The organism is Arthrobacter sp. B1I2, assembly GCF_030816485.1.
In the GTDB taxonomy this organism is placed as follows: domain Bacteria; phylum Actinomycetota; class Actinomycetes; order Actinomycetales; family Micrococcaceae; genus Arthrobacter.
Window position 1 is genome coordinate 4,262,043 of the sequence record NZ_JAUSYC010000001.1, and the last position, 54,433, is coordinate 4,316,475.

Genomic DNA, 54,433 nt, shown 5'->3' on the forward strand with positions numbered 1-54,433 from the left:
TCAGCAGCCCGAAGCCCCCGCGCGCGAACGTCCGGTAGTAGGAAGCCATTCTTTCCGTGGCCTGCCCGTCCTCGGTTGCGCTGATCCTTGTCATGGGAGCCAGTGCAACCCGGTTCTCCAGTTCCGTGGAGCCGATCCGGATGGGTGACCAGAGCGGGGTGTAATCAGTCATTCAAAATCTCCTTGGGAGTAATTGGTGCAGCAGCGTCCGGCAAAATTCCAACCGCGCGCGCCGGAAGGCCCGCATTGGCTGGATCAGCTGCGTACGCCTGCCGGCGTCGACGCAGGCGGTCCACAACCGACGCGTCAGTGAAACAGCCCAGCACAGCGGACCACAGTTCTTCGAGGGTCTGGCACTGCGCGGAGGCCCCGGCGGGGCCGGTCATCAGCCAGCCGTCCTTGAGTGCAGTCACCTTCGGGGCCCCCGGGAGGCCGGTGCAGACCGCGTTGACCGTGGCTGCCACGATCAGGTGTTGCCGCAGGGTCCGCACCGGTCCCAGGGCAGGGTCGGCAACGGTGATCCTTCCGCAGGCACCGCACATGTGGCTTCCTTTCCTTACGGCATGACGTCGCCGGAGTTGGGCCCCAGCGTCTGTCCCACAAACAGGTTTCCGCCCGGGTCGCTGGCCAGCAGCACGGCGGCTGGTGCCACTTCGGCCGGCGTCCCAAAGCGCCGGAGCGGAAGCTCGGCGCGTTTCGCGGCCTTCCAGCTTTCCGAGATGCCCTCCACCAGCGGCGTTTCAATCGGTCCCGGGGCGATGCAGTTGACCAGGACATTGTCCGCCGCCGTTTCCAGGGCGAGGGCCTTGGAGAGGCCAACCACGCCGGCCTTGGCCGCACTGTAGTGGGTCAGCCCCACGCCGCCCTTGATGGCCAGCTGAGAGGCGATGTTGATGATGCGGCCCCACTTCCGCTGCCGCATCTCCCCCACCACCTCCCGACAGCACAGGAACACACCGGTCAGGTCCACCGTGAGGGTCTCATTCCACATGGCCAGGGACATGTCCTCCAGCGGAGACTCCGTCAGCAGGCCCGCGCTGTTGACCAGGACATCGATGCCGCCCAGCCTCTCCCGGGCCTCGGCGAAGGCAGCCCGCACGCTGGCTTCATCCGCAACGTCCACGCGGATGGTGCCGTCCCCTCCGGCCCGGTCCAGCACGGCCACCCGGTCCCCGTTGGCTTGGAAGGCCTCGGCGATGGCTTTGCCGATCCCGCTGGAACCGCCGGTCACCACCACCCGGCGGGCGTTTCCTGCGTGGGCGTTCCCGGAGGCCTGGTCAGCAGCATGGCTCGATGTGTTCATGGTTTCCTTTCCTTCTCGGCGCGTTGTCAGGCGCGCATCTTCACGGTGAGGCCGCCGTCGACCACCAGCGCCTGCCCCGTGATGTAGCGGGACTCGTCGGAGGTGAGGAACCCGATCACGCTGGCCACTTCCTCCGGTGTCCCCACCCGGCCCCAGGGGATGTCCTTCCCGGCCCGCTGCAGCCCTTCCGGCCCCAGCGAGTTCACCGGGTCCAGGGACTGCGGGGTCTCGATGAGGCCCGGGATCACCGCGTTGGCGCGGATCTGCCGCGGGCCGAGTTCCACGGCCACGCTGCGGACCAGGCCCAGGACACCGGCCTTGGCGGCGGCATAGTGGGCGTGTTCCTCCCACCCGTACACCCCGCCGGCGATGGACGAGACGGCAACCAGCGCGCCGCCGTCGGTCATTCTCTCCGCCCCGGCACGCAGCGTGCGCAGCACGCCGGTGAGGTCCACGTTGAGCATGTCGTGCCATCGCTCGTCCGTCATCTCCCCCAGCGGGGAATTGCGGAGTATCCCGGCGTTGGCAATGGCGTAGTCCAGCCGTCCGTACTCGTCCACGGCCCGCTGCGCCAGGGCGTCCACGGACACGGTGGTGCGGACGTCCACTTCGTGGATCACCGCCTCACCGTTGGCCTCCTTGACCAGCCGGAGGGTCTCCTCGGGGTCGTGGGGGTCGCCGGGGAAGGTGCCGATGACGGACACCACCCCCTGGCGGGCGTAGTGCACGGCGAGGGCACGGCCGATGCCGCTGGCGGCACCGGTGATGATGGCGACTTTACGGGGCGTCATGGGGGTGGTCCTCCAACAGGGCTTCAACAGGGGGCTTGGCGGCGATCATCAGGAGTCCGGAGACCAGGGTGCCCAGGGCACCGACCCAAAGGGCTGCGGTGCCGGTGCCGGCACCGGCAGCAATGGCGGTGAAGATGGCGCCACCGAGGATGGTTCCGGGCTGGCTCATGGCGCCGATGAAGGCGGTTCCGGTGGCCCGGCAGCTCACCGGGTAGCACTCGGCCATGAAGTACTGGATGGCGGCGTACGGGCCCACCAGGAAGAACAGGCCGGCGCCGTAGGTCAGGATGATCATGAACGGGCTGGTGGCGATCGGGCTGAGCATGATGGAGAAGCAGATACCGGAGATGATCCAGCCGCCGATGATGGTCCGTTTGCGGCCGATCTTGTCCCCGATCCAGCCGTGGAAGACGTAGCCGAAGTAGGCCAGCAGGTTGATGACGATCAGCATCCAGAAGGCGTCCGAAAGTTCCACGCCCTTCGCGTTCTTGAGCACCGAGCTGCCTAGGACGCTGAAGATGGTGATGCCGAAGAAGTTCACAATCCAGGCGAGCGAGAACACAAAAGTGTTCCGGCGCAGGTGCGGTTCCCAGATGCGCTTGAGCGGTGCCGCCGAGGAGTGCTCGACGCCGTAGGCGTGGGCGAGCGCGTGCGCGTCCTCAGTCTTTCCGTGCTTTTCGAGCTCGGTCAGCTTGTGGTGCAGTTCGAACTGGGGCGTTTCCTTGAGCTTGCGGGCGATCACCCAGACGATGACGGCGGCCGGAATGGTGGCCATCAGGTACAGGGCGCGCCAGCCCAGGGAGGGCAGGAAGGCCAGGGCCAGTGCGCTGGCAAGGAGGAACCCCAACGGCCATCCGCCCTGGATAAAGGAGTAGTGGAAGCCGGGGCGCTTGCGCTTATCAGCCACCTCGGTGACCTGGTAGACCTCGTTCATGTAGGTGGCGTTCACAGCCTGCTCGGAGAATCCGAGCCCGCCGAAAGAACGGATCACCACCAGCAGTGCGTTGCTGAAGAACGGGATGCCTGTGGGGATCAGTGCGGTCAGGCCGGAGACGACGGCGGTCCCACCAATGGTGGTCATCATCCCTTTGCGGCGGCCCAGCCGGTCAATCACGGGGCCGATGCCGAAGCAGACGATCGCGGTGCCGACGGCGATCCAGGTGTTGATCGCATAGGCTTCGGGCGCGGACCAGCCGAATTCCTGCTGCATGGCCGGCAGCAGGGTGCCGAACAGGCCGTAGTCGAAGACGGCCACGGTCCAGGCGAGCAGGGCGAGGACGGTAGCAGTGGTGGTGTGACGCTTGGAAAAGACGGGGAAGCGGCGCTTCTCGTCCGGGCGGGGCTGCGTCAGGTCGACAGCCGGGTCTTGGATGGTCATGACTTGTTGTCCTTACGGGGGCTGCGGGAAAGGAAGGAGTCGGCAATCTGGTCAAAGGTGCACCAGTTGACGCCCTCATGGGAGTTGATGTGTTCGATCAGGCGCTCAAGCATGAGCAGCACCTGCGGACGGCCGGAGACGTCCGGGTGGATGGTCATGGTGAAGACCGCCTGGTCCATTTCGCGGTAAACCCAATCGAACTGGTCCCGCCACATCTCCTCGATGTCGCGCGGGTTGACGAACCCGTGCGAGTTCGGCGCCGCCTTGATGAACATCATGGGAGGCAGGTCATCCAGGTACCAGTTGGCGGGAATCTCCACCAGGTCCGTTTCCTGCCCGCGCACCAGCGGCTCCATCCACGTTTGGGCGTCCTTGGTGTAATCGATCTTTTTCCACGAGTCCCCTACACGGACGTAGTACGGCTCGAAGTCACGGTGCATCAGGGAGTGGTCGTACTTGATGCCCCGTTCCAGCAGGATTTCGTTGGTGACAGGCGAGAATTCCCACCACGGTGCAACGTAGCCCGTGGGCCGGCGCCCGGAAACCTTCTCAATCAGTTCGATCGAGCGGTCCAGGATGGCGGTCTCCTGTTCCCTGGTCATGGCGATCGGGTTCTCGTGCGAATATCCGTGCACCCCGATCTCGTGTCCGGCTTCGACAATCATCTGCGTCAGTTCGGGGAAGGTCTCGATCGAGTGGCCCGGCACGAACCAGGTTGCCGGGAGGTTGTATTTCTCGAACAACCGGATCAGCCGCGGTCCCCCCACTTCGCCGCTGAACAGGCCACGGCTGATGTCGCACGGGGAGTCCTCGCCTCCATAGGAGCCGAGCATGCCTGCCACTGCGTCTACGTCCACGCCGAAGGCGACTTGAATGTCCTTAGCCATGAGATTTTCCTTTCAATTCGTATGAACCGGGGTGTTCTGGGGTGTCAGGCGGAAGGTTCAGGAGGCCTCCCTCGTTGGGTGAAGATTTCGGTGATCCGGTCCCGGTCGGGGTTGATCCTGAGCAGGAGGCTGAGCAGAATCAGCGACTGAGACGGCCGGAGGTGGCCGGAGCCGATGGCCCCGGCGGCACGCAGGTCTTCGCCGCCGCCGCCTGCCCCATAGATCGGGACCACAGGGCCGGCGTCGACGCGGGTGCTGGTGACCACTACGACGCCGGACGCCACCGCGGCGGCGACCTCGGAGCAGAGGCTGGGGTTGGCATTGCCACTTCCGGTGCCTTGCAGGACGATGCCCGCCGCTCCCGCTTCAAGGGCCGCGTGCATCAGGGTGGAGTCGGCGCCGGGGTAGGCGGCAACGACGTCCACCCGGGGGGATCCGCCGCCCGGCTGGGGCAACGGCAGGGCCTCAAGCCTGCCGGCACTGCCTGCCATGGCAACTTCTCCCTGGGCTGATACCTGGCCAAGTACCCCAAAATCGGGATTCGCAAAGGCATTGAGCCGAAGAGTTTGGCTTTTCCGGACGCCGGCGGCCGGGAAGATGGTGCCCGCGAAGTGCACCATCACGCCTTTCCCCCGTCCCTCCTTCGAACCCGCGACGGCGATGGCCCGGGCCAGGTTGTCCGGCCCGTCGGGAGCTTCGGAATCGGCGGCCCGTTGCGCGCCGGTGAAGACCACCGGCCTCTCGTCGCTGTGGGTCAAGTCGGCCAGGTAGGCGGTCTCCTCCATGGTGTCCGTCCCGTGGGTCACCACCACGCCCAGCACCTTGGGGTCCTTGAGGACTTCCTTGATGGTGGCGCAGATCCTGAGCATGTCCTCGAACGTCAGGAGGTAGGACCCCTTCTGGAACACGTCCAGCACCCGGACGGGGTGGGAAACGGGCGAGCCCAAGGCTTTGAACACCTGCTCGCCGGTATCGGAGGCGACGGCGCCGCCGGCCTGGGAAGAACGCGACGAGATGGTGCCTCCAGTGGCCAGCAGCACGACGTGGGCGTCGGTAACAGTCATTTCAGCTCCGGTGGTTGCCGCGCGGTCCGCCACCCAATCGATTGGGTTACTTTCCACGAGAAGACGGGCGTTGCATGTTCAGGACGGGTGACGCCGGGTTTCCGGGCGCCGGAAGGAAGTTTTGGGATCACCTACGCAAACGTTTGGGTAGCGCTGATGAATGACTATAGGATGTGAAGCGGATCACGTCAAGGGTCGCTCGGGCAGGCTATGAACCAGACCTGGGCTACAGTGACGCCGGTGGGCAGGAGAGGGACATGAAAGAAAAGGCCGACGGCGGCCGGACGGTCACGCTGAAGGATTTGGCCCGGGAGCTGGGCGTCCATCCGTCGACCGTCTCCAGGGTTTTGCATTCGGGTTCCGACGTGGCCAAGGGAGCCGCCTCGGCTGCCACCGCGGAGCGCGTCCGTGACCTGGCCCGCAAGCTCGGCTACTCCCCCGATCCGCAGGCCGCCAGCCTCCGCACCCGGCGGACGAAACTGCTCGGTGTCATCGTCCCCCGGCTTTCGGACCTGGTCCTGGCCATCATGTACGAGGGCATCGACGAGGCCTCAGCGGAGGTGGGCTACTCCGCCTTCGTGATGAACTCGCGCGATGACCCCGAGGAACAGCGGCGGAAGATCGACCTCATGCTGGCGCGCCGGGTGGACGGCCTGATCATTGGCGACGCCCACCTCGACGGCGGCCTTCTGCAGGAACTGACCGACCGGAAAGTCCCGTTCGTGCTGATGAACCGGCGGGTACCCGGCTACCCATCCGCCACCTGCGACGACGTCGTCGGCGGCGAACTCGTGGCCAGCCACCTGTGGGAGATGGGCCACCGGCAAGTGGCGGTGATCGCCGGCGAACCGTACGCAAGCACCGCCGTCGACCGCACTGCCGGCTTCCTGGACCGCTGGCGGTCGCTGGGCGGCACCATCTCCGACGATGACGTGGTGTGGTCCAGGTTCGATACCGCCGGGGGCCGGGAGGCCGGGGAAGAGATCCTCGCCAGCGGCAGGCCACGCCCCACCGCCATCTTCGCGGTCAACGATTTCGCCGCCATTGGAGCGATGGGAGCCTTGCGCTCCCACGGCCTCACGGTAGGCGTGGACGTGGCGGTAGTGGGCTACAACGACACTTCCCTGGCGGCCGAACTTCCCATTCCGCTGACCTCGGTCCACTCCCCCATGGCGGAGATCGGGCGGACGGCAGTGCGGCTTATCCAGGCCGTGCTCAGGGGCGAAAAACCCGAACCTGCACGGCTGAAGCCCACGCTGTGCGTGCGGGAAAGCAGCGCCGCCAGGGCGCCGGCGGAAGTGACCGCAAACTAAGTCCCGGCGCCCACGATCTTCAATGCCAGCAGGCAGGTGGCGCGGACTTCGCCGTCATCCAGGTCAACCCGCAGAAGCTCCTCGATCTTGTGCAACCTGTACGTCAGGGTGTTGCGGTGGATGAAGAGCTCGCTGCAGGTCTCGCGGGTATTCCCGCTGTGCCGCAAGTACGCCTCAAGCGTTTCGCGCAAGGCGGTGCCGCCGTCGGACATCAACGGGGCCAGGAGGCGCCGGGACATTCCCACCAGTCCCGGCCCGGGCAGGCCCTCCACCACGCCGGCGAGGTCTGCAACCGGCGCCTGATGGAGCCCCGGCTCGCCTACCCGGCGGCGGGCCAGCTGCAGCACCAGCGGCAGTTCGTCCAGATTCCCGCACCGGGAGACGACGGCGGACAGTTCCGGCGCGTCCTGGAAGGACTTCCGGACGGCTTCCATCAGCTCCATCCCGGCTTCCCTGCGCTGTACCAGCACGGTGGTGAGGCCCGCCTCCTCCATGAACCGCACCGTGCTGTACTCAGCCTGCAGGCCCACCCTCACGCGCCACGCGATGGTCCTCAGCTTGGCCGGCGCAATCTCCCCTGCTCCGCCGATCAGCACCGAGCCCCACTCCCCGTCCGGCTCGAACCCGGCCTCCGCGGCGTAGCGCCGCAGGGCCGGCGTCGGCGTTCCCCTGGCCTCGTAGAGCGCCTCCATGAACCGTGCGGCTTCCCGCGAATGCAGGGGCGACCGGGAGCCAAGGGTGTAGCTCAGCTGCATGGCAATGACCGCCGCCACCGGCCCCAGCAGCGGCTGCAGCACCACGCTGCTCTTGATTCCCTCGATGGCCAGCCTGAACCGGAGAATTCCGCCGCTCGGCAGGCTCAGGGTGGTCCGGGCCGTTCCGCCCCCGGCTGTTCCTGCGGAGATGAGTTCAAAGCCGTTGTGGTCAAGGACCGCAACCCGCGCCCGGATCGCGGTGGCAACCCGCTCCAGTACCTGCGCCAGGGAATGGCCGCCTGCCGCCAGCCTGGTGCACTCATCGGCCAGCTCCCACCCGGCGCGCAGCTCGGCATAACGTTCGGCCGCGATGAGCTGGTCCACATGCCTCATCACCAGGACGAACGGCACCTCCGGAGGCAGCTCAAGCAACGGAAGGCCAAGGGTTTCACAGGCCTTCACCAGGCCCGCCGGCAAGTCGCGGTGCGCTGCGCCCAGGCCGAAAACCAGCCCCGCTACGGGCACGGACATCAGACGCTCAACGTAGGCATCCCAAATGCGGTAGTCCTTGACGTTGAGGCCCATCCCGTTGGTCAGCAGCAGCGCGTTGACGCTGAGGAAGGGCGTGGGGTCCATGTGCTCCGTGGGCGCGCACCAGGCGATGGGCCGGGCGAGGCGTCCCGGACTGCCGGCCACGGCAAGGCGGATGTTCAGCGCGGGGTCCGCTAGTAGATCGGCAACACGCATGGCAATTCCTCCCGGTTAGTGCAAGAAGCATAATCCGCCTGTTCACATTCGGCGATCCGCCCAATTCCGGTAGGGTCCCCGCCTCTGTACCGTTGCCTGCATGCACAAAAACGTGACGGAAACCACGCCTGCCCAGGTGCTCCTGAATTCGGACATGGGTGAAGGTTTTGGATTGCACGAGTTCGGAAACGACGTTGCCCTGATGGAGATCATCGACGTCGCCAACGTCGCCTGCGGCTACCACGCCGGAGACCCGGACGTCATGAACCGCACGGTGGCCCTTGCCGCTGAGCACGGTGTGGCCGTCGGGGCCCATCCCGGGCTCCCCGACCCCATGGGCTTCGGCCGCCGCCGCATGGTCCTCACGCCGGACGAAGTGGAGTCGATCATCCTGTACCAGACGGGGGCACTGACCGCTTTCCTGGCGAAGAACGGCCTGTCCCTCAACCACATCAAGCCCCACGGGGCCCTCTACGGCATGCTCGCTGGCGACGAAGACCTCATGCAGGCAGCGGCCGGAACAGCCAAACAGTTCGCTGTTCCGTTCTACGGGCTCGCCGGCACCGCTCACGAAGCCGTGTGCCGTGCCATGGGTGTGGACTTCGTTGCCGAACTCTACGTGGACCTGAATTACGGCCCCGACGGCGGGCTCCTGATCCAGCGCCGCCCCGCGCCCACGGACCCGGCCGCCGCCGCAGAACGCGTCAGCCGGGCGGTGGCAGGCGAGCCTGTGGCCGCCGTCGACGGCACTCCCCTGGACATCACGTTCCAAAGCATCTGCGTCCATTCCGATGCTCCCAACGCCGTCGCCGTCGCCTCCGCCGTGCGCAAGGCACTCAACTCAACCCGATCCACCCACTCCTGAAAGCGAGAAGCACATGGCCACGATCGTTTCACCCCTTCCCGGAGTCTTCTACCGCAAGCCCGGACCGGGCAAACCCCCCTTCGCCAATGAAGGCGACACCATCGAAGTCGGCCAGACCATCGGCATCGTGGAAATCATGAAGCAGTTCACCGAGATCCAGTCCGACGTCGCCGGGACCCTTGAATCCTTTGAAGTCAACGAAGGCGAGATGGTCAACCCGGGCGACTCCATCGTCGTCATCCGGGAAGGATAAAGGCAGCCCATGAAACTGTTCATCGCAAACCGCGGCGAGATTGCCGTGCGGGTCGCCAGGACCGCCCGCGAAATGGGCATCGAGACAGTGCTGGGAGTCAGCGAGCCCGACGCCGAATCACTGGCAGCCCGGTCAGCGGACCATTACGTGGTGGTTGGCCCGGCCCAGGCAGCAGCCAGCTACCTGAACCAGGACGCCCTGGTCGCCGCAGCCCGGGAGCAGGGGTGCGACGCCGTGCACCCCGGCTACGGCTTCCTCTCGGAGAATGCCGACTTCGCCCGGAAGGTGGCAGACGCCGGCCTGACCTGGGTGGGCCCGAACGCGGACACCATCGCCATGATGGGCAACAAGTCCCTGGCCAGGGAATCGGCAGCCAAAGCCGGGGTCCCCGTGCTGCGGGGGTCGGACGGGCCTCTGGACCCGGAGGCGGACGCCGTCGAAATTGCGCGCGGCATCGGGTACCCGCTGGTGGTGAAGGCTTCCGCAGGAGGCGGCGGCAGGGGCATCCGCTTCGTGCACGACGAAGGCGAGCTCCTGGAGACCATCGAAATGGCCCGGGACGAAGCCGCTGCCGTCTTCGGTGACGCCACCGTCTACCTGGAACGGTTCGTGGAGCATGCCCGCCACGTTGAGGTGCAGGTCCTCGGCGACGGGACCAACTTCATCCATTTGGGTGACCGGGACTGTTCCATGCAGCGCCGTTCCCAGAAGGTGCTGGAGGAAGCCCCGGCCCCGGACCTTCCCGAGGCCGTCCGCACTACCATCCGGGAGTCTTCCGTAGCTCTGGCCCGCCAATGCGGCTACCACGGAGCGGGGACGGTGGAGTTCCTGTACGACCCCGTCAACCACGAGGCGGCGTTCATTGAGATGAACACGCGCATCCAGGTGGAGCACCCCATCACCGAGCAGATCACCGGCGTGGACCTGGTCCGCGAGCAACTGCTGATCGCCTCCACCGGCTCCATGTCGATTTCCCAGGACGACGTGCGCTTCACCGGCCATGCCATCGAATGCCGCATCAACGCGGAAGACCCCAACCACCACTTCTTCCCCAGCCCGGGGGTGATCCGGTCCCTGGAATGGCCATCGGGTGAGGGAATCCGGGTGGACACCGGCGTGGAGGCAGGATCGGTTGTGAGCCCGTACTACGACTCCCTCCTGGCCAAGCTGATCGTCCACGCCCCGGACCGGGACGCCGCCATCGCAGCTGCCCTGGCGGCTTTGGAGGCAACACACATCGAAGGGGTCAAGACCACCGTCCCCGTCCACACGGCGCTGCTGAAACGGCCTGAATTTGCCGGCGTCAGCCACCACTCCAAGTTCATCGAAACCGCAGCCGATCTGATGGGGGCAAAATGACCACCGACGCCGCCGTCCTCCCGGGTGCCCGCTACACCTGGGGCGGGGACGAATTCCTGTTCGTGGAAGTCTCCGAGGCCATGAGCCTGCCTGCGAACTTCAAGGTCATGTCCATCGCCGGCAGGCTCTCCGCGGCCCAACTGCCGGGAATCGTGGACATCTGCCCCGCCAACGCATCCCTGCTGGTGCGGTTCGATCCTGACGTCCTGCCTCCGGAACAGCTGGAAACGGCCGTGAGGGACATCGAGCGCGACCTGATGAACCACCAGGAACGGGCGCTTGAAACCCGGATCATTGAAGTCCCCGTCTGGTACGAGGACCCCTTCACCGCCGAAGTGGCTGAGCGGTTCCGCGAAGGCTTCCACCAGGAGCCTGAAGGCAGCGACATCGACTATGCGGCCAAGGTCAACCACCTCAAGGACGCCGCGGAATTCATCCAGCGGCACCACGAACAGCCGTGGCTGGTGTCCATGGTGGGCTTCGTGGCCGGGCTGCCGTTCCTGTTCCAGCTGGTGGACCGCGACAAGCAGCTGGAGGTTCCCAAGTACCTGAGCCCGCGGACCGACACCCCGAAACTGACCGTGGGGCACGGAGGATGCTTCGGCTGCATCTATTCCGTCCGCGGCGCCGGCGGATACCAGATGTTCGGCGTGGCCGCCGCCCCCATCTTTGATCCCGGGCAGGCCCTGGCGGACTTCAAGGATTTCATGGTGTTTTTCCGCCCCGGGGACATCGTGAAGTTCAAGCCGGTCACCGAGGCGGAATACAACTCAATCCAGGCCGAGATCTCGGCCGGCACCTTCCGCTACCGGCAGGCGCCGGTAACCTTCGAGCTGTCCAAGGCACTGGCAGACCCCGAAGGCTACAACCGTGAACTCATGGAGGCCCTCAATGGCATTTGAAATTGGAAACCCGGGCCTGGCCACCACTGTCCAGGACCAGGGGCGCACGGGCCACTACAACGTGGGCATCCCGCAAAGCGGTTCCATGGACCAGTACTCCGCTGAGCTCGGAAATGCACTGGTGGGAAACACGGCACGGGAAGCGGTCCTTGAGTGCACCTACCTCGGACCCGTGCTGACCACCGACAGCGACGCGGTCATCGCCGTCACGGGCGCCCCTGTGGAGGTGAAGGTCAACGGGGAGCCGCGGCCCCAGTGGAGCCGCCTGCTGCTGAAGGCCGGGGATCAGCTCTCCTTCGGCGTCATCCAGGGCGGCACCCGCTACTACATCGCAGTCCAGGGCGGCATCGACGTCCCGGAGGTGCTCGGAAGCCGCTCCACGTACAGCCTCGGCGGGATCGGCGGGTTCAAGGGCCGGAAGCTTGAGGCGGGAGACGTGGTCCCCGTGGGCGCGCCCCTCAACGGTGGAAAAATTCCCCAGGCCGAGACCGTTCCGGAGGAATTCCGGCCCGTTTACGCCAAAGAGCAGGAAGTCCGGATCGTGCTGGGGTTGTACGACCACCGCCTCACCGACGAAGGCCTGGGCAATCTCCTGAATGACGAGTGGAAAGTGACCCCGGTGGCTGACCGGATGGGCCTGCGCTACTCCGGCCCGGGGGTGAAATGGAAAGAACGGGAACAGCCTTTCGGCGCCGGCTCGGACCCCTCCAACATTGTGGACGCCGGGTACGCCGTGGGGTCCATCCAGATTCCCGGCGGCACCCAGCCCATCATCCTGCACCGCGATGCCGTCTCCGGCGGCGGGTACGCCATGGTGGGCACCGTGATCAGCGCCGACATGGATCTGGTTGCCAGGGCGGCCCCCGGAACGGCAACCCGGTTTGTGGCTGTCAGCCTGGCTGATGCCCTGGAGGCCCGGCGGGATCTTGCTGCACGCCGGAACAAGGCGTGGGCGGCACTGGGTCGATAAGGCAGTAGCAGTTCGCGTAACCAGCAGTTTCTGTATTGCGAAGGGCGCGCCCGGCGAAAGCCGGACGCGCCCTCGGTTCTGCCCCTGGACCCCTAGTCGTGGTTCCCAAGCGGCTGAGTTAGTCGATGAGCACCCGCGGCTTGGCCTCGTCGGTTGCTGCAAGAACGGCCGGAACCTTGCCCGACCGGTGGTTCAGCCAGTTCGCCCCTGCCAGCAGTGCCACCAACGCGAACGTGCTCAGGAGCTGGGGGCGGGAGTCCTCACCGATGAAGCCCACCGTGAAGATCGCCGCGAGGATGACCAGGCCGAGGGAAGTGAGCCACGGGAACCCGGGCATCCGCAGGGGAAGGTCCGTGCCCTCGCGGTCGGCGCGGAGCCGCAGCGCGAGCTGGGCCAGGAGCGCGGACGTCCACACCAGAAGACAGGTCGAGCCCACGATGTTCAGCAGGACCGGCAGGACCTTCTCGGGGAACGCCAGCTCCAGCACAACCGTGACCACGCCGAAGGCAACGCTGGCCAGGACTGCGGCCACCGGAACCCGAGCCGCGGACACCGAAGCCAGCCAACGCGGTGCTTCGCCGCGCTCGGCCAGGGAGAATGCCATCCGCGAGGCACCGTAGAGGTTGGCGTTGAGGGCGGAGAGCAGTGCCGCGACGGCCACCAGGGTGATGGCGGTGGCAGCGCCGGGCATACCGGCGGCGTCCAGCACTGCGGCGAACGGGCTCTTCAGCCCCGCCGAACCCACGGGAACCACGGCCGCGATCACGAAGATGGCACCGATGTAGAACACCAGGATGCGCCACAGCACGGTGCGGACTGCCTTCTTGACGCTGCGGGCCGGCTCAGCCGTCTCGGCTGCCGCCACGGACACGATCTCGGTGCCACCGAACGCGAACGCCACCACAAACAGTGCCGTCGCAATCCCGGCAAAACCACTCGGTGCGAAGCCGGCTCCGGTGAAGTTGGAAAGACCTGGCGACTGCACGCCCGGCAGCCAGCCGAAGAGCAGGGCGGCGCCCACCAGCAGGAACCCCACGATCGCCGCCACCTTGAGCAGGGCGAACCAGAACTCGAACTCGCCGAAATTCTTTACGCTGGTCAGGTTCACGCCGGTGAGCAGCACGATGAACACGAAGGCCATCAGCCACACCGGGAGGGCGGGGAAGATGGTGGCCAGCAGGCCCGCCGCGCCGAGCGCCTCGGCAGCGATGACCACCACCAGCTGCAGCCACCAGAGCCAGCCAACCGTGGCACCGGCCACGGGCCCGTACGCCTTGGCGGTGTACACGGAGAAGGCACCGCTGTCCGGATTGGCGGCAGCCATCTCGCCGAGCGCCCACATCACCAGGATGATGAGCGTACCGGCCACCAGGTAGGAGATCAGCACCGCCGGGCCGGCGGCCTGGATGCCGGCGCCGGAGCCGATGAACAGGCCCGCGCCGATGGCGCTTCCCAGGCCCATCATGGTGAGCTGCCGGGGTTTGAGGGCCGCGCCGAGGGCGCGGGCAGACGTCTTTGTCTGTTGTTCCATGGAGATTCCTCTGGTTGTAGGTGGAACTGTTGGGGATAAAACTTCAGGCCGCGTGGGCTGCCAGGAGCCGGAGCACGCGGTCGTTGGAAGCGGGGTCGGCAACGGTGATCCGCACGCCGTCGCCCTGGTACGCCCGGACCAGGATGCCGGCGGAATCGAACGCGTCCACCAGGCTCATCCGGAGGTTGTCATCCGCGCGGATCCACAGGAAGTTGCCCTGGCTCGGCTGCAGCTTCCAGCCCTGCGTTTCCAGCTGGGCGGCCATTCGGGCACGCTCCTGCCGGACGGCGGCTACCCGCGCTTCCATCTCCTCCCCCGCGTCCAGCGATGCGATGGCCGCCTTCTGGGCCAGCGCACTCACGGCGAAGGGCAGGGCCGTGCGGCGCAGTCCTTCGGCAATAGCCGGCGCCGCCACGGCGTAGCCCACGCGCAGGCCGGCGAGTCCATAGGCCTTGGAGAAGGTGCGCAGGACGCAGACGTTCGGGTACCGGCGGTAGAGCGCCAGGGAGTCGGGGCCGCTGCCGGCGTCGGCGTATTCCACGTAGGCCTCGTCGATCACCACCAGGATGTCGGAGCGTACGGATCGCAGGAAGGCCTCGATGCGGTCGTGGCTGATGGGCACTCCGGTGGGGTTGTTGGGGGTGCAAAGCAGGATCACTTTGGTGCGGTCGGTGACGGCGGCGGCCATGGCGTCCAGGTCGTGCCCCTCCAACTCGTCCAGCGGGATCCGGACCGACCGGGCGCCGGCCAGCTCCACCAGGATGGGGTACGCCTCGAAGGAGCGCCACGCGAAGACCACCTCATCCCCGGCGTCGCACAGTCCGGTGATGATCTGCTGCAGGACACCCACGCTTCCGGGACCCACCGCGACTTCTTCTGTGGTGACGCCCAGGTGCCGGGCCAGCCGTTCCCGGAGTTCGACGGCGGCGCTGTCCGGATAGCGGTTCATGGTGCCGGCCGCCTCGGCCACCGCAGCCATGGCGGCAGGCAGCGGGTCGTAATGGCTTTCGTTGCTGGCAAGGGCCGCGATGTCCGTACCGGCGCTGCGTCGGCCCGGGACGTACGACGGAAGGCCGGCTACCGCACCACGGAGGGTGGGCAACGCAGTTTTGGGAACGGCCAAAAGCTGATCACTGGTCATGAGGTCCGATCATGGAAGTGACCCGGACCACAATGCAAGGTAGGCTCCGGTGCCTGGGACTTCTGCTCAACTTCTAGTACCTCTGGTGAAAATATGACCATCGCAAACTCTCGCACCCTCGATTCCCTCGACGGCCGGATCATCCTTGCCCTAGACAAGGACCCCGAAGCCAGCGCCCTGGCACTTTCCCGGACACTCGGCGTCGCACGTAACACCGTCCACGCCCGGCTGGCACGGCTGGAGCGCAGCGGCGCGCTCCGCTCCTTCAGCCGCAGGCTGGACCCCGCCGCCCTGGGCTACGAACTCATGGCCTTCCTCTCACTCTCGATCAGCCAGACCCGGACAGGCTCGGTGGAGAACGGGCTCGCCTCGATCCCCGAGGTCATTGAGGTGCACGCCACCACCGGGGACGCGGACCTTATGGCCAAGGTGGTGGCCCGCGGCACGGCCGATCTCTACCGCATCACCAACGAGATCCTGGAAATCGACGGGATCGAGCGGACCAGCACGGCCATCTCCATCCTGGAGCTCATGCCGCCCCGCTACGACGGCCTCCTGGCCAGGCTGTCAGAGCAGGAAACCCGCCCTTCGGACCAAACGCGGTGACGGGCACCACACGTAGGCACATTGTCACTGCGAGCGCGTTCTGCTGCCAAAAGTCCCAGCAGCAACCAGCGGTGTTGCAAATGTGAGATGCAGGCCACACGATTCCTGCATGACTTCACTTACCGTCTCCGGCCGTGTGGCACAGGTTCTCAGCAGCTATGTCAGCGATGTCTTCGGCGTCATGGGCAACGGAAACGTCTACTTCCTGGACGCCGCGGAGCAGATGGGCCTGCGCTTCTCCCCCGTCCGGCACGAGGGCGCCGCCATCGCCGCCGCCGATGCCTACTACCGGACGTCCGGACGTCTCGCCGCGGGCACCACCACCTACGGCCCCGGCTACACCAACGCGCTCACCGCGCTGGCCGAGGCCGTCCAGGCGCAGATTCCCGTGGTGCTGGTGACCGGGGACGCGCCTACCAGCGGCGCCCGGCCCTGGGACGTGGACCAGGCGGCCATCGCCGCGGGCCTCGGCGCTGCCACCTTCACCGTCACCCGCGACGCCGGGGGCGCCATCACCCGGCAGGCGGTGGAGTACGCACTCACCCGGCGCACCGCCGTCGTCATTGCCATCCCCTACGACCTCGCGGCACTCGAGGCTGAGGACGAAGACCATCCAGCGCCGGCGGCACCAAAGGGAACGCACGACGGCGGCACGGACCTTGGGCAGGTGGCCCGCCTGCTCGCCGGGGCCAGGCGGCCGCTGATCCTCGCCGGCCGCGGCGCGCACCTCGCCGGCGCCGGCCCGGAACTCCGCGAACTCGCCGACCGGCTGGGCGCACTGACCGCCGGAACCGCCCTGGCGCTCAACCTCCTCAATGGCGAGGGGTACCTGGGCGTGGCCGGCGGTTTCGGCACCGACACCGCGGCCGGGCTCATGGGCGAGGCCGACGTGGTCCTGGTGGCCGGGGCCAGCCTGAGCCCGTTCACTATGCGGTTCGGGCACCTGCTGGGCCCGGACAGCACCGTCATCCAGATCGACACCGCCCTGCAGCCGACCAACCCGCGGGTGGACCTGTTCGTCCGCGCCGACGCCAAGTCCGCCGCGGAGCGTCTCCTCCAGCTGCTGGACGGCGATGCTGCGGCGGATGCTTGGCGCGCGGAAGCTTCCAAGCGTGTGGCTGCGGGACCGGGACATCATGCCGGATCCGACGTGACCGAAGACGGCCGGCTGGACCCGCGCGCCCTTGCCGCCGCGCTGGACGTCGTGCTGCCGGAGCGCCGCACGATAGTCCAGGACGGCGGGCACTTCATCGGCTGGGCACCCATGTACTGGAACATCCCCCGGCCGCAGGACCTGGTCATGGTGGGGACCGCTTTCCAGTCCATCGGGCTGGGACTTGCAAGCGCCGTCGGGGCAGCCCGTGCGCTGGAGGACGGCCGCACCCTGGTGCTGGCATCCGGCGACGGCGGTTTCCTCATGGGCCTGTCCGACCTTGAATCGCTGATCGGCGCGGCGAGCAGTGCCATCGTGGTGATCTACAACGACGCCGCCTACGGGGCCGAGATCCACCAGTACGGCTCGCAGGGCCTGACCGAAAAGCCCATGCTGATTCCCGAGGTGGACTTCAGCGGGATCGCCAGGGCTTTGGGGGCTGAGTCAGCCGTCATCCGTTCGTTATCGGATCTTGCCGCGCTTCAGGACTGGATCGACGCCGGCGCCAAGGGGACCTTCGTGGCCGACTGCCGGATCACGTCCACCGTCCGGGCCCCGTGGCTGAGCGAGTGGATGAACGCCAAGCGCGCGGCAAAGGCCGCGGTAGTGGGGTAAAACCCGCATGGGCGAAGTCACTCCCCCTAATCGCGGACACCGATACCGGGTTTTTGTATGACCCGGGTGACGCCTTGGGGGTGGAGCAAACGTATACCTAACGCCCACCCCTTTCGACTCCCCTATCTGGCGCCGCTGTGGCTCAGGGCATGGCGTGCCGACGTACAGTGATCCCCCGGGAGTTGATGAAATGGCCCCCGTGTCACCTACATAACTACGAGGGGACCGTTATGCGTCTGTTACGCCTTTTCATCGCTCTGCTACTCGCGGCAGCTGTCACTGTCGCGCTCCCCCTCCCGGCCCAGGCAGCCGACGTCGGAGTTCCTGGGCCATCATTCGCAGAGGACGGCGTTAAAACCCCGACTGCGGACAAGGCCCAAAGCAAACTCTGGTTCCAGGACGGGAGCTGGTGGGGGCTTCTGTGGAGCGCCCCTGCGAATGCGACGAAGATCCACCGGCTCGACACCGCACCACAGAAGTGGCAAGAGACGCCAACAATTGTTGACACACGGTCGAGCGCCCGCGGTGACGCGCTCTGGGACGCAAAGGACGGCAAGCTCTACGTCGTCTCAGGCACCACCGTCAACTCCGAGTGGAACTCGCCACCATCCCAGAAGGTGGTGACCGCCGGGTCCGCAGTGCTTCACCGCTACAGCTACAACGCGTCGACGAAGGCCTACTCAGAAGACGCCGGATTCCCCGTCACCCTTCACAAGGGGAGCACGGAATCGATTACGGTGGCCAAAGACTCCCTCGGCAAGCTCTGGGTCACCTACACCACCGTCTCGTCCGACAACAGCAACCGCGTCTACGTGAACCACTCGACGACGAGCGACACGGCGTGGGGCACTCCGTACGTCCTGCCGACAACCAACGCCCAGGTGCACTACGACGACATCTCCGCAGTGACGTCGTTCCAGGGCGACAAGATCGGAATCATGTGGAGCAACCAGAAGCCGGGGCAAAAGAAGTTCTACTTTGCCATTCACCAGGACGGCCAGCCGGACAAGTCGTGGCAGACCGAGGTGGCCTACGGCGGAGGAAAGAACTGCAAAGGCGGATGCGCGAACGACCATCTGAACCTCAGGCAGCTGACAAGCGACGGCAGCGGACGCCTCTTCGCGGCGATCAAGACAGCGAATCGAAACGTCGGCCAAACATTGGTGGCGCTGCTAGTGCGCGACGGCAAGGGGGACTGGACCAGCGCTGAGTTCGGTCAGGTGCAGGACGTCCACACCCGGCCCATGGTCATGATCGACGAGGAGCACCGCCAGGTCTGGATGTTCGCGGTGGCGCCCGAGGAGGGCGGAACCATCTATTACAAGAAGACGCCGATCGACAACATTTCCTTCCCGCCCGGCCCCGGCACGGCGATCATCAGCAGCGGCACCGACACGGACATCAACGACCCCACGTCAACGAAACAAAACGTCAACAGCCAGACCGGCCTGGTGGTGTTGGCCTCCGCGAGAAACAACGCCCGGTACTGGCACGCCTACATAGGTCTTGGCGGGTAGTCCACACCGATTGGGTAGGGATACGACGGCGGCACCCAGCCCGGGTGCCGCCCTTCGTATTTCCGGTCAGCAGAAGCATCTTCAGAAGCACGGCCCCTATCCGTGGGTGACCGCAGCGCCCACCAGACCAAAGAATGTCCCGGCCGCAAGGGCAATGACGGCGCGGTTCCGAGTGGGATACAGCCACCGCACTGCGAACACGGCCACTGCCAGGATCACGCCGTTGACGGCGCTCAGGATAACGGCGATCCATTCGCTCCCGGTGGCCACCCCGAAACCTCCGCCACTGCAACCGCTGATCCCGCACCAGGCAAAACTCGCCACCATCCATTGCGGAAGACTCAGCAGCACTGCCAGCGGCACGCTCCACCAGAGCTTCCTGGCGTCCGGTGTTACCCCACGCAGCCTCACTACCGGATTCGAGGGTGGAGTGCCGGGCATGGGGGCCGGAACCGGCGCACGCCTCCTTGCGCTGCGGACAACCCGTCGGAAGACACCCGCGTTGACCACCGCAAGGAGGACGTATCCGAGATAGTAAAGGACCGTCGTCGGGCTCGATCCGCCCGCGGCGCCAAACGTCCCGATAACGAAATACGCAGCCGAAACTGGCAGCGTCAAAACCACCATGGCGAGCAGCAGGCCCTCCTTGAACCTCGCATCCAAGCCCATGCCAACGATTCCGGTCAGAAGCGACGTGACAACAACGGCGAACGTCACAGACAAATAGGCGACGACGGCGATTCTGGCCCAGCGCGGCTGGGCCCATTCATTCGGCTCGGATCTTCCACCCACAACGCTCCCCCTTGACGTCATTCGGGCCCATCCTTCGCGAGGGAACCGACACGACATCGGATCACCCACAAACAGCAGGCACTTTGATAATCGCAGGCTAACAGCGAATGGCGGGCGCCGCCGCGGTGCGCGAGCCCTACTCGAAGGTCCAGGCCCCGGCGCCGTCCGCCCCGGTGGTCTTCCTGCGGCGCCGCAGCACCACAACTAGGAAAGCAGCGGTGGCGAGGAGCAGAGCACCGGCACTGACAGCGACCGCCGGAACTGGCACGTCGAAGGAACCCCCGGCGATGACGGCACCATCGGACCCGCCGCCGTCGGCCGCCGCGGCGGGCTCTCCCCCACCCGTGGCGGGCGCCGCAACAGCCCCGGCCGGTCCGCCGTCGAGCACGGTCAGGGACTTGGCATGCCTGTTCACCACCACCACGGAACCATCGCTCCGCTCGACCATCCGGCCGGGATCATCGCCGGTGGCAATGGTGCGCGCGGCAGCCGCCGCCCCGGCCGGGATGACAGAGACGGTATCGTCCAGGCTGTTGCTCACGTAGACGGTCCCGTCGTCTGCGGCCAGCACCTCCTGCGGCGCCTCGCCCACGGGGATCCGGCGTGCAACGGTGGTGCCTCCGGGCTCGAGCACCGCAACATCGTTCGTCAGGATGTTGGCCACATACACGGTCCCGTCCGGAGCCGCCGCAACCCCGTGCGGAGCGGCCTTGGCACCCACGTCAACGGTGTGCGACGGCCACGGGGCACCTGGCGGAATCACCGTCACCGTGCCCGCAAGCTGGTTGGTGGCGTAGGCGGTCCCGTCCTTGGCCACCGCCACCTTCACCGGATACGGCCCGGCCTGGATGGTCCGGTTCACCCACGCATCGCCCGGCTTCACCACGGACACCGAGTTCTCGTCGGGGTTCACCACGTAGAGCGATCCCTCCGGCCCCACGGTCAGCCAGTGCTTGCCGCCAGATACCTTCATCACCAGGGAAACCTCGGCCGCGCCCGGGGCCACGACTCCGATTTCGGACTGTGCGCCATCGGCCTGCGACACGTACAGCGTCCCGTCCGGCGTCACAGCCAGCGACGTGGGAAAGTGCCCGGTCTGGATGGTGCGGGACGGCACGGTCTCCCCCGGCCTGTACGCGCTGACACTTCCGTCCCAGCGATAGTCGCTGACGTACAGGGTGCCGTCCGGCCCGGACGCGATGCCCAAGGGCTGACCGACGGCGCCAATCACCTTCGCGTCGGCGGCGGACGCAGGAGCGGCGACGACGGCGGAGGCCAGTAAGAGCGCGGCGCCGGTCAGCAGCGCCTTGCGGACGGCCAGGAGCGACGAAGAAAGCTGGCGTGAAGACGTGGATCCCAAGATTGTTCCCCCAAAAAAATGTTGCCGACCCCCTCGGCAATTCTCCGATCCTACCTGCCGCGACCGTTCGTACGGGCTGCGACGGCTGCGGTAGGAGCCAGCAGACCCGGCCGGCCCCCTCCCGGGTCAAACCCCTGGAAACGGGCCTATAGTCAAAGGGACGGCACGTGCCACAGGTGCAGATGGCTGCACTCGCGCGACGCCACTTTGTCCCTGAATCGAGCCCGCCGTGGCCACCACCCCGCAGACACCCCACGCCCGTCCCGGCCCCGGAAAGAGCGGTCCGCAGATCCCCGCCCGGCCTGGCCGCGTGGCTAGGTGGCGCATTGGCCGGGTTGTGGCCCTTTCACTGGCCGTAGGGATCCTCGCCGCCGTGCTCCTGGCCGCCGCTCCCTTCGTCCGGGCGCGGGAGAGCGAAATTACCGGTGCAGTCCTGTGTGGCTTCGCCTTGGGGTGGGCGATGCTGGCCATCCTCTCGGTACGGTTCACTGACCAGCCGCAGCGCTGGGCATTTGTTCCCGCAGTGTTCATGGGCACCGGCGGTCTTCTCCTGGTGGTGTTCGGTTCCCCTGTGGACGGGGTGCTCAGCTGGTTGTGGCCGCCCGCCCTGCTGGCATTGGTGATCTGGATGTTCTTCCAAGTCCGCCGGCACCTTCACGGCAGGAGCCGGGGATGGCTCATCTACCCGGTGCTGGCGATATTGGCCCTGGCCTCCATCGGCGGCGGCTACCAAACCCTGGGTGCAGCGGCGGATGCCAGAGCATTCCCGGCGCCTGGCCAGCTGATCGACGTCGGCGGGTACAGGCTCCACTTGAATTGCACCGGGTCAGGCAGCCCCACGGTGGTGCTCCAACCGGGCGCCGGCGAGATGTCCTCGAACCACGGGTGGATCGCCACCGCCATAGCCAACGACACCCGCGTCTGCGTCTCCGACCGGGCCGGCCGGGGGTGGAGCGAGTCCGCTGACAACGCCCAGGACGCCACACAGATTGCCGCCGATCTCCACACCCTGCTGCACCGCGGCAACGTCCCCGGACCCTACGTGCTCGCCGGCCATTCCTTCGGCGGCCTCTATGTGCTCACCTTCGCCGCCCGCTACCCCGATGAGGTGGCCGGCATGGTGCTGATGGACTCCACGGACAGGGCAGCAACAGACACCCCCGGCGCGGCTGCCGCCCCAGGCAGCTATGACGCCCTCGGCCGGATCTCAGCGTTGATCTCTACAACGGCCCGGCTCGGCCTGGGCCGGGTGTACGCCCCGCTCGAGGTCGGTACGCTGCCGGCCAGGTCCCGGGACGAGGTCCGCGCCAACATCGCGAGCCCCGCGAACCTGCGCAGCACCCTCGACGAGTACATCCAGGCGAACAGGTCGATGCAGGAAGCCGCATCACTGCGGGACTTCGGTAGCAAACCACTGGTGGTGCTGACAGCAGGCGTCGGCAACAGCAGCAGACACCAGGACGCCCAGAACACATTGGCCGGCCTCTCCACCAACAGCGTTCACCAAACCGTTGATTGGGCCAGCCACGAAGCGCTTGTTGCCGACCAGGCCGGTGCCGCAGTCACCACCCAGGCGATCCTCGACGTCGTATCGTCGGTCAGGAGCGGCGGCCCCCTGGCGCGCTAATGCCTGTTCCAGACCCCGAGCGGCGGCACCCAACCCGGGTGCCGCCGTCGAACGATCCGCTGTAAGTACCCCTATCCCGCCGGCGCAGGGACCACGTTGCTGAAGGTATTGCCGGTGGAGTACCGATCGAACCGCCAGGGGTTGGCGTTGTTCCGGACGCTCTTGAACGTGACGCCGCTGAAGGTTGAATCAGTCAGTCCCTTGATGTTCACGGGATTGACGTTCCGGAACACCACATCCTGGAACGTGAAATTGCTGAACGTGGCCGTCCCCTCGCCCAGGGCCGGCCCGGCCTGGATGTCGATCACAGGCTTGCTGTCCGAGACCGCCATGCCGCAGGTAGGCGAGTTGTTGCCATCCACTGACACGTTGCGGACGGCGACGTCCTTGAAGGTGGCGGAATCGGCTGCCACGTAACCACTCGGTGACTGGTTGTAGCTGAGCGTCATGATGAAGGCGCTGCTGCCCATGCATGCCATGGCGGTGTCCCGGAACAGGAAGTTCCGCCCGCCGCCGCCCATGTCCGAGGTGCTCTTCATGCGCAGGCCGCCGGTCTCCACCTTGTACATCACGTTGTCCTCCGCCAGGACGCGCTGCACCCATGCCGCGGTGTTGGAACCGACCGCGATGCCGCCGTGGCCCATCCGCATGTAGTTGTTGAAGATCCAGACGTCCTCGCTGGGCCTGCCCTGCGCGCCGTACTTGCCTTGACCTGCTGCGAAGTTGACCTGGTCGTCGCCGGTGTCGAAGAAGTTGTTGACCACGATGCCGTTGCTGGTCCCGCCAAACTCCAGGCCGTCGCCGTTGTTGGTGTTGTAGGTGGCGTGCCGCATGCCGTTGACGGTGGCGTTCCCGCTGTCCAGGACCATGACGCCGTGGAAGGCCGGATTATCCGCAGTGACGCCCTCCAGGTACAGGTTCTCCACACCCATGAAGGTCATCAGGCTGGAACGGTACTGGCCGTAAATTACGGAGTCCTCCAGCGTGTCCGGCTTGTTGACGATGCCGGTCAGGGAATCCGGGTTCTCCTTGGCGTTGCGGAACTGGTTGGCCGCGAGCAGACCGTCGTCGAGGACCTTGCCGGCGCTGCTGGCCACGTACTGCGGCAGTTCGTTGCCCGCCTCATCGGTGATGGATCCTGCACTGGTGCGCTTCCAGCCGTTGCCGTCCACCACGCCCTTACCGACAATGCGAACGTTGCTGGCCGTCGCGCCGGGCTCGCGGCCCTCCTTGGACCGTCCGTTGTCGTCCGGCAGGACGTTAAGGAGCGACGGCGGCCGCAGGAAGTTGCGGTATTCGGCTTCCGTGGGCAGGGGCTCGGGGACGGGATAGAGGTAATAGCCCTTGGCCAGCGGGTAGTCCTCCGGCCGGTCCGAGCCCAGCAGCCGCGCCCCCTCCTGGAGCTCCAACGTCATGTTCGAGTGCAGGAACAGTGCGCCGGTCCGGAAGGTGCCTTCAGGTACGACGACGGTGCAGCCGGGGGTGCGGCAGGTATCGATGGCTTTCTGGATGGCTACGGTGTCCAGGGTGGTGCCATCGCCCTTCGCCTTGTAGGCGGGATCGGTGACGACGACGGTGTGCCGCTTCGGTGCGGTGGTGACGGTAATGGTCTCACTCGCCGGGGTTTCGGTACCGTCCGCGCGGACCCCCGTCACGCCGAAGGTATAGGTAGTGCGCGGGGACAGGCCCGTCACCGTAAAGTTGTGGGCCACCGTCCTGGCATGGAAACCGTCCTTGTCCGCGGCCCTGAAGGCGTCAACGTATTCCTGTGCCGGCGAGTTTTGCCGGGCATTCTGCTCCGCGGTGCCAATCGGGGCGCCATTGCTGTACACCCGGTAGTCGACGACGTCTTCGTAGAGGTCCGGCTTGTTCCAGACCAGCAGGGTGGTGGTGTCATCCGTCGCCGCGGCCGGGACGCAGAGGTTCTGCGGAGCCCGGGCGGTGCCCTGGTCCAAGCGGACACTGGAACTGGAGCACGCCGGCGAGTCGTCCGTGCCCGGTGGTGCTGCCGAGCTGGGCCCGGCGACCGCGGTCAGGGAAGTTAATCCGATCAGGACCGTGGCGGCGGCACCGGCAAGGCGGCGGCCACGCTTCCGTGGGGTTCTGGCAACCTGCATGTCATCCTTTCCGGGGCACGTCAATGAGCCCCGAAGTGAGTAGAGGTATTCGTCGTGAGACCTTCGCGAAAATGGACGCTGCGCAGGCGTCTGAGAAAACGTTTTCTTACACGAGGATATGTTGCCGGGGTCACCCGGTCAAGGACGCGGCAGCCGCTGTACCCTCATTGGGGCACGCAGGGTCAGAGGACTTTGGAGAGGAACTCCTTGGTCCGCTCGTGCTGCGGATTGGTGAGGATTTGCCGGGGCGGCCCGGCCTCCACCACCACGCCCTCGTCCATGAACACCAGCGTGTCCGCCACCTCGCGGGCGAAGCCCATCTCGTGGGTCACCACCAGCATGGTCATGCCGCTCTTGGCCAGTTCCTTCATGACCTCCAGCACCTCACCCACCAGTTCCGGGTCAAGGGCACTGGTGGGCTCGTCGAAGAGCATGAGCTTGGGGTCCATGGCCAGGGCGCGGGCGATGGCCACCCGCTGCTGCTGCCCGCCGGACAGGTGCGCGGGGTAGGCGCCGCCCTTGTCCTCCAGCCCCACGCGTTCCAGCAGCTCGTTGGCACGGGCGGTGGCTTTGGCCTTGGAGAGGCCCTTCACCCGCATGGGAGCAAGGGTGACGTTCTCCAGCGCAGTCAGGTGCGGGAAGAGGTTGAACCGCTGGAACACCATCCCGATCTCCCGGCGCTGGAAGGCCGCTTCGGAGAGCTTCAGTTCGTACAGCTTCCCGCCCTTTTGGCGGTACCCCACCAGCTCACCGTCGATCGACAGCCGGCCGCCGTCCACCCGTTCCAGGTGGTTGATGCAGCGCAGGAATGTCGACTTTCCCGAGCCGCTCGGCCCCACAATGCACAGCACCTGGCCTCGGCCCACCTCCAGGCTGATCCCGCGCAGCACCTTGTTCGTGCCGAAGTTCTTGGACACCTTCTCGGCAAGCACCATGGGCACGCCCGTCATCCCTTGCCTCCAAACTCATTGCCAAGCGGGGCGCCGGGCTCCCCCGGAAGCGGCGTCCCGGGACGCGCCGTGGGTGCCGGACCCGCCTGGGCCGCTGCCGACGTCGGCGATTGCCTGCCCGTGTCTGCCCGCCCGGTGCCGCGGGAGAAACGCTTTTCAATGAAGTGCTGGCCCACCATCAGGACGGACGTGAAGAGCAGATACCACAGCGATGCCACGATCAGCAGCGGAACCGGAGTGAACGTCACCGCGGAAATACCACGGGACACGCCGTAGAGGTCGATGCTCAAGGGAATTGCGGCCACCAGCGAGGTGGTCTTCAGCATCGAGATCACCTCGTTGCCGGTGGGCGGAATGATGATCTTCATGGCCTGCGGCACCACCACGAACCGCATGGTCTGGCCCCAGGAAAGGGCCAGCGCCGTGGCTGCTTCCTCCTGGCCCCGGTCCACGGAAAGCAGTCCCGCACGCACGATCTCGGACATGTAGGCGGCCTCGTTCAGGCCCAGCCCGATCACGGCGGTGATGAAGAGGTTGGTGAAGATCACGTTAGGGATGGTCACCCACGGCTGCATGAACGGAATGCCCAGCGTGAACACCGGATAGATCAGGGACACCAGGCCCCAGAAGACCAGCTGCACGTACACCGGGGTCCCCCGGAAAATCCAGATGTACAGCCAGGCGATGTTCTTCAGCACCGGGTTGGGCGACAGCCGCATGATGGCCAGCAGCAGGCCGATGACGATCGCGCCGATCATCGCGTAGATGGTCAGCGACAACGTCACCCACGCGGCCTGGCTGATCCGGCGGTCGAAAATGTACTTGCCCACGTCCGCCCAGCCGTAATCCGGGCGCTGGGCCGCGTCCAATATGAACACCGCAAGCCCGAGCACCAAAAGCACGGCGATCAGGATCCGCCACGGGTGGCGCAGCGGAATGGCGACGATGGCCTCGGCCGGCGCGTCATCCGCGGCGCGCCAGTTGCCGCTCCTGGGACCTTCGCTGGGTTCCGCCGCGGTCATACCGCCGGTTTCCGGCCTGCTCATGTCCTGTTACCCCTTGGCTGCCACGTTGAGGTCCGCCTTCTTGATCCCGCCGGCCTCCACTCCCCACTTGGTGAGGATCTTGGTGTAGCTGCCGTCATCAATCAGCGACTGGAGCGCCTTCTGCAGGACCGGTGTGAAGTCGCTGCCCTTGGCCACGGGAATCCCGTACGGGGCCACCTCGAAAGCGTCACCGGCGGTCTGCAGCTTGTCCTTGGTCTTGGAGATCGCGTACAGGGTCACGGGCGAGTCAGCGCTCATGGCGTCCACCTGTCCCACCACCAGGGCGTTGGTGGCCTGGTCCTGCGCATCGAATTTAAAGATCTGGATGGCCGGCTTCCCTGCGTCGGTGCAGGCCTTCGACTTCTTGGGCACCTCATCGGTGTCCTCGTACGTTGTTGCCTGGACGGCCACTTTCAGTCCGCAGGCGTTGTTGGGGTCCACGGTCTTGCCCTTGGGGGACGCCCACTGGATTCCGGCGGAGTAGTAATTGACAAAGTCGGCCTGCTTTTCGCGTTCGATGGTGTCGCTGAACGAGGACATTCCCATGTCATCCTTGCCGCCGCGCACGGCCGGCAGGATGTTGTCGAATGTGCCGATATCGAAGTTGACCTTCAGGCCCATCACCTTGCCCAGCGCGTTGGTGAGGTCCACCGACCAGCCCGCCGGCGCCCCGTTGTCATCCTTGAACTCGTTGGGCGGGTAGTTGTTGGCCATACCGACGTTGAGTACCCCGGCACTCTTGATTTTCTCCGGCAGGGACGCGGCGATGGCGTCATTTTTCTTGACGTCGACGGCGGCGGCAGAAGCGCTTGCGGCTGCCGAGCCTGTGGCTGCCGGCTGGCTGTTGTCCACGCATCCGGAAAGGGCGAGCGCCGTGCCGATGGTGAGGACGGGAAGTACGTATCGGGTGCGCATGGGTTTCCTTAGCTGTTCACTTATGCTCGAGATTCGTGCCTGATGCTTCTGCTGCAAGGATTTCGCCGGAACGGCGAATGTCACGGAGAATCTCGCCGCCCCGAGCTTTCAGCTCAGGAATGCTGGAAACGCCCACCAAGGTCATCGTACGCCTGAGTTCATCCGCCAGTATCTGGATAACACGCTCTACCCCGGGCGAGCCGGCCGCCACCAATCCATACAGATACGCCCTGCCAATGGAACAGGCGTCGGCGCCCAGGGCCAGCGCCTTCAGGATGTCGCTGCCGCGGCGGATTCCCGAGTCCACATAGATCTCCAGTGAGTCGCCCACCTTTTGGCGTGATTCCTGCAGCACATCCATAGGGCTGAGCATGTGGTCGAGCTGGCGGCCGCCGTGGTTGCTCAGCTGGACGGCGTCCAGGCCGATCCGTGCCGCCTTGGCGACGTCGGCCGGATTGACGCACCCCTTGAGCACGATTTTGCCGTGCCAGGCCTGGCGGAGCGCTTCCAGTTCCTTCCACCCGCTGGTGGCATCCGAGTGTCCCAGGAGTTGCTGCCACATGGACGGGGTGACCATGGAGGTGGCGGCCGGACTGCGGGGATCCAGGTTGGGGAAGCTGATTCCGTCCGCCTTCAGGAAGCTGATCCACCAGGACGGCCTGCGGGCGATGTCGGCGATGGTTGAAAGGGTCAGTGACGGAGGGGCGGTGAAGCCGTTGTGCAGGTCCCGTTCCCGGGCTCCCAGCGCACGGGTGTCGACGCCGACAATCAGGGCGCGGAATCCGGCGGCTTCGCAGCGGGACAGTTTTGCCCTTAGCACCTGGGCGTTTGAGGCCAGGCCGATGTTGAACCAGCGGTCCAGTCCGGGGCTGTCCGCCGCAATGGTTTCCATGGGCACGGTGCTGAGCCCTGCAAGTCCATAGGGAATGCCGGCCCTGTCTGCCGCAGCCGCGACCGCCGACTCCCCCTCCGGGTGGAACAGGCGGGTTGCACCCGTAGGCGTCAGGGTCAGGGGCAGAGCACTGGATTCCCCGAGCAGGGTGGTGCTGGTGTCGGGTCCGGACACCGGTCCCCAGCTGGGCATCAGCGCCCACGAGTCGAAGACGGCACGGTTGCGGCGAAGGGTCACCTCGTCCTCGGAACCGCCGTCGAGATAATCGAAGATCGCCGCCGGCAGGACCCGCCGTGCCGCCTTCCGGTACTCCTCCACATTGAAGGCGTTGGCCAGCACCCGGCGCCGCCTGGAGAATACGGGCGCTTTCACCTGAATGAGCTGCCTGGCTTCGCTGACTTTCAAGGGGGTCCTTCCAGCTGCCTGCCTTTGTGTTCAGGGTAGGACTCCGGCTGCCGTTGCACTATGGCTGCCGCGATAATTCGGCCGGGCAACTAAAACCGTTTGCCTATCGCTTATCAGAACCGGCTGCAGTACGTTGGGCGCAACGCTCGGCTGACCCTCCTGGGCTGACGGCAACGTTCGTGTGCGAGCCGTGTACCGCCGTCGTATTTCCAGACGGCGGCCCTGAAACGTATCCGGAAACGGCCGGAAGGCGCATAGTTAGAGGATGACTAGTCCTTACACCCGCGGCGATTCCTTCAGCAGCGAGGCCTCCCGGAAACACATCGGCCAGGCGCTCGCGGATTATGGGGCAACGGACGTCCTGTTCAGTCACCGGGGAGGGCAGAGCGCCGTCGCCTTCAAGGCCGGCGGGAGGCAATTCCGCATCGTCATGCCGCTGCTGCAGTCTGAGGGGACAATGGCCGTCCGCGGGGACGCAGCGGACAGCCGGCTCCGGGAGGCGAACGCCAAAGTCCTGGAACGCGCCAACCGCAAGTCGTGGCATGCCCTGGCCCTGGCCATCGACGGCAAGCTCGGAGCGGCGGCGGCAGGGATCGCCACGCTCGAATCGGAATTCCTGGCCCACGTGGTTCTCCCCGGAAACCACACGGTGCTTGACGAACTGGAACCCATCATTGACTCCGCCTACCGGTCCGGCCTGCGTCCGACATTCCGCGATCCGGCCCTGCCGTACGGCCTGAGCAACATCGTCCTTTAACTCCGGGCACATTGCTGCGGGCTTTCGCGCCCGGTAGCACAGCTTCGGGCGTAGACTCGAAATACGTCGGGACGTCGTGACTGGACATCCGGTTCCCCGAAAAATGAGCCCAAACTCTCATGCAGCGCCAACGCTGCCACGCACGTCACTTTCGACGCCGGTGCAGCCGGGACTTGGGACCCGCCGACCCATACTCCCCGAAAGGCACACACCATGACCGAGACGAGCATCAGGGACCACTGGCAACGGCTGCCTTCCACAGTTACACAGTGGCTGCTGGAGAACCCCGGCTGCGTGATCCTTCCGCGGACGTTGTCCGCGGAGATCAGCGCAGCGATGAACGAGCCACTGAACGAGGACCGGCACGGCGAAACCACGCTCTGCCAGGATGACGTGGATTTCATCCTGATGAAATCCCGTGAAGCGGACACACAACCGCCGGACCCTGGTTACACGTTCTTCGACTCCGTCCAACCGTAGGCGCCCCCGGCACTTTCCGGGAAAGGACCTCCGGCTGTGACCTTCGTCAAGGATTTGGGAAGTGTCGGGCGGGGAGACCTGGCACTGGCCGGCGGCAAGGCGGTGGGCCTCGGCGGCCTCATCCAGGCCGGGCTTCCCGTCCCGCCGGGCTTTGTCCTCACCACGGCGGCCTACCGCGAATTCGTCACGAACAACCACTTTGAGACGGCGATCCAGGACCTGGCCTCACTGCAACCCGGCGCGGCCCCACAGGACTATGAGGATGCCTCGGCGCAGATCAGTGCCCTGTTCAAAGGCGGTGCCATGCCTGCGGAAATCGCCGCGGACCTCCGCACCGCCTACGCGCAGCTGGACGGCGGCGACGCACCGGTTGCGGTCCGGTCGTCCGCCACAGCCGAGGACCTCGAGTCGGCCAGTTTCGCGGGGCAGCAGGAAACTTACCTGAACGTCCGTGGCACGGGCGCATTGATGCACGCCGTCATTGGCTGCTGGGCTTCCCTCTGGACGGCGCGAGCCATGGCCTACCGCGCCCGCGAAGGCGTGCGGCCCGACCAGGTGCGCCTCGCCGTCGTCATCCAACTCATGCTGGAGGCCCAGGCAGCCGGGGTGATGTTCACTGCCAACCCCGCCAACGGCCGCCGCGACCAGACGGTGATCAGCGCCGCCTGGGGCCTGGGCGAAGCTGTCGTCAGTGGGACGGTGACCACGGATGACCTGATGGTTAAGGCCGCCACGGGCACGGTCCTCTCGCGGCACACAGCCGACAAGGAGGTCATGACCGTACCCGCGGAGAACGGTACCCGGGAGCAGCCGGTGCCGGAAGCCCGCCGTCGTGCCCCCGTCCTGGACGATGCTGCCGCAGCCGAACTGGCCCGCTACGGGCAGCGCATCGCGAACCACTTCGGGGCACCGCAGGACATCGAATGGGCCCGGGCCGATGGCGGGTTCTTCCTCCTGCAGTCCCGGCCCATCACAGCGCTGCCCGAACCGGCGGCCGACATTCCCCACACATGGCCGGTCCCCTATCCCAGGGGCCTCTACTTCCGGGCGAGCATTGTGGAACAGATGCCGGACCCGCTGACCCCGCTCTTTGCTGACCTCATCGACGGCTCGGTGACCCGCTCCCTGTCGGCACTGATGAACCAGGCACTGGGTCCGAACTCCCTGCGCGGGGGCGATGTCCGGTTCCCCACCATCAACGGTTACGCCTATTACTACTACCGCAACTGGGCGATGTGGCGGATGACGGCCAGGACGGTGCCGGCAATGGGGGCATTGTTTCGCGGCAAGGCGCACATGGGCATCGCCGGCTGGCGGGACTATTCGCATCCGCGGTACGAACGCGTGATCAAGGAATGGTCGGTGAAGCCGCCGGCAGAGCTCTCCGGCGAACAGCTGCTGGCAGGCGTGCAGGCCCTCCTAGACGCCGGAACGGTGTACTACACGGCCGTGCAGTCCATCATTCCGCTCGCCGCCATGAGCGAACTCTCTTTCCGGGCGTTTTATGACAAGGCGGCCCGGCACGACGGCGATCCCCCGGCCCAGGCGCTCCTGCTGGGCTTCGACAGCGAACCCATCCGGGCGGAAAAGTCGCTGTTCGATCTGGCGGGCTGGGCACGAAGCGATCCCGGTCTGCTTTCGGTTTTGCTGGAACGGCCGACGGCGCTGCTCGCCGAGTGCCAGCGGACCGGCTCGCCGCCGGTCGGGGTGGACGACGTCCTGTGGCAGGAATGGCGCTTCACATTCCAGGAACATCTGGCCCTCTATGGCCATGCCGTCTACAACCTGGACTTCGCCACCCCGGTGCCGGCCGATGATCCATCCGCGCAGCTGGAAACCGTGAAGTTCTACCTGCGCGGGCAGGGCACCGACCCGCACGAGCGGCAGCGGCTGCTGACCCAGCGCCGGGAAGAGCTGACGCGGGAGATGGCCGGCCGGCTGGGGCCGCGGCGCCGTGGCCTGTTCTTCCGTCTGTTGAAGTGGGCGCAGGAGACCGCACCGCTCCGCGAAGACGCGCTGGCCGACGTCGGGCTCGCCTGGCCGCTGCTGCGGCGCATGCTGCTGGAACTCGGACGGCGGCTGGTTTCCTCGGGTGTGCTCGCCTCGCCCGAGGACGTGTTCTGGCTGTGCTTCCAGGAGTTGCGAAGCGCCGTCGACTTCGGGCTCGCCGAACCCGGTGCCCATGGGCACGCTGCCATTGCCGGGGCGCCCCGACCCGTCCGCGCGGCCGCCGTCGAGGAGCGGAAAATGGTGTGGCGGGGCCAAGCCAAGGCCGTTGCCCCGCAGATGCTGCCCCAGAAACCCTGGATGGAGAAGGCCTTCGGCTCGATGATGCCCGGCGGCCCGCAGCGACAGCCCGGCGACGTGATCAAGGGTGCCGGCGCGAGTTCCGGCAGGGTCACCGCGCCGGCCCGCGTGCTGCGGGGACCCGAGGATTTCGCCCGGATGCAGCCCGGCGAAGTCTTGGTGGCCCGCATCACCACCCCCGCATGGACCCCGTTATTCGCCATGGCGTCGGCCGTGGTGACGGACGTCGGTGGCCCGCTGAGCCACAGCTCCATCGTGGCCCGCGAGTACGGGATCCCCGCGGTTTTGGGCACAGGCGTGGCGACGCAGCGGCTGGCCGCCGGTCAACAGGTCAGCGTTGATGGCGACGCCGGTACGGTCACCATAGTGGGTGCAGCCGGCGGGCCCACTCCTTCCCCCGGGTTCTGAGACCGCAGCCATCCTTCGCAAACCAACGCGTCGCCGACCAAAATAGGGCAGTTGCCCCATGCCCTTGCTGCGGCCCGGTCCTAGGCTCAGGACATCGAGAAAAGGAGGCGGCCATGACTACCTACCAGCCGCAGTCATCAGCAGAGGCAACACCGAAACTTGCCGAACTTCCGGAAGACGCAGCCGAGCACTTCGCCGGCTACGCGGTCCTGGGGCTACCTTTCATCAGCGGCCATTATCTGGCCTTCCGGGATTTTCCGGTGAGCTCCGTGGGCCCCGGCTACCGCTCCGTCTGGCACCGCACACCGGACGGCGAGTGGACCATCTACGCCAACGCCGCGCCCGAGTTCAGCTGCGCACGCTACTTCGGGGCGGCCGTGCACCATACGGTGGAGGCCGACGTCGACATCCAGTGGAGCGGGCCGTTCACCGCCTTGATCACGGTTCCGGGCGTTGTTGACTGGCACCTGCAGCTTGGCACGTCCGCGGCCACCTCCATGCTGACGGCCATGGCCGTCCGGATGCCGGAAAGGCTGTGGCGAAACGAGTTGGTGCTCCGCGCCATGGGAGCGTTCGCCGGCCCGGTGCTGAAGGCCGGCAGGATGAAGGTTTCCGGGGTGGTGCCCAACGGCCAGACGTTCCAGGCCCAGCCCCGGCAGTTGTGGGTGGTGACCGATTCCCAGGCCACCATCCTGGGTGAGGACGCGGGCGTTCCCGGGGCGCTGGAGGTGCAGGACCATCTGGCGGACTTCTGGCTTCCGCAACGTGGCCTGTTTGGGGCCCGTGTGGGTGTCAGGTTCCCGTCCACGGCGCAGCCTGGCGAGCCGGGGCCGGTCCGGGTACGCGCCGGCAAGAACCAGGCTGCATAACCGCCGGCGCCCGGTCCCTACTGCCCGCGGTGCCGGCTTCCTAGAATGGCAGGTGTGAAGCAGTTGCCGGCTGACCCCCGCCGCAGTGAAGTCCTGGCCGCACTGTCGCTCGCCATTGACCTGGGGCTGGGGCAGCCGATGGAGCACATGCTGCGTTCATCCCTGCTGGGCTTGCGGGTCGCCGGGGCAGCGGGAGTCGATGCCGCGGGCCAGGGCCGGATCTACTACGCCAACCAGCTGGCATGGATCGGCTGCCACGCGGATTCCTTCGAACTGGCCGCCCTGTTCACGGACGACATCGCCTTCCGTGCCGACTACTACAACCGCGACCAGCACGGCCTGCCCATGTACGCCGGAATGTTCAGCCATGCCGGCGCAGGCCTGCCGCCGCTCGCCCGCGTCGCCTCCTGGACGCGGTTCGCGGCGACAGGCAGTGCCTCGGTCCGGAACATGATTGCCTCGCACTGCATCTCCGCCGGCGTGCTGGCCAGCAGTGTGGGGCTCGACGGCGGCGTGGCAGGACTGCTCGCCCACACCTTCGAGCGGTGGGACGGCAAGGGCCTGCCGGAGGGAGTGGCGGGGCCGGACATCCCGCTGGAAATGCGGATCATGCACCTCGCGGATACGGCAGAGGTGTTCCTGCGGCAAGAGGGCCTGGCCGGTGCCGTAGCCATGGTGCGGGCGCGCCGTGGCACCCAGTTCGACCCAGCACTGGCCGGACTGTTCATCGACCAGGCCGGGGCGCTCACGGAAGGACTCCTCGACGTCGACTGCTGGCAGGCGGCCCTGGACCTGGCTCCCAATGACGCTCCCCTGTCCGGCCCCCAGCTGGATGCGGTGCTCCGCGCGATCGGCGACTTTGCAGACCTGAAATCCCCTTACACGGCCGGACACTCCCGCGCGGTGGCTGCCCTCGCTGCCGGCGCAGGCGAGGAGCTCGGGCTGCCTTCCGGCGATGTCAGGGAGCTCCGCCGGGCAGGATGGGTGCACGACCTGGGCCGGCTGGGGGTATCCAACCAGGTGTGGGACAAGAAGGAGCCACTGTCCCGGGTGGACCTGGAACGCATCCGCATGCACCCGTACCTGGGAGAACGGATCCTCAGCCGCGTACCCGGGCTCAAGGGCGAGGCGGCCCTGGCCGGTTCACACCACGAGCGGCTGGACGGGTCCGGCTATCCACGAGGGATCGGTGGAACGGAGCTGGGGATCAGGCAGCGGGTCCTGGCGGCCGCGGACTCCTACCATGCCTCCCTGGAGCCGCGCCCGCACCGGCCCGCACTCGTGCCGGCGGATGCGGCTGCCCGGCTCCGGCAGGAAGTTTCGGCCGGCCGGCTCGGCGCAGATGCTGCGGAGGCCGTGCTTGTAGCGGCTGGCCAGCAGCCCCATCGCCCACATGCCCCTCCGGCTGGGCTCACCCCAAGGGAAGTCGAAATCCTCGGGATGCTGTGCCGCGGAATGACCCCGGCCGAGATAGCCGGCACTCTCTTCCTGGCCCGCAAGACCGTCCGCAACCATGTGGAGCACATCTACACCAAGATCGGCGCCACCAACCGGGTGGGTGCCACCTTGTTCGCGATCAGGAACGGCCTGACCGAGCCTGGCACCGGGCCGTGAACGGTTCCGCCGTCCCGGCTACTCCCCCATGCCCGGGTGCACGGGCACAAAGTCGACCCTGTTCCCGGAGTTGCTCCGGCCGGCAGGGGTGCGGTTGTATCCCCGCGCGTCCAGTCCGTTCCCGGCGCGGAATTCCGCGAGCGCGGCGTCGTAGGCGTTGTTGAGCGTTCGGCCGGAAAACTCACCGGTGCTGCCGTCGGTAAAAGCGATCCGGACCCGGACGCTGGCCGGGTAGTGCCGGTTCATGCGGATAAAGCCGTCGGCGTCCTGCTGGAGAGTAATCAAGGGAATCCGCTTTCGTTCGTGGGGTGCGCTCTCCAGTCTGCCGCAAATTCGGCGCCGGCACCGGAGGATACTGAAAGAGTCGCCTCCAGCACGCAATGATCGCGTCCCCCGGGACCGCCGAAAGGTTTGCCCATGCCCGCCCGCTTCCTCCCCGCCCATCCGGCCAAGCTGCACCTGGTGCTCATGCTGGTCCTCACGTTTTCCACGGGGGTGCTCGACGCGGTCGGATACCTGGGCCTGGACCGGGTGTTCACGGCGAACATGACTGGCAACGTGGTGATCCTGGGGATGGCGCTGCTGGGCGGGGACAACCTCCCGGTTCTCGGCCCCATCGCAGCGCTTACGGGATTCATGACCGGTGCCCTGATCTCCGGCCGGACGTTGCGGCCCAGCACCACCGGGTGGAACCGCCGCACCACCGGGCTTCTGGTGGGCGTCAGTGCCGTCATGGCGGTTGTGGCCGCAGTCCTCCTGGGCGGTGTGAACCCCAGGCATAACGAGGCCCTGACGGTAGCCATCACCGGCACGCTGGCCGTGGCCATGGGCGTTCAGGCCGCCACCGCCCGGCATCTCAACGTCAAGGACGTCCCCACCGTGGTGGTCACCTCCACTATCACCGGACTGGCCGCCGATTCACGCTTCGGCGGCGGCACGCACCCGTTCTGGGGGCGGCGCCTCGCAGCGATCGGGCTCATCATGGCGGGCGCTGCGGTGGGCGCAGGGTTCGTGCAACTGCATCTTGGCCTCGGGGTGCTGCTGACCGCCCTGCTCACCCTCGCCGTCGCACTGCTGGGCCGCATAGGCATGCACAAGCACGCCACGGACACGGCGACGGCGGCACCCAACGCGGGTGCCGCCGTCGAAAGCCCTCCAACGAGCGCTAGTTAGGCTTCGGCTCCGTCATCAATGCCCCTCACCGATCACGGGCCCGCCGGGCGGACGACGATGGCGGAACCGGTCTGGTTGATGACCGTTCCGGAGCTTGAGGCAGCGGTAGCGGTCTTCGCGCCGGTGGCAGAGGTATCGGTCAACAGGAGCGAGTTCACCTCGATGGCCGCGTTCGACTTGGACGCGATGTTCGACGTTGCGTCTCCCAGTTCAGTTGTCCCTGCCGGTGGCGTGAAGGCGGTGGTGGCCGAGTTGGTGCCGTTCCTTACGCCGTGCGCGGTCAACAGCAACGACCCCGGTGTCACCGGCGTGATGGACGGAGCCCGGACATCCGGGTAGGCCACGCCACTGTTGGTGTCCGTGGTGGGTGTGACGTCCAGGGGCGTTGTGGTGTTTGCGCCCTGCACGGCAACTGTTGACCAGGCGTACCGGGAGGCTGGCTCAGGTACGCCCGGCGCCGTGTCGCCGGCCTGCATCACCCGGTACCAGACCGCCTGGTGCGCGGAGGTGGACCCGGCGCTGGTGAAGTCGCCCACCGCACGCGTCCAACCAGCCGGGGCCGTGGTGTTGGCCGACCCGGACACGGTCACCTGCGAGAACAGGAAAACTGTGTCCCCGGGCTGCCACCCTGCCGGCAGGGCGGGCGTGTACGACCCCGCTGCGGTCAGTTCGCCGGATCCGGTTGCGGAGGACCGGACCGAGACCGCCGTCGTTGTGGGCGGGGGCGAAGTGGTCGTCGTGGTCGGAGTCGGTGTTGGCGAAGTGGTCGTCGGCGTCGGGGTCGGCGTCGGCGTTGGCGTTGGGGTCGGTGTCGCCGTGGCTGTTGCTGTCGCCGTCGGGCTTGGGGAAGGTGCCGCCGCCCGGGTGACGGTGAATTTGTCTGTATAGGTTCCGCCGGAAGCGCGGACGAATGAACCGGTCAAAGTGGTGCTTGTCACCGACACGTTCAAGAAGCCGTATGTGGGGTTGTTGTTGCTGCCCATGAAGCTCTGGAAGTACGGCGCCGTCGTCGTGTTGCTTTCACTGTTGATCGACCTGCCGCCCGAACCCACGGTGGCCAGGATCGTCCCGGTGCCGGCGGCGAACTGGCCCGTGGGGTTCGTGTCTGCCACACAGTCGGGGTTGAAGCTGCTGACCGGGATGGCCGTGCAGCTGCCCTTGAGCGCCAGCGGATAGCTGCGCGCATAGGCATGGTCATGCGCCTGCAGGTACAGGTCCACCTTCTTGGAAACGAGCATGTTCATCAAATCCGGGCTGGCGGCGCAGGGGTAGTTGACCATCGACAGGCAGTACATGTGCATGCCTACGACCACAAACGGGATCCCGGCAGCGCGCGCAGAGTCAATTGCCGACGTCACGAACTTGTAGCCCTGGGTACCGGACTTGTAGGACCAGTCCACGCTCGAACCGCTGTAAGTCAGCTTCGGGGACACCATGATCAGCCGCACCAGCGGGCTGCTGGCCGGGTAGTCCGTGTAGAACTGCTGGGCATAGTCTCCTACCGAGCCGAGCTGGTCCGGCAGGCACGAAGCGAATTTGGACCATACCCCGTCGGGCCCATCGTCCTCGTGGTTGCCGGTGATGAACTCATACGGCATGGTTCCGGCGTGCTGCTTGACGAACGAGCACCAGGCCGATTCCGGGGTGATTTGGGAGTAGGAGAGGTCGCCAAGGTTGAAGAATGCCGAGGTTCCCGCGTTGCGTGCGGCGTCGATCACCTTGCCGGTTACCGTGTTTCCGCCGGTGTCGCCGGCGAACCCCAGGCTCACCGAAGTGGCGGCAGTGGCCTGCGACTCGCGCGACGTGCCAAGGAAGTAGACATTAGCGAGGACGAGTGCAGTGCCGAGCAGAACGGCCAGCACCCCGCGCAGTGGGTGGCGCATGCGCCCGTGGCCGTTCACTTGCAGCTCCATTCGGTGGCGCGGCGCAGCCCGTTGTCGGCTGCGGAGAAACCTATGACAACGGTGTTTGCACCCTGGCGTGACACCGAGCTCGCGGACCCGGATACGCCGGTGAACTGGGCATCAGAGCCCGGCGGCAGGATCCGTGCGCTCTTGCCGATCCACATCACCGCCTGGGGCCGCGATCCGCGGAAGGACGGTGAACTGCCCGCTCCCACGGTCACCCCCGCAATGCCTGATGTCGCATTGGAGGTGGGACCGGCGGCGGCTGTCCCCACGTCGGTGACGGCGCCGGTTGCAGCCCAGGCCACGGCATGTGTTCCGTCGGCCACTGAACTCTGGCCCAGTGCCTGCCCGGCGGAATCGATCCCGAGCACTACTCCGCCTTTGCCGCTAAGGGTGGGCAGTGCTTTCGGGGTGCCATCCGGCGCCCACAGGACGGGAGTAGCGTCGTCGCCCAGGGCTACCCCACCCGCCGTGCCGTCGGCGCCAACCGCGAAGGCATGGGCACCCCGCGCTCCGGATGGCAGGGTGAGCTCGCGGGGCGCGGTGGTCACGGAGGGCCAAACGGCAGCGCGCTCGTCCTCATCGGCCCCCGGCCCGTCCGAATGCTCCTCGTCGGCGACCAGTGCCCCGGCAACGATGCCGCTGTCAGACACCGCCGACGGTATTGCCACGTCACCGGGCTTGACCGGGAGTGGATGGTACTGCCCGTCCTGCCACCACCAGCCCACCAACACCTCGTTGGTGGCGTCATACCCCGTGCCGACAACAACTCCGGCCGCATTCACCGACGCCGGGGCCACGGCCTGGAGCGGAATCGCCAGCTGAGTGGGCTGACCGCCCCGCCAGAGCACCGGCGCGGCGTCGCCCGCGGCGGTATCGGCGATACCGACCACCAGGCCGTTGCTGCTCGACGCGATCGCGTTGCTGCCCCGCCCACCCAGTGCGGGGAAGAGCCGCACCGTGCAGTTCGTGGCTGGGGGCAAATCAGGGCCGGCGGCTGTGGCGGCAACCGGCACCATCACCATGCCACCTTCAACCGCAAGGACGAGCCCTGTCAGCAGTGTCCCGGGCCGCAAGTCCCCGGACCTCCCGGACCGGGACGGCCTGCCCCCGCTGCCGGGTAAATTCTTGTTGAGAAATCCGTACTTTGCCAATGTCGCTCCCCGGAGTCGAACCCCAATGTCCCCAGCAACGTGCAGCGCGTAGACCTCTGCTTGGCCGCACTGTCTTTCGAGACTAGGTTCAGCTCAAGCGGCAGTCACGAGTAACAGGTACTCGGTTCGGCGCGGGGAGACTACTTGCTTGGAGCAACCGTTTCTTAAAACAGCGACGGCGGCACCCGCCCTGGGTGCCGCCGTCGTCCGTCCTGCCGGGAAAGGCCCTACTTGAGCTTCGGTACCAGCACCGGCGTGTTCTTCTTGTACTCCTCGTAGTCCGCCTGGCCGCCCCACTTCTTGTCGGCCTTCTTCTCCAGGGGCGGCACGCCGCTGCCCTTGATCAGCAGCAGGGCAACGAACACCGGGGAGACCAGGGCCGCCCACTGCCAGCCCTGCAGCACGGGCAGGGCGATGATGGCCACCCCCACCCACAGGGTGATCTCGCCGAAGTAGTTGGGGTGGCGGGACTTTGACCACAGGCCCGTGTTGATGAAGCGGCCCTTGTTGGCAGGGTCGTCCTTGAAGCGGTTCTTCTGGAGGTCCGCCACGGTCTCGATGGTGATGCCCACGGCCCACACCAGCAGGCCCACCCAGAAGAACCAGTCCAGGCCCACTTTCTTGTCGGAGGTGATGGCCACCCAGGCGAGCGCCGCGGTGAGCACCACCCACAGGCCCTGGATGGTCCACGTGTTCAGGAAGCGGAAGAAGTCCGGCTTGAGCTCATCGAAGCGGTCGTCCTTGCCGTGCTTGCTGATCCGCAGGAACAGGAAGCTGCCGAGCCGGGTGGCCCACAGCACCACCATGGCCGCCAGCAGCATGCCGCGGGCATCCACGCCCGGGCTGGCGAGTACCAGGAACACCGTGATGGAGATATAGGTCAGGGCCCCGGTGAGGTCGTAGAACTTTTCCGTCTGTGCCTTGTAGGACGGGATGAACACCAGCCACTGGATCACGAACGCGATGGCAACCCCCAGCGCGAATACCGGGAACCCGCCAATCCTGGACCCGCCCTGGCTGCCGGCCAGGGCGATGAGTACGGCCACCACCACGGCGATGACGGTGCTGATGAGCGCCTTGCGGCTTTCTTCCTTCACGGACAGGTTCCTTTCCCCTGGTCCGGCGCGCGCTGCTGCACGGCCGGTCCCACCGCGCCCCTCCGGGCACAACTGCACACTCAACAACGCAGGCCGTTGTCCACTTAGTCTTCGGAGCGGCGGCGGGCTTGTATGGGTGGCGCGCCGGGTTGACCAGTCCAGCCAGCACAACGGCACCGAACAGCTTTTGAACCGTCACCGATTCAAGGAGCCAAGCATGAGCCCCCGCAGCAAGAACTGGCTGGTCGCCTACATTGTCAGCGCACTGATCTTCGCGGTGCTGGACGTGGTGTGGATCCTGCTGGTGGCCAACCCGCTTTACCAGAGCCAGATCGGCCACTTGCTGGCGCCCAAGGCCAACCTGCCGGGTGCAGTCCTGTTCTACGTCATCTTCGTGGCGGGGATGGTGCACTACGGCGTCCGGCCCAACAACCCCCAAGCCACCCTGCGGCAGCGGGTTGGTGGGGCTGCGCTGTTCGGGTTCTTCACCTACGCCACCTGGGCGCTGACCGGGTTCGCCGTGCTGAAGGACTTCACGGCGCTGGTGGCCGTAACGGACATCCTCTGGGGTGCCGCGGCCTGCAGCCTGGTCACATGGGTAACTGTTACCGTCCTGCGCGGCCGAATAAGGAAGCGCGCCGCCTGAACCCTGCTCCCGTTGCGCAGCGTGCGTACCCGACGCACCCGCGTCACGCAGAGCACACTTTGGCCCAGTTTTCGGAGGCGAAACCCTGAAAATCCGCGGGAGCCGCCGTCGAGAAGCCCGCAAAACTGGGCCAGCGTGACGCACGGCCGGAGCAGCGGGTTTACCCGAACAGCGCGGCGACCTGGGTAAGCGTTTGAAAGACCCCATAGGCCAGCGGGATCCCCACCAAAACCCACGCCAGGACCAGCCTGCCGGTGGACTTGTGGGCCGGCTCGTGTGCGCCGTGGGTGTGTGCAGTGCTGCTCATTTCAGGCCTCCCTGGGAAGATTCGTGCCGCTCGCGGCCGGATTCGTGGAACCGTGCGTCGACGGGCTTGACCAGCAGGTTGGCCAGGAAACCCACTACCAGCAGCGCCACCATGGTCAGCAGCGCGGGCTGGTAGGACACGGCATTCAGCTGGCCGGGTTTGCCCTGCGCGTCCAGGATGCTGTTGACGATCAAGGGCCCGGCCACCCCGGCTGCGGACCAAGCGGTGAGCAGCCGGCCGTGGATGGCGCCCACCTGGTACGTCCCGAAGAGGTCCCGCAGGTACGCCGGGACGGTGGCGAACCCGCCGCCGTAGAACGAGATGATGATGAAGGCGAGCACCACGTAAAGGGCAGTGGCCGTGGAACCGGCAAGCGCAAGAATTGTGTACAGGACGGCCCCCACGCCCAAGTACACCATGTAGATCCGCTTGCGGCCGGTGACGTCGGAGGTGGCGGACCAGGCGAACCGGCCCGACATGTTGCCGATGGACAGCAGCCCCACGAAGCCGGCGGCGACGCCGGCACTCACCAGGGATTTGCCGTCGGACTGCCGGAAGAAGTCCTGGATCATGGGCGCGGCCTGCTCCAGGATTCCGATGCCCGCCGTGACGTTGCAGAACAGTGCCACCCACACCAGCCAGAACTGCCGGGTCTTGATGGCGTTCTTTGCCGAGACGTTCTCCGTGGTGACCAGCTTGGCCGCCTTGACCTTGGTGGGGTCGAACCCGGCCGGCCGCCAGTTGTCCGCAGGCACGCGGACAGTGAACGCGCCAAACAGCATGTAGGCGAGGTAGACGACGGCGAGGGTCAGGAAGAGCTTTCCCACGGCATCGCCGCTGGCCACCCAGCCCTGGGCGCCGGAGTTGGGATCGTACGCCTTGAGCAGGGCCTGGGACACCGGGCTGGCGATCAGCGCGCCGCCGCCGAAGCCCATGATCGCCATGCCGGTGGCCAGGCCGGGGCGGTCCGGGAACCACTTGATCAGCGTGGACACTGGCGAAATATAGCCGATGCCCAGCCCGATGCCGCCCACCACGCCGTAGCCCAAGTACACGAGCCAGAGCTGGTGCGAGAAGATGCCCAGCGAGCCGATCAGGAACCCGCCGGTCCAGAACATGGCTGAGGTGAACATGGCTTTGCGCGGTCCGTTCGTGTCCACCCAGGTCCCCATGACCGCGGCGGAAAGGCCCAGCATCACGATGGCGATGGAGAAGATGACGCCGATCTCCGTCAGGCTGGCCCCGAAGTGCTTGACCAGCGCGGTCTTGTAGACGCTGGTGGCATAGGCCTGGCCGATGCACAGATGGACGGCGAGCGCGGCCGGGGGAACCAGCCAGCGGTTGAAGCCCGGCGGGGCGATTGAGTGGTCACGGTCCAGGAAGCCCATGGTGATTCCCTTTACTTGTCGCTGACGTCGGTGTCTGATCGATCCAGAGGCGAAAAGCCTTGTCACCGCTCCGGTAATCATGATCCCCAATCATCAGCAGGCGTACTAGTTTTCGCTGAGCGGCGGGAGATCAGCGGCGAACGGCGCCATGCTTCGGCAAGTTCCGGCCCTGTCAGCACCTGCGTCGAGCCGCTCGGCCAGCAGCCGCCGTCGTGAATTGACGACGGCGGCTGCCGGCCGGGTGCCGGGGGCTACTGACGGTGCCTACTGGCCCGGGGCGCGGTACGTCGGGGTCTTCCTTACGGCCTCGTCGATATCCTCCGGCGTCATGAGCGGCTTGAGGCGCACATTCACGTTGCCCGTTGAGTTGATCATCAAGGAGAGGGCTGCGGCGCTGGAATGGTCCGGTACGTCGAAGACGCCCAGGACATCGGTGTCCCCGAAGGCGTAGTAGAAGCTCTCCAGCGAGCCTCCGACGGATGTGAGTGCGTCCACCAGTGCGTCGCGGCGCTTGGTGCCGCCCTCCCGCATCAGCCCCTTGATGCCTTCACCCACATAGTTTGCTTCAAACAGATATTTGGTCATGGTGTTTCCTTCCCTAAGCCCCAGGACACGGGCATCTGCGGGCGTGCTTCGCGTCCGGGGAGGGAGGGTTCTGGGCTGGTCCCGGAGTGGGGCCATGCGCCCAGCCTAGGCCTGCGTCCGCCCGCCCACAACAGCTGGTGCAAACCGTCCGGTCCGTTCCCGCTGCCCCTGCTTTCCGCGGGCCGCGGCGGGTGGCAGAGTGGGACGATGAGTGAACAACCCGGCCTGGTCCTGAACCTGGAGTGCACGGTGCCGTCCCCGCCGGAGGAAACGTTCCGACTGCTGACGGACCCGGCGGCGCTTGCCACGTGGTGGGGCCCGCACGGTTTCAGCATCCCCGAAGTGGACGTCAACCTGGTGGTGGGCGGCCGCTACCGATTCCGCATGGCCCCGCCGGAGGGCGAGCCGTTCCACCTCTCAGGGGAGTTCCTGGAGATCGATCCGCCGTGGCGCCTGGTCTATACCTTCGCCTGGGAGGAACCGGCGCCGGACGACCGGAAGACCGTCGTCGACCTCTCCCTCGCCGGGAACGGAACAGGCACCCGCGTGGTCCTCTCCCAGGGACCCTTCCTGACCGAGGAACGCCTGGCACTGCACCGGGACGGCTGGAGCGAGTCACTTGAGAAACTGGCCCGCCTGCATTAACTGCCCTGCCGGACCAGCCGGAATGCTGCCCCCAGGCCCGTCCCGCAGGTCCACCGGAGGGCGTAAATCGAGTAGGGCTCCAGCGCTTCCGGGGCGTCGTCCTCCGTCCAGCGCGAGGATCCGGGGCTCCTCGCTGGCCAGGAAGGCACGCCGTCGCTCCACCCGTTCCGGGATGCTGGCCCTTCGGCGGCGGAAGAAGCGCCGCCGTCTTACCCTCAACCGTGCCCGACCCACCGGCGGTCACCCTGCGCACCTAAGATGAGGCATGAACTTCGAGGACGCGCTCCTGACGGTGGTTGGCGCCGCGCTGATTCTGCTGATGGTCGCCGACGTCTTCCACACGTTGCTCTACCCCCACGGCTCGGGTCCGGTGGGCAGGACGATCATGCGCGGGTTCTGGCTGCTGTCCAGGAAGGTCAGGGGCGGGGCGTCGTCCATTGCAGCGCCGCTGGCCATGGCGGCAGTCATCGCCGCCTGGGCCGCTTTAGCTGCCGTGGGTTGGGCGCTGCTGTACCTCCCCCACATGCCGGACGGGTTTTACTACGCGGCGGACGTGCCCCGGCAGGCTGACTTTGCGGAAGCCCTCTACATCTCGTTGGTGGCCCTCTCCACCGCGGGATTTGGCGAGATCGTGGCCACGCACCCGCTGCTTCGGCTGGTGATGGCGTTCCAGGCCGTGGCCGGTTTTGGGCTGCTGACCGCCACGGTCTCCTGGATCCTGCAGACGTACCCCGCGCTGAGCCGGCGGCGGGCCCTGGCCCACCAGTTGAACCTGTTCCGGGAAGCGGCCGGTCCGTCCGGCATCGCATCGCTGGAGGCCCGCCACGCGGCGGGGCTGCTGGAATCCATGGCAGGGAACGTCGCATCCGTGAGCATCGATCTTCTGTCCTTCCACGAGACCTATTACTTCCATGAGGCGGAGCAACGGGGGTCCCTTCCCGCCATCATTGCGTACGCCCACCGGCTGGCCTCAGAGGCCCAGAGCAGCGACAACCCCGAACTTCGGTTCGCCGGGCGGATGCTCCATGCTGCGCTGGATGACCTTGCCGAGGTGCTGCGCGGAAAGTTCGGCCATGTGGGCAGCACGTCCTCCGATGTGTTCGACCACTACGAGCTCCACCACAGGCACCGGCGGCCACCGAAACCGCCGCGGTGATTCCCGGCTGCGGCGGTGTTCCTCCCTGCCCGGCTTGCTAGGGTCTGCCTATGGCCTCCCTTCCCCGTAGCATGGACGACGTCATCAACGAACCCGAGCGCGTCCAGTTCGAGTTCTTCCTGGACCAACACCGCTCCGCCCTTAACGATTGCCTGGACGGGCTGACCGAGGAGCAGGTTCGGCGCCGGCTGGTTCCTTCCCGCACCACCCTGCTGGGGCTGGTAAAGCATGCCACCTTCGTGGAGAAGGTCTGGTTCGACGAGGCCATCACGGGCCGCCCCCGCAGCGAGATCGGCATCCCGGCCACTCCGGACGAATCGTTCATCCTGGACGACGGCGACACCATCGACTCCATCCGGGCGGCACACCACAACTCCTGCGCCGCGTCCCGGGCCTCCGCCGCGCCGCTTGGCCTCGATGACGTGGTGACCGGCAACCGGCGGGGACCGCTCCCCCTGCGCTGGGTCTATCTGCACATGCTCCGCGAGCTGGCCCAGCACTGCGGGCACGCGGACATCCTGCGCGAACAGATCCTGGCAACGGGCAACGCCGGCTGACGCGGCGGCAGCGCAAGGCCTCACAACGAGCGTCGGTGGCCAGCTGCCACCAGGCCTCCGCGCCGGGCCAGGGACACGGAAGCAATCACCAGCCACATGGTTGCAGCTTGCCCCCAGGGGTAAATCTGTTGGGTGATCCCGGGCGTCAGCGGGTTGAGGATGAACTGGAATGCAGCGAGACTCGCATGCATTAGCGCCGCCAGGAGCAGGCTGCCCGTATGGTCATAGACCCAGACCATGAGAACGCGGTAGGAGGTGAGCTGGCCGGCCAGTACCGCGGCGAGCCACAGCGATATGAAGATCTCCAGCGGCACCCCGCCGTTTGTCCCGCCTCCGCCCCAGTAGTTCACGAAGAAATGCCAGACCCCCCACAGCACGCCCACCAGGATTCCCGTCCGAAGAACGCTGAAGCGCTTCCTGGCCCTGGGAATGACGAACCCGGTCCAGCCGATCTCCTCGAGAAGCCCGACCACCAGCCCAAGAACCACTCCCATGATCATGATGGAGGTTTTGTCCGCCGCCGTGGCAATCCGGGGTGCATAATCCGGGGAATACAGCCAAAGCGCCAGCACGGAGGCAGCCAACGTCACGGGCGCCACCAGCAGGGCGATGAGGTACCACCGCCAGCCCACCCGCCACGTGAACAGCCTCGCCCGAAGGTCGCGGTACCCTGCCCGTCCTGAAACAATTCCCGTCAGAACGAGGCTGCCCACCGCGGGTCCGAGCAGCATTGCCGGGACGGTGACAGGGATGGTCAGCTGGAACTGCTCGGGAGTGGGTGACAGACCCCCGGTGTATGCCCATACGGCCAGCACGATGCAGCCCCAGGACAGGAGGAACGTCACAACGTAGTACCACCACAGCGGGTGGGTGCGCACCGATGTCGCCAATGCCTGCATGGGATCCTCCGCCGCCCCGGCCGTTAGACCATGAGCCTGGCCACCAGCTCGCCCCGGCTGCCGACGCCCACCTTTTCAAAAACGGACTTCAAGTGGTCGTGCACCGTATGCGGGGAGATGAACAGGTGCCGCGCGATCTCCGCCGTCGGCTTTCCGGAGAGAACCTCCAGGCAGACGTCCCGCTCGCGGGCAGTGACCCCATAGGCCATGAGCAGCAGGCCGGCGAGTTGGTGCGTGGTGGCGGGTTCGACCGTAACCACCATCTGTTCGGGGTCGTCGCCGGTGATCAGGCGGCTGGCCTGCAGCACCACCCAGTTGTTCCGGGCGTCGCGCATCCTGGCCCGCGCCGTCCCGGATGCCGCAGCATGAGCCTGCGCAACCACCCAGTAGAGCGTCTGGCTGAAGCGGCCAGGCGCGGCTTCCTCAACCTCGGAAAGCCAGGAGGCGGCGGCGGAAGTGGCAGCCCGTAAGTCGCCGTGCAGCCCGGCGAGGACAATCACGGGCCCGACGGCGGCGGGTCCCGTTGCGTGCACCACGCGGACAGCGGCCCTGGTCGCCGCCGCCAAAGTCGCCGCCACTGCTCCCAGGAATTCCACCTCCCGGTCCGTGAAGTCCGGACCGCCTTCCCGGAAGATGCTGCCCACTCCCCAGCACGCCTCATCCGCCCGGAACGCGGCGCGCAACTCGTGTTCAAAGCCCAGCGGTTTGAGCAGGTCGTTGATCCTTACACTGCGGACCACCTCCCGGTGCGGTGCATCGGAAATCCTGGCGATGGGGCGCGGCCGCCGCAGCAGCTCGGCGAAGGTATTGGGTTCCTGGCCGCTGTATTCGGACTGGGCAAAGCGGAGGAAGTACTCCTCAAACTGGTCCCTGCCCACCGGCCACGGCTGCCAGTTGGTAACGGACGTCATCACCATCGAGTCAGGGTCGACGGCGGCCCAGCACCCCTGCTCAAACGGCACCTCCCGCTGCACCACCGCCAGTGCCGAGGTGTACAGGTCATCCAGGTCCATTCCACCGGCGGCCAGGGCTGTGATGTCCCGCCGGGCACGCTCCGCGCGCTCCTCCCACATACCTCCAGTATCCGCCGGGCAGGCAGGGCGGCAATCCCCCAAAGCGGGGGTTTTCCCAGCACCCCGAAACCCCCGGCGAGGGGATCGCCGCGGTTCGAACCGCCGTCGTACTTTTCCTTTATGGGCGCCGCACCACGCCGGGCGCCCAGGAACCGCGACACGGGAACCAAGGAAGGATGCAATGGGACAGGCACGCGAAGTCATGGACCGGCTGATGGCGGCCATGGACGCAAAGGACAAGGAGGCGCTGGCGGGTTGCTTCGCCGCTGACGCCGTGATCGCGACGCCGGACCAGGGCGGGATAAGCGGCCGCGAGGCAATCGCCAACTATTTCTTCCACTTCTGGGAGGCCATGCCGGACGTCAGGTACGAGCAGCTGGCCAGGCATGAGGCCGGGGACGTGGCAGTCGTTGAAGGCTTTGTGGTTGGCACGAACACCGGGCAGTTGAGCCTGCCCACCGGCGGCGCCCTGCCGCCCACCGGGAAACCGGTCCGGGTGCGAAGCTGCGATGTGGCCAGGATGGAGGCGGGCATGATCACCGAGCACCACGCCTACTTCGACCAGCTGGAACTCCTGGGCCAGCTTGGCCTGCTGCCGGAACTGTCCCGGCAGTGACGGCAGATCCGGCACGCCCTGCCTATGCCAAGGGTGGTTCCGTCACGGCCAGTGCCATGACGAAACCACCCCTTGAACTACGGGTTACAGGTCAGGCCACGCCGGCGGCAACCGCCGCGCCCTGAGCTGCGTCTTCCGAAGCGCCGTTTGACGCACCTGCCAGCCGTATCCAGGTATCCACCACCGTGTCCGGGTTCAGGGAGACGGAGTTAACCCCTTCCTTCACCAGCCATTCGGCGAAGTCCGGGTGGTCGCTCGGGCCCTGGCCGCAGATGCCAACGTACTTTTCGCGGGCCCGGCACGCCTTGATGGCCATGCTGAGCAGCTTCTTCACGGCCGGGTCCCGCTCATCGAAGCTGTTGGCCACGATCGCCGAGTCCCGGTCCAGGCCCAGGGTCAGCTGGGTCATGTCGTTGGAGCCGATGGAGAAACCGTCGAAGAATTCGAGGAACTCGTCGGCGAGCAGCGCGTTGGACGGCAGCTCGCACATCATGATCACTTCGAGGCCGTTTTCGCCCCGGCGCAAGCCGTTCTCGGCGAGCAGTTCGATGACGCCCTGTGCCTCGTCCAGGGTCCGCACGAATGGAATCATCAGCTTGACGTTGGTCAGGCCCATCTCGTTGCGCACAAAGGACAGGGTCTCACACTCAAGGTCGAAGCAGTCCCGGAAGGACGGCTCCAGGTACCGGGAGGCGCCGCGGAACCCGATCATCGGGTTCTCTTCGTGCGGCTCGTACGCCGGGCCGCCGATCAGGTTGGCGTACTCGTTGGACTTGAAATCGGACATCCGGACAATCACCGGCTCCGGCGCGAAGGCCGCGGCGATGGTGGCCACGCCCTCGGCCAGCCGCTTGATGTAGTAGTCGCGGGGGCCGTTGTAGGCGGCGATCCGGCCGCGGATCTCGGCGGCCACGTCCTCCGGCTGGCTGTCCAGGTTCAGCAGGGCCTTGGGATGGATGCCGATCTGCCGGTTGATGATGAACTCCAGCCGGGCCAGGCCCACACCGTGGTTGGGCAGCTGCGCGAAGGTAAAGGCCTGCTCCGGGGTGCCCACGTTCATCATGACCTTCACCGGCGCTTCGGGCAGCTCCGTGATGCCGGTTTCCTCCACACTGAAGTCCAGCAGGCCTTCGTAGATGCTTCCGGTCTCGCCGTCGGCGCAGGACACGGTGACTTCCTGGCCGTCGGTCAGGGTGTCGGTGGCGCTGCCGGTTCCCACGACGGCGGGAATCCCCAGTTCGCGGGCGATGATGGCGGCGTGGCAGGTGCGTCCGCCGCGGTTGGTGACGATGGCGGAGGCCCGCTTCATGATCGGTTCCCAGTCGGGGTCGGTCATGTCAGCCACCAGCACGTCGCCGGTCTGGAAGGCGGCCATCTGGTCGATGGCGGTGAGGATCCGGACCTTCCCGGCTCCGATCCGCTGGCCAATGGCGCGGCCTTCCACCAGCACCGGGCCGGTCGCGTTCAAGCGGAACCGGCTCTGGCTGCCGGGCGCCCGGCGGGACTGCACCGTTTCCGGGCGGGCCTGCAGGATGTACAGCCCGCCGTCGGTGCCGTCCTTGCCCCACTCAATGTCCATTGGGCGGCCGTAATGCTTCTCAATGGCGACGGCGTGGCGCGCAAGCTGCTCCACGTCGTCGTCCGTCAGGCTGAAGCGCGAACGGAGTGAAGCCTCCACCGGCACGAAATCGATGGTGCGGCCGATCTCGCTGTTGTTGGTGTAGGTCATCTGCAGGGCCTTCTCGCCCAGGCCACGCTTGAGGATCGCCGGGCGGCCCGCCGCCAGGGCGGGCTTGTACACGTAGAACTCGTCCGGGTTCACGGCGCCCTGCACCACCGCTTCACCCAGCCCGTAGGAGGAGGTGACGAAGACGGCGTCCTGGAAGCCGGACTCGGTGTCCATGGTGAACATGACGCCGGAAGCGCCGACGTCGGACCGCACCATCCGCTGGATGCCCGCCGAGAGTGCCACCTCGGCGTGTTCAAACTTGTGGTGCACCCGGTAGGCGATGGCGCGGTCGTTGTACAGCGAGGCGAAAACGTCCTTGATGGCCTGCAGGATGTTCTCGATCCCGCGGACGTTCAGGAAGGTTTCCTGTTGGCCGGCGAAGGAGGCATCCGGAAGGTCCTCCGCCGTGGCGCTGGACCGCACCGCCCAGGACAGGTCTGCGGAGCCGCCGTGCTTGTCCACCAGCTGCTGGTACGCCTCGCGGACCTGCGCCTCGAAGTCCGGCAGGAAGGGGGTGTCCCGTACCAGGGACCGGATTTCGTGGCCGGCCGCGGCCAGAGCCGTCACGTCGTCCGTGTCCAGCCCGACCAGCCGGTCGGCGATCTTCCGGTCCAGCCCGGACTCGGACAGGAACCTGCGGTAGGCGTCGGCCGTGGTGGCGAAGCCGTCCGGGACCTGGACGCCGGCCGAGGTCAGGTTCTGCACCATCTCGCCCAGGGAGGCGTTCTTGCCGCCCACCTTGTCCAGATCCTTGAGTCCAAGTTCAGAGAACCAGAGAACGTCTGTGGTCATGATTGCTGCTCCTTTGCAGTCGGTTGGCGTAGGCATTGCCGGCCGGTCACGGTAGTGCCGCCGGGAAGAAAAACCCTGTCAACAGTGGCAGGTTCACGGCGCAGTTTCCACCTGATGTGTGCTACGCCACGTTTGTGAAACTCTTCGCTAATGTTTGAGGTTCATTCGCTGAAGGATGGTGGCCGCCATTTCCTCCACGGAGACGGTGGCGGAGTTCAGGTACGGGATCCGGTGGGAAACGTAGAGCTGTTCGGCGCTGCGCAGTTCAAAGCCGCACTGCCGCAGGGACGCATAGGGCGAACTGGGGCGCCGTTCCGTTCGGATCTGGCTCAGGCGCAGCGGGTTGGAGGACAGGCCGAAACACTTCGACACGAAAGGCTGCAGCGGCTTGGGCAGCCCGTCCCGCTGGAAGTCCTCGTCCACCAGGGGAAAGTTTGCCGCGAAGATCCCGTGCTGCAGCGCCAGGTACATGGTGGTGGGGGTCTTGCCGCAGCGGGACGGGGCCACCAGGATCACCTGGGCCTTTTCCAGGGCACGCAGGCTCTGGCCGTCGTCGTGCTCCATGGCATATTCGACGGCGGCCATCCGGGACTGGTAGCGCGCGGCGTTTCCCAGCCCATGGGCCCTGCCGGGTTCGCCGCTGGCCGGCGTGCCCAATGCCTGTTCCAGCACGCCCACATGGGTGCCGATCAGATCCACGATGACGCCGTTGCAGCCGGCCAGGATCTGACGTATCTCGCTGCTGACTGCGGTGGAAAAGACCAGGGGGCGGGGCCCGGCGGCGGCCAGGCCGTCGATGGTCCGGACAACGGACCGCGCCTGTTCGGCGGTGGTGATGAAAGGGATGGTGACGCGGTCAAAATTGTCCACGGGGAACTGGGTCAGCAGGGTATTGCCGAGCGTTTCCGCGGTGATGCCGGTACTGTCCGACAGAAAGTAGACAGGCCGTAGAGCAGCAGTGGTCATGGAACGACCTTATCGGTCGGCCACGGCTGCACTGAAAGGTCAGGCAGCTTTGATGGGTGCCTTGCTGCCGGAGGACGCCGCCTGGTTTTCGCGGGCCAGGAATGCGGAGAGTTCGCCGATCGTGCTCATGAGCGGGGCGGGGAAGACGACCGTGGTGTTCTTGTCCACGCCGATTTCAACCAGGGACTGCAGGTTTCGAAGCTGCAGCGCGAGCGGGTGGGCCATCATGGTGTCGGAGGCGTCCCCGAGGGCTGCAGCGGCGATTGCTTCGCCTTCGGCGGCGATGATCTTCGCCCTCTTTTCGCGTTCGGCTTCCGCCTGGCGGGCCATGGCGCGCTTCATGCTTTCGGGCAGCTGGATGTCCTTCAGTTCCACCAAGGTGACCTCCACACCCCATTCGACCGTGAGCACGTCGAGGATTTCGCGGATGTCCACGTTGATCCGTTCGGTCTCGGACAGGGTCTGGTCCAACGTGTGGCGGCCAACGACCTTCCGCAGGGTGGTCTGGGCTATTTGGTCGATGGCTGCGGCCACGTTTTCGATGGCGATGACGGACTTCACGGCGTCCACAACCCGGTAATAGGCAACCGCCGAGACGTCCACGCTTACGTTGTCCTGCGTGATGATGCCCTGGGACTGGATGGGCATGGTCACGATCCGCAGGCTGACCAGCGGCAGCCGGTCGATGACAGGGATGATCAGCTGCAGGCCCGGCTCCCGGACGCCGACCACCCGGCCAAGCCTGAAGAGCACGCCCTTCTCGTATTGGCGCACGATCCGGATGGACATTTTCGCAACGATGAGCAGCAGGACGACGAGGGCGATGACGACAACGATGGTGGGGTCCATCAGGATCCCCTCCTGGTACTGGCGGGACATGCCGGCACCGGGCCGGAGCCGTGACAGGTGCCCTGGCTTCCATTGTCCCACCAAAGAGTGGGCGGGAGCCCTCGTCTGGTGATCAATCCCGCGGCGAGGGCGGCACGCCGGAGGACTAGACTGGCCGGGTAAGGACGGATTGGGGGATCCACGGCGCTGCTGCTGCTCCACTGGTCGGTCGCAGCCAGCGGACCCAAGGATGACGTTGACTTTCTTCCAGGACTTTCCAGTACCTCCCCTGCCGCCACGGCCACGCACTACGCGATATGTTCCGCCGCCCTGGGCCGCCGCCCCGGCCTATGAACTGCCTGCCGTTGTGCACATCGGCAAGTTTGTGAGCCGGACACCGGGGATGGTGGTGGCGGTCAAGAGCGCCGACGTTTTCTCCACCGGCTGTGTGTTCAGCTTGTCTTGGCTGTTCCGTCGTGACGATCAGTCCGACGATGACTGGGCCGACCTGCAGCACCTGTTCTTCCAGCCGCGGGTGGGCGTCCGCCGAGGGAGCGGGAAACAGACCGGGCAGATGTTCGGCGTCGAGTTCCCCGATGGCACCAAAGCCAGTACCGGAGCCATGGGTCCCCACGTCTTCATGGAACGCGACCAACCGCCCCAGCCTCCCACTTTGGTCCTGAACAACGGCGGGGGCAGTGGTGGCGAGGAGGAGTTCTCGGGTACCGGCGCGCTCTGGCTGTGGCCGCTTCCGCCTGCCGGCGACCTTCGGCTGGTTTCCCAATGGACCGACTTCGGGCTTGAGGAGACATCCATCGTGCTCGACGGCGGGCGGTTGCGGGACGCCGTTGCCGACGTGCAGCGGTTCTGGCCGGAGGAGGACCGCAACCATGGGTGATTTCACCGGCCTGGTTCTGTTCGTCCTCTTCGGAGCGATTTTCTTTTACATCCTCTACGGCGTAATCCGCGCCGCGGTCCGCGACGGGATCGGCCAGGCGGACGAGCGGCGCAGGCGGCTCACCGAGGACGAGTCTGACATCGCTGGGCGCTAGGCGGAGACAGTCAGCCGGCGGCTGGGGCGTCCCCAGCCCCGTGCCCGGCCGCACCACCCCTGTTGCTCCATCACCTATGGCCCCTAAACCCGCCCGATAACAGCCACACTTGATAGAGCAACACAAAAAACCGCCGGTCCGGGGGCTGCGGGTCTGTTCTTGGTGGTGGTGGTGGTGGTTTTAAATGTGGGAGGCCCCAACCGTGTGGTTGGGGCCTCGACCGTAATGGTTGTC

General features: G+C 66.4%; 53 protein-coding genes (1 of these 53 running past the window's edge). 23 read left to right on the forward strand and 30 right to left on the reverse strand.

The genetic code is table 11. The features are described 5' to 3' along the window. The 7 genes in view from QFZ57_RS19700 to QFZ57_RS19730 are tightly spaced (at most 44 nt apart) and all read right to left on the reverse strand, a layout consistent with a single transcriptional unit that may run on beyond the window. On the reverse strand, positions 1-172 hold the 5' end (the start) of the coding sequence (locus QFZ57_RS19700; RefSeq protein WP_306901456.1) for an NADH:flavin oxidoreductase. 929 nt of this gene lie to the left of the window's left edge; the window shows 172 of its 1,101 coding nt (coding positions 1-172); it begins with the start codon at positions 170-172; its stop codon lies off the left edge, out of view. Further along, complete coding sequence (locus QFZ57_RS19705) at positions 165-542, reverse strand: hypothetical protein (protein WP_306901457.1); 378 nt, start codon at positions 540-542, stop codon at positions 165-167. Before QFZ57_RS19705 ends, QFZ57_RS19700 begins: the two co-directional genes overlap by 8 nt. 14 nt (positions 543-556) lie before the next feature. Further along, positions 557-1,303: an SDR family NAD(P)-dependent oxidoreductase gene (locus tag QFZ57_RS19710; protein WP_306632142.1), complete on the reverse strand. Its 747-nt coding sequence runs from the start codon at positions 1,301-1,303 to the stop codon at positions 557-559. A gap of 26 nt (positions 1,304-1,329) precedes the next feature. Further along, positions 1,330-2,094, reverse strand: coding sequence for an SDR family NAD(P)-dependent oxidoreductase (locus QFZ57_RS19715; protein WP_306632143.1), 765 nt, complete (start codon positions 2,092-2,094; stop codon positions 1,330-1,332). After that, entirely contained in the window at positions 2,081-3,472 is a 1,392-nt protein-coding gene (locus QFZ57_RS19720; protein ID WP_306632144.1) for an MFS transporter, read from the reverse strand. The genes QFZ57_RS19715 and QFZ57_RS19720 overlap by 14 nt, the downstream gene beginning before the upstream one ends. Continuing rightward, positions 3,469-4,359, reverse strand: a complete 891-nt coding sequence (locus tag QFZ57_RS19725; RefSeq protein ID WP_306901458.1) for a polysaccharide deacetylase family protein — start codon at positions 4,357-4,359, stop codon at positions 3,469-3,471. Before QFZ57_RS19725 ends, QFZ57_RS19720 begins: the two co-directional genes overlap by 4 nt. Positions 4,360-4,403: 44 nt before the next feature. Continuing rightward, on the reverse strand, positions 4,404-5,423 hold the full coding sequence (locus tag QFZ57_RS19730) for an asparaginase (protein ID WP_306901459.1): 1,020 nt from the start codon (positions 5,421-5,423) through the stop codon (positions 4,404-4,406). Positions 5,424-5,680: 257 nt separating this feature from the next. Here QFZ57_RS19730 and QFZ57_RS19735 point away from each other — a divergent pair, with 257 nt between their 5' ends. After that, complete coding sequence (locus tag QFZ57_RS19735) at positions 5,681-6,736, forward strand: LacI family DNA-binding transcriptional regulator (RefSeq protein WP_306901460.1); 1,056 nt, start codon at positions 5,681-5,683, stop codon at positions 6,734-6,736. Here the strand turns inward: QFZ57_RS19735 and QFZ57_RS19740 are convergent. Next, entirely contained in the window at positions 6,733-8,178 is a 1,446-nt protein-coding gene (locus tag QFZ57_RS19740; protein ID WP_306901461.1) for a helix-turn-helix domain-containing protein, read from the reverse strand. The two genes, QFZ57_RS19735 and QFZ57_RS19740, sit on opposite strands and share 4 nt — an antisense overlap. 100 nt (positions 8,179-8,278) lie before the next feature. Between QFZ57_RS19740 and pxpA the strand changes: the two genes are divergently transcribed. From pxpA to QFZ57_RS19765, 5 genes are read left to right on the forward strand one after another with little or no spacing between them, the layout of a single operon-like run. Further along, complete coding sequence (gene pxpA / locus QFZ57_RS19745; RefSeq protein WP_306901462.1) at positions 8,279-9,043, forward strand: 5-oxoprolinase subunit PxpA; 765 nt, start codon at positions 8,279-8,281, stop codon at positions 9,041-9,043. 13 nt (positions 9,044-9,056) lie between these two features. Further along, positions 9,057-9,296, forward strand: coding sequence for an acetyl-CoA carboxylase (locus QFZ57_RS19750; protein WP_306632150.1), 240 nt, complete (start codon positions 9,057-9,059; stop codon positions 9,294-9,296). A 9-nt stretch (positions 9,297-9,305) separates the two neighbouring features. After that, positions 9,306-10,655, forward strand: coding sequence for an acetyl-CoA carboxylase biotin carboxylase subunit (locus QFZ57_RS19755; RefSeq protein ID WP_306901463.1), 1,350 nt, complete (start codon positions 9,306-9,308; stop codon positions 10,653-10,655). Beyond that, positions 10,652-11,557: a 5-oxoprolinase subunit B family protein gene (locus tag QFZ57_RS19760; RefSeq protein ID WP_306901464.1), complete on the forward strand. Its 906-nt coding sequence runs from the start codon at positions 10,652-10,654 to the stop codon at positions 11,555-11,557. The genes QFZ57_RS19755 and QFZ57_RS19760 overlap by 4 nt, the downstream gene beginning before the upstream one ends. Continuing rightward, positions 11,547-12,527 carry a biotin-dependent carboxyltransferase family protein gene (locus QFZ57_RS19765; protein ID WP_306901465.1) on the forward strand — a complete coding sequence of 327 codons (981 nt, stop codon included), beginning with the start codon at positions 11,547-11,549 and terminating at the stop codon, positions 12,525-12,527. The genes QFZ57_RS19760 and QFZ57_RS19765 overlap by 11 nt, the downstream gene beginning before the upstream one ends. A gap of 118 nt (positions 12,528-12,645) precedes the next feature. On the opposite strand, the gene QFZ57_RS19770 is transcribed toward QFZ57_RS19765, so the two are convergent. Both QFZ57_RS19770 and hisC read right to left on the reverse strand, forming a co-directional pair. Continuing rightward, positions 12,646-14,058, reverse strand: a complete 1,413-nt coding sequence (locus QFZ57_RS19770) for an amino acid permease (RefSeq protein WP_306901466.1) — start codon at positions 14,056-14,058, stop codon at positions 12,646-12,648. A gap of 43 nt (positions 14,059-14,101) precedes the next feature. Further along, entirely contained in the window at positions 14,102-15,199 is a 1,098-nt protein-coding gene (hisC, locus tag QFZ57_RS19775) for a histidinol-phosphate transaminase (protein ID WP_306901467.1), read from the reverse strand. Positions 15,200-15,292: 93 nt separating this feature from the next. Here hisC and QFZ57_RS19780 point away from each other — a divergent pair, with 93 nt between their 5' ends. The 3 genes from QFZ57_RS19780 to QFZ57_RS19790 all read left to right on the forward strand — a co-directional run bounded on the left by QFZ57_RS19780 (position 15,293) and on the right by QFZ57_RS19790 (position 19,090). Next, complete coding sequence (locus QFZ57_RS19780) at positions 15,293-15,805, forward strand: Lrp/AsnC family transcriptional regulator (protein ID WP_306901468.1); 513 nt, start codon at positions 15,293-15,295, stop codon at positions 15,803-15,805. Positions 15,806-15,914: 109 nt separating this feature from the next. Beyond that, positions 15,915-17,573: a thiamine pyrophosphate-binding protein gene (locus QFZ57_RS19785; RefSeq protein WP_306901469.1), complete on the forward strand. Its 1,659-nt coding sequence runs from the start codon at positions 15,915-15,917 to the stop codon at positions 17,571-17,573. A 230-nt stretch (positions 17,574-17,803) separates the two neighbouring features. After that, complete coding sequence (locus QFZ57_RS19790; RefSeq protein WP_306901470.1) at positions 17,804-19,090, forward strand: hypothetical protein; 1,287 nt, start codon at positions 17,804-17,806, stop codon at positions 19,088-19,090. A 96-nt stretch (positions 19,091-19,186) separates the two neighbouring features. Here the strand turns inward: QFZ57_RS19790 and QFZ57_RS19795 are convergent, their stop codons facing one another. Together QFZ57_RS19795 and QFZ57_RS19800 are read right to left on the reverse strand one after the other, a co-directional pair. Further along, positions 19,187-19,903, reverse strand: a complete 717-nt coding sequence (locus QFZ57_RS19795) for an SCO4225 family membrane protein (protein WP_306901471.1) — start codon at positions 19,901-19,903, stop codon at positions 19,187-19,189. Positions 19,904-20,018: 115 nt separating this feature from the next. Next, positions 20,019-21,242 carry a Vgb family protein gene (locus QFZ57_RS19800; RefSeq protein WP_306901472.1) on the reverse strand — a complete coding sequence of 408 codons (1,224 nt, stop codon included), beginning with the start codon at positions 21,240-21,242 and terminating at the stop codon, positions 20,019-20,021. A gap of 229 nt (positions 21,243-21,471) precedes the next feature. Here QFZ57_RS19800 and QFZ57_RS19805 point away from each other — a divergent pair, with 229 nt between their 5' ends. Beyond that, positions 21,472-22,869 (forward strand): alpha/beta fold hydrolase, encoded by a 1,398-nt coding sequence (locus QFZ57_RS19805; RefSeq protein WP_306901473.1) that lies wholly within the window; start codon positions 21,472-21,474, stop codon positions 22,867-22,869. 71 nt (positions 22,870-22,940) lie between these two features. On the opposite strand, the gene QFZ57_RS19810 is transcribed toward QFZ57_RS19805, so the two are convergent. The 5 genes from QFZ57_RS19810 to QFZ57_RS19830 form a co-directional block, all read right to left on the reverse strand. After that, positions 22,941-24,986 (reverse strand): glycoside hydrolase family 28 protein, encoded by a 2,046-nt coding sequence (locus tag QFZ57_RS19810; RefSeq protein ID WP_306901474.1) that lies wholly within the window; start codon positions 24,984-24,986, stop codon positions 22,941-22,943. Between the two features lie 182 nt (positions 24,987-25,168). Further along, a complete protein-coding gene (locus tag QFZ57_RS19815) occupies positions 25,169-25,936 on the reverse strand; it encodes an amino acid ABC transporter ATP-binding protein (protein ID WP_306901475.1) in 768 nt (255 codons plus the stop codon). Then, a complete protein-coding gene (locus QFZ57_RS19820) occupies positions 25,933-26,982 on the reverse strand; it encodes an amino acid ABC transporter permease (RefSeq protein WP_306632164.1) in 1,050 nt (349 codons plus the stop codon). Before QFZ57_RS19820 ends, QFZ57_RS19815 begins: the two co-directional genes overlap by 4 nt. Positions 26,983-26,988: 6 nt before the next feature. Next, positions 26,989-27,897 (reverse strand): ABC transporter substrate-binding protein, encoded by a 909-nt coding sequence (locus QFZ57_RS19825; protein WP_306632165.1) that lies wholly within the window; start codon positions 27,895-27,897, stop codon positions 26,989-26,991. 16 nt (positions 27,898-27,913) lie between these two features. Next, positions 27,914-29,194 (reverse strand): alpha-hydroxy acid oxidase, encoded by a 1,281-nt coding sequence (locus QFZ57_RS19830; RefSeq protein ID WP_306901476.1) that lies wholly within the window; start codon positions 29,192-29,194, stop codon positions 27,914-27,916. 265 nt (positions 29,195-29,459) lie between these two features. On the opposite strand from QFZ57_RS19830, the gene QFZ57_RS19835 reads away from it, so the two are divergent. From QFZ57_RS19835 to QFZ57_RS19855, 5 genes are all read left to right on the forward strand, one after another. Next, positions 29,460-29,951: a hypothetical protein gene (locus QFZ57_RS19835; RefSeq protein WP_306632167.1), complete on the forward strand. Its 492-nt coding sequence runs from the start codon at positions 29,460-29,462 to the stop codon at positions 29,949-29,951. A 213-nt stretch (positions 29,952-30,164) separates the two neighbouring features. After that, a complete protein-coding gene (locus QFZ57_RS19840) occupies positions 30,165-30,431 on the forward strand; it encodes a hypothetical protein (protein WP_306632168.1) in 267 nt (88 codons plus the stop codon). 36 nt (positions 30,432-30,467) lie between these two features. Further along, entirely contained in the window at positions 30,468-33,146 is a 2,679-nt protein-coding gene (locus QFZ57_RS19845; RefSeq protein ID WP_306901477.1) for a PEP/pyruvate-binding domain-containing protein, read from the forward strand. Between the two features lie 113 nt (positions 33,147-33,259). Beyond that, positions 33,260-34,015, forward strand: coding sequence for a hypothetical protein (locus QFZ57_RS19850; protein ID WP_306901478.1), 756 nt, complete (start codon positions 33,260-33,262; stop codon positions 34,013-34,015). 54 nt (positions 34,016-34,069) lie between these two features. Beyond that, on the forward strand, positions 34,070-35,629 hold the full coding sequence (locus QFZ57_RS19855) for an HD domain-containing phosphohydrolase (protein WP_306901479.1): 1,560 nt from the start codon (positions 34,070-34,072) through the stop codon (positions 35,627-35,629). Between the two features lie 18 nt (positions 35,630-35,647). Here QFZ57_RS19855 and QFZ57_RS19860 read toward each other — a convergent pair whose 3' ends face one another. Further along, positions 35,648-35,914, reverse strand: a complete 267-nt coding sequence (locus QFZ57_RS19860) for a hypothetical protein (RefSeq protein ID WP_306901480.1) — start codon at positions 35,912-35,914, stop codon at positions 35,648-35,650. Between the two features lie 132 nt (positions 35,915-36,046). Between QFZ57_RS19860 and QFZ57_RS19865 the strand changes: the two genes are divergently transcribed. Next, a complete protein-coding gene (locus QFZ57_RS19865; RefSeq protein WP_306901481.1) occupies positions 36,047-36,802 on the forward strand; it encodes a YoaK family protein in 756 nt (251 codons plus the stop codon). A gap of 32 nt (positions 36,803-36,834) precedes the next feature. Here the strand turns inward: QFZ57_RS19865 and QFZ57_RS19870 are convergent, their stop codons facing one another. The 3 genes from QFZ57_RS19870 to QFZ57_RS19880 all read right to left on the reverse strand — a co-directional run bounded on the left by QFZ57_RS19870 (position 36,835) and on the right by QFZ57_RS19880 (position 40,960). Beyond that, the gene (locus tag QFZ57_RS19870) at positions 36,835-38,703 is read right to left on the reverse strand and encodes a hypothetical protein (protein ID WP_306901482.1); all 1,869 of its coding nucleotides are present in this window, start codon (positions 38,701-38,703) and stop codon (positions 36,835-36,837) included. Continuing rightward, positions 38,700-39,734: a hypothetical protein gene (locus QFZ57_RS19875; RefSeq protein ID WP_306901483.1), complete on the reverse strand. Its 1,035-nt coding sequence runs from the start codon at positions 39,732-39,734 to the stop codon at positions 38,700-38,702. Before QFZ57_RS19875 ends, QFZ57_RS19870 begins: the two co-directional genes overlap by 4 nt. Before the next feature lie 356 nt (positions 39,735-40,090). Further along, on the reverse strand, positions 40,091-40,960 hold the full coding sequence (locus tag QFZ57_RS19880) for a DUF1295 domain-containing protein (RefSeq protein WP_306901484.1): 870 nt from the start codon (positions 40,958-40,960) through the stop codon (positions 40,091-40,093). Positions 40,961-41,177: 217 nt separating this feature from the next. Here QFZ57_RS19880 and QFZ57_RS19885 point away from each other — a divergent pair, with 217 nt between their 5' ends. Further along, on the forward strand, positions 41,178-41,606 hold the full coding sequence (locus QFZ57_RS19885) for a DUF2177 family protein (RefSeq protein WP_306901485.1): 429 nt from the start codon (positions 41,178-41,180) through the stop codon (positions 41,604-41,606). A gap of 160 nt (positions 41,607-41,766) precedes the next feature. Here the strand turns inward: QFZ57_RS19885 and QFZ57_RS19890 are convergent, their stop codons facing one another. The 3 genes from QFZ57_RS19890 to QFZ57_RS19900 all read right to left on the reverse strand — a co-directional run bounded on the left by QFZ57_RS19890 (position 41,767) and on the right by QFZ57_RS19900 (position 43,886). Beyond that, positions 41,767-41,913: an MFS transporter small subunit gene (locus tag QFZ57_RS19890; protein WP_306632179.1), complete on the reverse strand. Its 147-nt coding sequence runs from the start codon at positions 41,911-41,913 to the stop codon at positions 41,767-41,769. After that, positions 41,910-43,301: an OFA family MFS transporter gene (locus tag QFZ57_RS19895; protein WP_306632180.1), complete on the reverse strand. Its 1,392-nt coding sequence runs from the start codon at positions 43,299-43,301 to the stop codon at positions 41,910-41,912. The genes QFZ57_RS19890 and QFZ57_RS19895 overlap by 4 nt, the downstream gene beginning before the upstream one ends. A gap of 264 nt (positions 43,302-43,565) precedes the next feature. After that, positions 43,566-43,886: a GYD domain-containing protein gene (locus QFZ57_RS19900; protein WP_306632181.1), complete on the reverse strand. Its 321-nt coding sequence runs from the start codon at positions 43,884-43,886 to the stop codon at positions 43,566-43,568. A gap of 207 nt (positions 43,887-44,093) precedes the next feature. Between QFZ57_RS19900 and QFZ57_RS19905 the strand changes: the two genes are divergently transcribed. After that, entirely contained in the window at positions 44,094-44,531 is a 438-nt protein-coding gene (locus tag QFZ57_RS19905; protein WP_306632182.1) for an SRPBCC family protein, read from the forward strand. Here QFZ57_RS19905 and QFZ57_RS19910 read toward each other — a convergent pair. Beyond that, positions 44,528-44,680: a hypothetical protein gene (locus QFZ57_RS19910; protein WP_306901486.1), complete on the reverse strand. Its 153-nt coding sequence runs from the start codon at positions 44,678-44,680 to the stop codon at positions 44,528-44,530. The genes QFZ57_RS19905 and QFZ57_RS19910 overlap by 4 nt on opposite strands. Before the next feature lie 116 nt (positions 44,681-44,796). On the opposite strand from QFZ57_RS19910, the gene QFZ57_RS19915 reads away from it, so the two are divergent. Both QFZ57_RS19915 and QFZ57_RS19920 read left to right on the forward strand, forming a co-directional pair. Continuing rightward, positions 44,797-45,687, forward strand: a complete 891-nt coding sequence (locus QFZ57_RS19915; RefSeq protein WP_306901487.1) for a potassium channel family protein — start codon at positions 44,797-44,799, stop codon at positions 45,685-45,687. 50 nt (positions 45,688-45,737) lie between these two features. Continuing rightward, a complete protein-coding gene (locus QFZ57_RS19920) occupies positions 45,738-46,244 on the forward strand; it encodes a DinB family protein (protein ID WP_306901488.1) in 507 nt (168 codons plus the stop codon). Between the two features lie 20 nt (positions 46,245-46,264). Here QFZ57_RS19920 and QFZ57_RS19925 read toward each other — a convergent pair whose 3' ends face one another. Both QFZ57_RS19925 and QFZ57_RS19930 read right to left on the reverse strand, forming a co-directional pair. Beyond that, positions 46,265-47,143 (reverse strand): CPBP family intramembrane glutamic endopeptidase, encoded by an 879-nt coding sequence (locus QFZ57_RS19925; RefSeq protein ID WP_306901489.1) that lies wholly within the window; start codon positions 47,141-47,143, stop codon positions 46,265-46,267. Between the two features lie 23 nt (positions 47,144-47,166). Continuing rightward, a complete protein-coding gene (locus tag QFZ57_RS19930; RefSeq protein WP_306901490.1) occupies positions 47,167-48,216 on the reverse strand; it encodes a helix-turn-helix transcriptional regulator in 1,050 nt (349 codons plus the stop codon). Positions 48,217-48,397: 181 nt separating this feature from the next. Here QFZ57_RS19930 and QFZ57_RS19935 point away from each other — a divergent pair, with 181 nt between their 5' ends. Then, positions 48,398-48,832, forward strand: a complete 435-nt coding sequence (locus QFZ57_RS19935) for a nuclear transport factor 2 family protein (RefSeq protein ID WP_306632192.1) — start codon at positions 48,398-48,400, stop codon at positions 48,830-48,832. Positions 48,833-48,923: 91 nt separating this feature from the next. Here QFZ57_RS19935 and ppsA read toward each other — a convergent pair whose 3' ends face one another. The 3 genes from ppsA to QFZ57_RS19950 form a co-directional block, all read right to left on the reverse strand. After that, positions 48,924-51,353 carry a phosphoenolpyruvate synthase gene (gene ppsA, locus QFZ57_RS19940; RefSeq protein WP_306901491.1) on the reverse strand — a complete coding sequence of 810 codons (2,430 nt, stop codon included), beginning with the start codon at positions 51,351-51,353 and terminating at the stop codon, positions 48,924-48,926. Between the two features lie 147 nt (positions 51,354-51,500). Continuing rightward, positions 51,501-52,319: a pyruvate, water dikinase regulatory protein gene (locus QFZ57_RS19945; protein WP_306632194.1), complete on the reverse strand. Its 819-nt coding sequence runs from the start codon at positions 52,317-52,319 to the stop codon at positions 51,501-51,503. A gap of 39 nt (positions 52,320-52,358) precedes the next feature. Continuing rightward, on the reverse strand, positions 52,359-53,168 hold the full coding sequence (locus QFZ57_RS19950; RefSeq protein WP_306901636.1) for a slipin family protein: 810 nt from the start codon (positions 53,166-53,168) through the stop codon (positions 52,359-52,361). 235 nt (positions 53,169-53,403) lie between these two features. Here QFZ57_RS19950 and QFZ57_RS19955 point away from each other — a divergent pair, with 235 nt between their 5' ends. Together QFZ57_RS19955 and QFZ57_RS19960 are read left to right on the forward strand one after the other, a co-directional pair. Further along, entirely contained in the window at positions 53,404-54,045 is a 642-nt protein-coding gene (locus QFZ57_RS19955; protein ID WP_306632195.1) for a hypothetical protein, read from the forward strand. Further along, on the forward strand, positions 54,038-54,199 hold the full coding sequence (locus QFZ57_RS19960) for a hypothetical protein (RefSeq protein ID WP_306632196.1): 162 nt from the start codon (positions 54,038-54,040) through the stop codon (positions 54,197-54,199). The genes QFZ57_RS19955 and QFZ57_RS19960 overlap by 8 nt, the downstream gene beginning before the upstream one ends. The last annotated feature ends 234 nt before the right edge of the window (positions 54,200-54,433 follow it).

Coding starts and splice junctions, on each gene's coding strand:
- QFZ57_RS19705 (WP_306901457.1), bottom strand. CDS start 542: ATGTGCGGTGCCTGCGGAAGGATCACCGTTGCCGACCCTGCCCTGGGA.
- QFZ57_RS19710 (WP_306632142.1), bottom strand. CDS start 1,303: ATGAACACATCGAGCCATGCTGCTGACCAGGCCTCCGGGAACGCCCAC.
- QFZ57_RS19715 (WP_306632143.1), bottom strand. CDS start 2,094: ATGACGCCCCGTAAAGTCGCCATCATCACCGGTGCCGCCAGCGGCATC.
- QFZ57_RS19720 (WP_306632144.1), bottom strand. CDS start 3,472: ATGACCATCCAAGACCCGGCTGTCGACCTGACGCAGCCCCGCCCGGAC.
- QFZ57_RS19725 (WP_306901458.1), bottom strand. CDS start 4,359: ATGGCTAAGGACATTCAAGTCGCCTTCGGCGTGGACGTAGACGCAGTG.
- QFZ57_RS19730 (WP_306901459.1), bottom strand. CDS start 5,423: ATGACTGTTACCGACGCCCACGTCGTGCTGCTGGCCACTGGAGGCACC.
- QFZ57_RS19735 (WP_306901460.1), top strand. CDS start 5,681: ATGAAAGAAAAGGCCGACGGCGGCCGGACGGTCACGCTGAAGGATTTG.
- QFZ57_RS19740 (WP_306901461.1), bottom strand. CDS start 8,178: ATGCGTGTTGCCGATCTACTAGCGGACCCCGCGCTGAACATCCGCCTT.
- pxpA (WP_306901462.1), top strand. CDS start 8,279: ATGCACAAAAACGTGACGGAAACCACGCCTGCCCAGGTGCTCCTGAAT.
- QFZ57_RS19750 (WP_306632150.1), top strand. CDS start 9,057: ATGGCCACGATCGTTTCACCCCTTCCCGGAGTCTTCTACCGCAAGCCC.
- QFZ57_RS19755 (WP_306901463.1), top strand. CDS start 9,306: ATGAAACTGTTCATCGCAAACCGCGGCGAGATTGCCGTGCGGGTCGCC.
- QFZ57_RS19760 (WP_306901464.1), top strand. CDS start 10,652: ATGACCACCGACGCCGCCGTCCTCCCGGGTGCCCGCTACACCTGGGGC.
- QFZ57_RS19765 (WP_306901465.1), top strand. CDS start 11,547: ATGGCATTTGAAATTGGAAACCCGGGCCTGGCCACCACTGTCCAGGAC.
- QFZ57_RS19770 (WP_306901466.1), bottom strand. CDS start 14,058: ATGGAACAACAGACAAAGACGTCTGCCCGCGCCCTCGGCGCGGCCCTC.
- hisC (WP_306901467.1), bottom strand. CDS start 15,199: ATGACCAGTGATCAGCTTTTGGCCGTTCCCAAAACTGCGTTGCCCACC.
- QFZ57_RS19780 (WP_306901468.1), top strand. CDS start 15,293: ATGACCATCGCAAACTCTCGCACCCTCGATTCCCTCGACGGCCGGATC.
- QFZ57_RS19785 (WP_306901469.1), top strand. CDS start 15,915: ATGACTTCACTTACCGTCTCCGGCCGTGTGGCACAGGTTCTCAGCAGC.
- QFZ57_RS19790 (WP_306901470.1), top strand. CDS start 17,804: ATGCGTCTGTTACGCCTTTTCATCGCTCTGCTACTCGCGGCAGCTGTC.
- QFZ57_RS19795 (WP_306901471.1), bottom strand. CDS start 19,903: ATGACGTCAAGGGGGAGCGTTGTGGGTGGAAGATCCGAGCCGAATGAA.
- QFZ57_RS19810 (WP_306901474.1), bottom strand. CDS start 24,986: ATGCAGGTTGCCAGAACCCCACGGAAGCGTGGCCGCCGCCTTGCCGGT.
- QFZ57_RS19815 (WP_306901475.1), bottom strand. CDS start 25,936: ATGACGGGCGTGCCCATGGTGCTTGCCGAGAAGGTGTCCAAGAACTTC.
- QFZ57_RS19820 (WP_306632164.1), bottom strand. CDS start 26,982: ATGAGCAGGCCGGAAACCGGCGGTATGACCGCGGCGGAACCCAGCGAA.
- QFZ57_RS19825 (WP_306632165.1), bottom strand. CDS start 27,897: ATGCGCACCCGATACGTACTTCCCGTCCTCACCATCGGCACGGCGCTC.
- QFZ57_RS19835 (WP_306632167.1), top strand. CDS start 29,460: ATGACTAGTCCTTACACCCGCGGCGATTCCTTCAGCAGCGAGGCCTCC.
- QFZ57_RS19840 (WP_306632168.1), top strand. CDS start 30,165: ATGACCGAGACGAGCATCAGGGACCACTGGCAACGGCTGCCTTCCACA.
- QFZ57_RS19850 (WP_306901478.1), top strand. CDS start 33,260: ATGACTACCTACCAGCCGCAGTCATCAGCAGAGGCAACACCGAAACTT.
- QFZ57_RS19865 (WP_306901481.1), top strand. CDS start 36,047: ATGCCCGCCCGCTTCCTCCCCGCCCATCCGGCCAAGCTGCACCTGGTG.
- QFZ57_RS19875 (WP_306901483.1), bottom strand. CDS start 39,734: ATGGTGATGGTGCCGGTTGCCGCCACAGCCGCCGGCCCTGATTTGCCC.
- QFZ57_RS19885 (WP_306901485.1), top strand. CDS start 41,178: ATGAGCCCCCGCAGCAAGAACTGGCTGGTCGCCTACATTGTCAGCGCA.
- QFZ57_RS19890 (WP_306632179.1), bottom strand. CDS start 41,913: ATGAGCAGCACTGCACACACCCACGGCGCACACGAGCCGGCCCACAAG.
- QFZ57_RS19895 (WP_306632180.1), bottom strand. CDS start 43,301: ATGGGCTTCCTGGACCGTGACCACTCAATCGCCCCGCCGGGCTTCAAC.
- QFZ57_RS19900 (WP_306632181.1), bottom strand. CDS start 43,886: ATGACCAAATATCTGTTTGAAGCAAACTATGTGGGTGAAGGCATCAAG.
- QFZ57_RS19905 (WP_306632182.1), top strand. CDS start 44,094: ATGAGTGAACAACCCGGCCTGGTCCTGAACCTGGAGTGCACGGTGCCG.
- QFZ57_RS19915 (WP_306901487.1), top strand. CDS start 44,797: ATGAACTTCGAGGACGCGCTCCTGACGGTGGTTGGCGCCGCGCTGATT.
- QFZ57_RS19920 (WP_306901488.1), top strand. CDS start 45,738: ATGGCCTCCCTTCCCCGTAGCATGGACGACGTCATCAACGAACCCGAG.
- QFZ57_RS19925 (WP_306901489.1), bottom strand. CDS start 47,143: ATGCAGGCATTGGCGACATCGGTGCGCACCCACCCGCTGTGGTGGTAC.
- QFZ57_RS19930 (WP_306901490.1), bottom strand. CDS start 48,216: ATGTGGGAGGAGCGCGCGGAGCGTGCCCGGCGGGACATCACAGCCCTG.
- QFZ57_RS19935 (WP_306632192.1), top strand. CDS start 48,398: ATGGGACAGGCACGCGAAGTCATGGACCGGCTGATGGCGGCCATGGAC.
- ppsA (WP_306901491.1), bottom strand. CDS start 51,353: ATGACCACAGACGTTCTCTGGTTCTCTGAACTTGGACTCAAGGATCTG.
- QFZ57_RS19945 (WP_306632194.1), bottom strand. CDS start 52,319: ATGACCACTGCTGCTCTACGGCCTGTCTACTTTCTGTCGGACAGTACC.
- QFZ57_RS19950 (WP_306901636.1), bottom strand. CDS start 53,168: ATGGACCCCACCATCGTTGTCGTCATCGCCCTCGTCGTCCTGCTGCTC.
- QFZ57_RS19960 (WP_306632196.1), top strand. CDS start 54,038: ATGGGTGATTTCACCGGCCTGGTTCTGTTCGTCCTCTTCGGAGCGATT.